This is a genomic window from Pseudomonas sp. SWRI92 (genome assembly GCF_014268685.1).
Lineage (GTDB): Bacteria > Pseudomonadota > Gammaproteobacteria > Pseudomonadales > Pseudomonadaceae > Aquipseudomonas > Aquipseudomonas marvdashtae.
The window spans coordinates 1-57671 of sequence record NZ_JABWQY010000010.1 but is presented as its reverse complement, the minus strand read 5'-3'; the positions used below and the strand labels follow the sequence as shown (position 1 = coordinate 57671).

General features: G+C 61.2%; 49 protein-coding genes and 1 pseudogene (1 of these 50 running past the window's edge). 33 read left to right on the top strand and 17 right to left on the bottom strand.

Going from position 1 to position 57671, the window contains the following annotated elements; translation table 11 throughout:
• From hisA to HU762_RS16580, 3 genes are all read left to right on the top strand, one after another.
• On the top strand, nucleotides 1-209 hold the 3' end of the coding sequence (gene hisA / locus HU762_RS16590; RefSeq protein WP_014336098.1) for a 1-(5-phosphoribosyl)-5-[(5-phosphoribosylamino)methylideneamino]imidazole-4-carboxamide isomerase. 529 nt of this gene lie to the left of the window's left edge; 209 of the gene's 738 nt are visible here — the last part of the coding sequence; its start codon lies off the left edge, out of view; it ends in the stop codon at nucleotides 207-209.
• A gap of 9 nt (nucleotides 210-218) precedes the next feature.
• A complete protein-coding gene (gene hisF, locus HU762_RS16585) occupies nucleotides 219-989 on the top strand; it encodes an imidazole glycerol phosphate synthase subunit HisF (protein WP_003196830.1) in 771 nt (256 codons plus the stop codon).
• Nucleotides 990-1052: 63 nt separating this feature from the next.
• On the top strand, nucleotides 1053-1799 hold the full coding sequence (locus HU762_RS16580; protein ID WP_186638835.1) for an ABC transporter substrate-binding protein: 747 nt from the start codon (nucleotides 1053-1055) through the stop codon (nucleotides 1797-1799).
• Between the two features lie 21 nt (nucleotides 1800-1820).
• Here HU762_RS16580 and HU762_RS16575 read toward each other — a convergent pair whose 3' ends face one another.
• The 4 genes from HU762_RS16575 to gpmI all read right to left on the bottom strand — a co-directional run bounded on the left by HU762_RS16575 (nucleotide 1821) and on the right by gpmI (nucleotide 6920).
• A complete protein-coding gene (locus HU762_RS16575; protein ID WP_186638833.1) occupies nucleotides 1821-2600 on the bottom strand; it encodes a divergent polysaccharide deacetylase family protein in 780 nt (259 codons plus the stop codon).
• A gap of 1 nt (nucleotide 2601) precedes the next feature.
• Entirely contained in the window at nucleotides 2602-3918 is a 1317-nt protein-coding gene (locus HU762_RS16570; RefSeq protein WP_186638831.1) for a S41 family peptidase, read from the bottom strand.
• A gap of 32 nt (nucleotides 3919-3950) precedes the next feature.
• On the bottom strand, nucleotides 3951-5243 hold the full coding sequence (locus tag HU762_RS16565; protein WP_186638829.1) for a murein hydrolase activator EnvC: 1293 nt from the start codon (nucleotides 5241-5243) through the stop codon (nucleotides 3951-3953).
• Between the two features lie 147 nt (nucleotides 5244-5390).
• On the bottom strand, nucleotides 5391-6920 hold the full coding sequence (gene gpmI, locus HU762_RS16560) for a 2,3-bisphosphoglycerate-independent phosphoglycerate mutase (protein WP_186638827.1): 1530 nt from the start codon (nucleotides 6918-6920) through the stop codon (nucleotides 5391-5393).
• 152 nt (nucleotides 6921-7072) lie between these two features.
• Here gpmI and HU762_RS16555 point away from each other — a divergent pair, with 152 nt between their 5' ends.
• From HU762_RS16555 to secB, 3 genes are read left to right on the top strand one after another with little or no spacing between them, the layout of a single operon-like run.
• Entirely contained in the window at nucleotides 7073-7486 is a 414-nt protein-coding gene (locus tag HU762_RS16555) for a rhodanese-like domain-containing protein (protein WP_186638826.1), read from the top strand.
• Between the two features lies 1 nt (nucleotide 7487).
• Nucleotides 7488-7742, top strand: a complete 255-nt coding sequence (grxC, locus tag HU762_RS16550; RefSeq protein WP_186638824.1) for a glutaredoxin 3 — start codon at nucleotides 7488-7490, stop codon at nucleotides 7740-7742.
• Nucleotides 7743-7781: 39 nt separating this feature from the next.
• Nucleotides 7782-8264, top strand: a complete 483-nt coding sequence (gene secB / locus HU762_RS16545; protein WP_186613244.1) for a protein-export chaperone SecB — start codon at nucleotides 7782-7784, stop codon at nucleotides 8262-8264.
• A 65-nt stretch (nucleotides 8265-8329) separates the two neighbouring features.
• On the opposite strand, the gene trmL is transcribed toward secB, so the two are convergent.
• Nucleotides 8330-8785, bottom strand: a complete 456-nt coding sequence (gene trmL / locus HU762_RS16540; protein ID WP_186613246.1) for a tRNA (uridine(34)/cytosine(34)/5-carboxymethylaminomethyluridine(34)-2'-O)-methyltransferase TrmL — start codon at nucleotides 8783-8785, stop codon at nucleotides 8330-8332.
• Here trmL and HU762_RS16535 point away from each other — a divergent pair.
• Entirely contained in the window at nucleotides 8784-9224 is a 441-nt protein-coding gene (locus HU762_RS16535; protein WP_186638822.1) for a hypothetical protein, read from the top strand. The two genes, trmL and HU762_RS16535, sit on opposite strands and share 2 nt — an antisense overlap.
• Before the next feature lie 421 nt (nucleotides 9225-9645).
• Here HU762_RS16535 and ntrC read toward each other — a convergent pair whose 3' ends face one another.
• The 6 genes from ntrC to glnA form a co-directional block, all read right to left on the bottom strand.
• On the bottom strand, nucleotides 9646-11082 hold the full coding sequence (gene ntrC, locus HU762_RS16530; protein ID WP_186613250.1) for a nitrogen regulation protein NR(I): 1437 nt from the start codon (nucleotides 11080-11082) through the stop codon (nucleotides 9646-9648).
• Nucleotides 11079-12164: a nitrogen regulation protein NR(II) gene (gene glnL / locus HU762_RS16525; RefSeq protein ID WP_186613252.1), complete on the bottom strand. Its 1086-nt coding sequence runs from the start codon at nucleotides 12162-12164 to the stop codon at nucleotides 11079-11081. The genes ntrC and glnL overlap by 4 nt, the downstream gene beginning before the upstream one ends.
• Before the next feature lie 254 nt (nucleotides 12165-12418).
• Nucleotides 12419-13045 carry a DUF4124 domain-containing protein gene (locus HU762_RS16520; protein WP_186638820.1) on the bottom strand — a complete coding sequence of 209 codons (627 nt, stop codon included), beginning with the start codon at nucleotides 13043-13045 and terminating at the stop codon, nucleotides 12419-12421.
• Nucleotides 13042-13560, bottom strand: a complete 519-nt coding sequence (locus HU762_RS16515; RefSeq protein WP_186638818.1) for a DUF4124 domain-containing protein — start codon at nucleotides 13558-13560, stop codon at nucleotides 13042-13044. The genes HU762_RS16520 and HU762_RS16515 overlap by 4 nt, the downstream gene beginning before the upstream one ends.
• 127 nt (nucleotides 13561-13687) lie before the next feature.
• Nucleotides 13688-14251 carry a chorismate mutase gene (locus HU762_RS16510; protein ID WP_186638816.1) on the bottom strand — a complete coding sequence of 188 codons (564 nt, stop codon included), beginning with the start codon at nucleotides 14249-14251 and terminating at the stop codon, nucleotides 13688-13690.
• Between the two features lie 123 nt (nucleotides 14252-14374).
• Complete coding sequence (glnA, locus tag HU762_RS16505; protein ID WP_186638815.1) at nucleotides 14375-15781, bottom strand: type I glutamate--ammonia ligase; 1407 nt, start codon at nucleotides 15779-15781, stop codon at nucleotides 14375-14377.
• A 327-nt stretch (nucleotides 15782-16108) separates the two neighbouring features.
• On the opposite strand from glnA, the gene thiI reads away from it, so the two are divergent.
• Both thiI and typA read left to right on the top strand, forming a co-directional pair.
• Nucleotides 16109-17563: a tRNA uracil 4-sulfurtransferase ThiI gene (gene thiI, locus HU762_RS16500; RefSeq protein ID WP_186638813.1), complete on the top strand. Its 1455-nt coding sequence runs from the start codon at nucleotides 16109-16111 to the stop codon at nucleotides 17561-17563.
• A 134-nt stretch (nucleotides 17564-17697) separates the two neighbouring features.
• Nucleotides 17698-19518 (top strand): translational GTPase TypA, encoded by a 1821-nt coding sequence (gene typA / locus HU762_RS16495; protein WP_186638811.1) that lies wholly within the window; start codon nucleotides 17698-17700, stop codon nucleotides 19516-19518.
• Between the two features lie 128 nt (nucleotides 19519-19646).
• Here typA and HU762_RS16490 read toward each other — a convergent pair whose 3' ends face one another.
• Nucleotides 19647-20084 carry a YkgJ family cysteine cluster protein gene (locus HU762_RS16490; RefSeq protein ID WP_186638809.1) on the bottom strand — a complete coding sequence of 146 codons (438 nt, stop codon included), beginning with the start codon at nucleotides 20082-20084 and terminating at the stop codon, nucleotides 19647-19649.
• A 252-nt stretch (nucleotides 20085-20336) separates the two neighbouring features.
• On the opposite strand from HU762_RS16490, the gene HU762_RS16485 reads away from it, so the two are divergent.
• From HU762_RS16485 to HU762_RS16465, 5 genes are all read left to right on the top strand, one after another.
• Nucleotides 20337-22787: a glycogen/starch/alpha-glucan phosphorylase gene (locus tag HU762_RS16485; RefSeq protein ID WP_186638807.1), complete on the top strand. Its 2451-nt coding sequence runs from the start codon at nucleotides 20337-20339 to the stop codon at nucleotides 22785-22787.
• Nucleotides 22788-22993: 206 nt separating this feature from the next.
• Complete coding sequence (locus tag HU762_RS16480) at nucleotides 22994-26617, top strand: DUF2339 domain-containing protein (protein WP_186638805.1); 3624 nt, start codon at nucleotides 22994-22996, stop codon at nucleotides 26615-26617.
• A complete protein-coding gene (locus HU762_RS16475; RefSeq protein ID WP_186638803.1) occupies nucleotides 26614-27984 on the top strand; it encodes a DUF3999 domain-containing protein in 1371 nt (456 codons plus the stop codon). Before HU762_RS16480 ends, HU762_RS16475 begins: the two co-directional genes overlap by 4 nt.
• Before the next feature lie 196 nt (nucleotides 27985-28180).
• Nucleotides 28181-29191, top strand: coding sequence for a class 1 fructose-bisphosphatase (locus tag HU762_RS16470; RefSeq protein WP_025211364.1), 1011 nt, complete (start codon nucleotides 28181-28183; stop codon nucleotides 29189-29191).
• Between the two features lie 3 nt (nucleotides 29192-29194).
• On the top strand, nucleotides 29195-29791 hold the full coding sequence (locus HU762_RS16465) for a DUF924 family protein (RefSeq protein WP_186638801.1): 597 nt from the start codon (nucleotides 29195-29197) through the stop codon (nucleotides 29789-29791).
• 166 nt (nucleotides 29792-29957) lie between these two features.
• On the opposite strand, the gene HU762_RS16460 is transcribed toward HU762_RS16465, so the two are convergent.
• Together HU762_RS16460 and HU762_RS16455 are read right to left on the bottom strand one after the other, a co-directional pair.
• Complete coding sequence (locus HU762_RS16460) at nucleotides 29958-30101, bottom strand: hypothetical protein (RefSeq protein WP_186638799.1); 144 nt, start codon at nucleotides 30099-30101, stop codon at nucleotides 29958-29960.
• 117 nt (nucleotides 30102-30218) lie between these two features.
• On the bottom strand, nucleotides 30219-32111 hold the full coding sequence (locus tag HU762_RS16455) for a methyl-accepting chemotaxis protein (protein WP_202883643.1): 1893 nt from the start codon (nucleotides 32109-32111) through the stop codon (nucleotides 30219-30221).
• Nucleotides 32112-32396: 285 nt separating this feature from the next.
• Here HU762_RS16455 and HU762_RS16450 point away from each other — a divergent pair, with 285 nt between their 5' ends.
• Both HU762_RS16450 and HU762_RS16445 read left to right on the top strand, forming a co-directional pair.
• Nucleotides 32397-32651 (top strand): hypothetical protein, encoded by a 255-nt coding sequence (locus HU762_RS16450; RefSeq protein ID WP_003186715.1) that lies wholly within the window; start codon nucleotides 32397-32399, stop codon nucleotides 32649-32651.
• Between the two features lie 43 nt (nucleotides 32652-32694).
• Nucleotides 32695-33264, top strand: a complete 570-nt coding sequence (locus HU762_RS16445) for a lipocalin family protein (RefSeq protein ID WP_186638795.1) — start codon at nucleotides 32695-32697, stop codon at nucleotides 33262-33264.
• A gap of 55 nt (nucleotides 33265-33319) precedes the next feature.
• Here the strand turns inward: HU762_RS16445 and HU762_RS16440 are convergent, their stop codons facing one another.
• Entirely contained in the window at nucleotides 33320-34684 is a 1365-nt protein-coding gene (locus HU762_RS16440) for a formimidoylglutamate deiminase (protein ID WP_186638793.1), read from the bottom strand.
• Between the two features lie 144 nt (nucleotides 34685-34828).
• Between HU762_RS16440 and hutC the strand changes: the two genes are divergently transcribed.
• The 17 genes from hutC (at nucleotide 34829) to mdoH (ending at nucleotide 56367) form a co-directional block, all read left to right on the top strand.
• Complete coding sequence (gene hutC / locus HU762_RS16435; RefSeq protein ID WP_186639049.1) at nucleotides 34829-35539, top strand: histidine utilization repressor; 711 nt, start codon at nucleotides 34829-34831, stop codon at nucleotides 35537-35539.
• Nucleotides 35536-36105 (top strand): HutD family protein, encoded by a 570-nt coding sequence (locus tag HU762_RS16430; protein WP_186638791.1) that lies wholly within the window; start codon nucleotides 35536-35538, stop codon nucleotides 36103-36105. The genes hutC and HU762_RS16430 overlap by 4 nt, the downstream gene beginning before the upstream one ends.
• Nucleotides 36106-36553: 448 nt before the next feature.
• Nucleotides 36554-38242: a urocanate hydratase gene (gene hutU, locus HU762_RS16425; RefSeq protein WP_186638789.1), complete on the top strand. Its 1689-nt coding sequence runs from the start codon at nucleotides 36554-36556 to the stop codon at nucleotides 38240-38242.
• A 51-nt stretch (nucleotides 38243-38293) separates the two neighbouring features.
• On the top strand, nucleotides 38294-39757 hold the full coding sequence (locus HU762_RS16420) for a cytosine permease (RefSeq protein ID WP_186638787.1): 1464 nt from the start codon (nucleotides 38294-38296) through the stop codon (nucleotides 39755-39757).
• Between the two features lie 70 nt (nucleotides 39758-39827).
• Nucleotides 39828-40796 carry an ABC transporter substrate-binding protein gene (locus tag HU762_RS16415; protein ID WP_186638785.1) on the top strand — a complete coding sequence of 323 codons (969 nt, stop codon included), beginning with the start codon at nucleotides 39828-39830 and terminating at the stop codon, nucleotides 40794-40796.
• A gap of 71 nt (nucleotides 40797-40867) precedes the next feature.
• Nucleotides 40868-41719 carry a proline/glycine betaine ABC transporter permease gene (locus tag HU762_RS16410; protein ID WP_186638783.1) on the top strand — a complete coding sequence of 284 codons (852 nt, stop codon included), beginning with the start codon at nucleotides 40868-40870 and terminating at the stop codon, nucleotides 41717-41719.
• Entirely contained in the window at nucleotides 41716-42546 is an 831-nt protein-coding gene (locus HU762_RS16405) for a glycine betaine/L-proline ABC transporter ATP-binding protein (RefSeq protein WP_072345081.1), read from the top strand. Before HU762_RS16410 ends, HU762_RS16405 begins: the two co-directional genes overlap by 4 nt.
• A gap of 76 nt (nucleotides 42547-42622) precedes the next feature.
• Nucleotides 42623-44146, top strand: coding sequence for a histidine ammonia-lyase (gene hutH, locus HU762_RS16400; protein WP_186638781.1), 1524 nt, complete (start codon nucleotides 42623-42625; stop codon nucleotides 44144-44146).
• A 133-nt stretch (nucleotides 44147-44279) separates the two neighbouring features.
• Nucleotides 44280-45818, top strand: a complete 1539-nt coding sequence (hutH, locus tag HU762_RS16395; protein WP_186638779.1) for a histidine ammonia-lyase — start codon at nucleotides 44280-44282, stop codon at nucleotides 45816-45818.
• Nucleotides 45819-45891: 73 nt separating this feature from the next.
• Nucleotides 45892-47094, top strand: a complete 1203-nt coding sequence (gene hutI, locus HU762_RS16390; protein ID WP_186638777.1) for an imidazolonepropionase — start codon at nucleotides 45892-45894, stop codon at nucleotides 47092-47094.
• An 11-nt stretch (nucleotides 47095-47105) separates the two neighbouring features.
• Entirely contained in the window at nucleotides 47106-47909 is an 804-nt protein-coding gene (gene hutG / locus HU762_RS16385) for an N-formylglutamate deformylase (RefSeq protein WP_186638775.1), read from the top strand.
• A gap of 264 nt (nucleotides 47910-48173) precedes the next feature.
• Nucleotides 48174-49121: a choline ABC transporter substrate-binding protein gene (locus HU762_RS16380; RefSeq protein ID WP_186638773.1), complete on the top strand. Its 948-nt coding sequence runs from the start codon at nucleotides 48174-48176 to the stop codon at nucleotides 49119-49121.
• Between the two features lie 167 nt (nucleotides 49122-49288).
• Nucleotides 49289-50200 carry an alpha/beta hydrolase gene (locus tag HU762_RS16375; protein ID WP_186638771.1) on the top strand — a complete coding sequence of 304 codons (912 nt, stop codon included), beginning with the start codon at nucleotides 49289-49291 and terminating at the stop codon, nucleotides 50198-50200.
• Between the two features lie 105 nt (nucleotides 50201-50305).
• Nucleotides 50306-51277, top strand: a complete 972-nt coding sequence (gene pip / locus HU762_RS16370) for a prolyl aminopeptidase (protein WP_003196909.1) — start codon at nucleotides 50306-50308, stop codon at nucleotides 51275-51277.
• Nucleotides 51274-51711: a D-aminoacyl-tRNA deacylase gene (gene dtd, locus HU762_RS16365; protein ID WP_186638768.1), complete on the top strand. Its 438-nt coding sequence runs from the start codon at nucleotides 51274-51276 to the stop codon at nucleotides 51709-51711. The genes pip and dtd overlap by 4 nt, the downstream gene beginning before the upstream one ends.
• A gap of 350 nt (nucleotides 51712-52061) precedes the next feature.
• Nucleotides 52062-53804, top strand: coding sequence for a glucan biosynthesis protein G (locus tag HU762_RS16360; protein ID WP_189664450.1), 1743 nt, complete (start codon nucleotides 52062-52064; stop codon nucleotides 53802-53804).
• Nucleotides 53797-56367, top strand: coding sequence for a glucans biosynthesis glucosyltransferase MdoH (mdoH, locus tag HU762_RS16355; protein ID WP_186638764.1), 2571 nt, complete (start codon nucleotides 53797-53799; stop codon nucleotides 56365-56367). Before HU762_RS16360 ends, mdoH begins: the two co-directional genes overlap by 8 nt.
• Nucleotides 56368-56458: 91 nt before the next feature.
• On the opposite strand, the gene HU762_RS16350 is transcribed toward mdoH, so the two are convergent.
• Nucleotides 56459-56800, bottom strand: coding sequence for a DUF6124 family protein (locus tag HU762_RS16350; protein WP_186638762.1), 342 nt, complete (start codon nucleotides 56798-56800; stop codon nucleotides 56459-56461).
• 644 nt (nucleotides 56801-57444) lie between these two features.
• Nucleotides 57445-57671: pseudogene (locus tag HU762_RS16345) on the bottom strand (IS110 family transposase); the annotation flags it as partial.

The window sequence follows — 57671 nt, the reverse complement described above, 5'->3', positions numbered from 1 at the left end:
GCTGCAACGTGCCGTTCACCGCTGCGTTGGCCGCTGCCACGAAGATCCCGGTGATCGCTTCCGGTGGCATTCATAACCTGGGTGACATCAAGTCGCTGCTCGACGCCAAGGCGCCGGGCATCATCGGCGCAATCACCGGTCGCGCGATTTATGAAGGCACCCTCGACGTCGCTGAAGCGCAAGCTTTCTGCGATTCGTACAAAGGCTGAGGACTGACCATGGCGCTGGCCAAACGCATCATCCCTTGCCTGGACGTGGACAACGGCCGGGTGGTCAAGGGCGTCAAGTTCGAGAACATCCGTGATGCCGGCGACCCGGTGGAAATCGCCCGTCGCTACGACGAGCAGGGTGCCGACGAGATTACCTTCCTGGACATCACGGCCAGCGTCGATGGCCGCGACACCACGCTGCATACCGTCGAGCGCATGGCCAGCCAGGTATTCATCCCGCTGACCGTGGGCGGTGGCGTGCGCACCGTGCAGGACATCCGCAACCTGCTCAATGCCGGCGCGGACAAGGTGTCGATCAACACGGCGGCGGTGTTCAACCCGGAATTCGTTGGCGAAGCGGCCCAGCACTTCGGCTCGCAGTGCATCGTCGTGGCCATTGATGCAAAGAAGGTCTCCGGCCCGGGCGAAACCCCGCGCTGGGAAATCTTCACCCACGGCGGGCGCAAACCCACAGGCCTGGATGCTGTCGAGTGGGCGAAGAAAATGGAAGGCCTGGGTGCCGGTGAAATCCTGCTGACCAGCATGGACCAGGACGGCATGAAAAACGGCTTCGACCTTGGCGTCACCCGCGCCATCAGCGATGCCTTGGGCATCCCGGTGATCGCTTCCGGCGGCGTCGGCAACCTGCAACACCTGGCCGACGGCATCCTGGAAGGCCATGCCAGTGCGGTGCTGGCGGCGAGCATTTTCCACTTTGGCGAATACACCGTGCCGGAAGCCAAGGCCTATATGGCCCATCGCGGTATCTGCATTCGCTGACCGCTGGACACCATGGCGAGCCCAAGGCACTCTTGGGCACACCATGGATTGCGGTAGCCCGACATGCTCAAACGCCTTGTTCTTGCCTTTGCCGGTGCCACGTTGCTGCTCGCCGGCACCGCACGCGCCACAGACACCTCGCTGGTGCTGCTGACGGAAAACTTTCCGCCATACAACATGGCAAAGAACGGCAAGAACTTCGCCCAGGACGAGAATATCCATGGCATTGCCGTGGACATCGTTCGAGAAATCTTCAAGCGCGCCGACATCACCTATAGCCTCACGCTGCGCTTTCCTTGGGAGCGGATCTACAAGCTTGCCTTGGAGAACCCCGGCTACGGTGTGTTCGTCATGGCGCGGTTGCCGGAGCGCGAGAAACTCTTCAAATGGGTCGGTCCCATCGGCCCGGACGACTGGGTCATGCTTGCCAAGACTGACAGCAAGATCACCCTCGACTCGCTGGATCAAGCGCGCCAATACAAGATCGGTGCCTACAAGGGCGATGCGATTGCCGAGACGTTGGCCAAGCAGGGTTTGAACCCGATCGTTGTGTTGCGCGACCAGGACAACGCCAGAAAGCTGATGAATGGCCAGATCGATCTATGGGCTACCGGCGACCCTGCCGGCCGTTACCTGGCGCGCCAGGAAGGCGTCAGCGACCTGCGGACTGTATTGCGATTCAACAGCGCCGAGTTGTATTTGGCGTTGAACAAGGACGTACCGGACGAGGTGGTTGCCCGGTTGCAGAACGCCTTGGATGAATTGCGCAAGGAAGGTGCAGTGGATGCGATCATGGCGCGGTATCTCTGAGGGTCGCGCCAGCCCCGCTGGCTACCGATAAACCCCATCCTTCCCATGCCCGGCCATCGCCTGATTGCTGCGCAGGCTGATCATCGACCTTATGTCGATCCACTCGATGCCCTGGGCCTTGAGCCGAGGCAGTTCGCGTTCGAGCACGGCGAGGGTCTGCGGATAGGGATGCCCGATCATCACTGCCGAGCCCTGCCGCCGAGCCAATTCGATGGCGACTTGAAGCTGGCCGGCAATGGCCGCTTCGGTACGCTCGTCATCAAGGAATACATCCCGTGACACGCTGGCGAGGCCGATCTTTTGCGCTTCGGCGGCGGCGACTGTCCGGGCGCTGGTGCGGCTGTCGACAAAGAACTTGTGTCGTTGCTGCAAGTTCGCCATCAGCCACGCCATGGCTTGGGGCTGGGCGGTCATGCGGCTACCCATGTGGTTGTTGATGCCGCTGGTGTAGGGCACGGCAGCGAACGCGGCGTCGAGGCGCCTGCCCAGTTCTTCGATGGGCAATTCCGGATGCCAGGCGAACGGCCCGGTGGCCGGGTCCATGGGCATGTGCAACATGACCAGCTTGCCGGCGCGATGGGCTTCGCGGGCGACTTCGGCGGCGTGGGGCGTGTCGGGCATGATCGCGGCGGTGACCGGACCGGGGAGGGCAAGTACCTGGCGATCCCGGGGCAGGTTTTGCCCCAGGTCGTCGATGATCAGGCTCAGGTACGCCTTGTGCGGCGAAGAAGGCGTGGCGGGCGCCGCATTAACGGCCCCCGCCAGCAGGCACAGCAGGACGAAGGTAAATCGCAGGACCATCTCAGCGGCCGGACGTGATGTTCAACCCCTTGAGCAAGCTCAAGGCCTGGGCCAACTGGTAATCGTCATCCTGCGGCATTGGCTTGGCCTTGGCGCCGGAGCCGGTCGGCCTGTCCGCACCGCCGTTGCCATTGCCCAGGTGACCTTGCAGGTCGGCTTCCTTGAAGTATTCGCTGTCCGCCTCGCTGGTGATCTTGGCCTTGCGCACTTCGATGTCCGGGACGATGCCCTGGGCCTGGATGGAGCGGCCGTTAGGCGTGAAGTACAGCGCGGTGGTGATCTTCAAGGCGCGGTCGTTGTTCAGCGGCAACACGGTCTGCACCGAGCCCTTGCCGAAACTGGTGGTACCCATGACGACACCGCGTTTCTGGTCCTGCAGGGCGCCGGCGACGATTTCCGATGCCGAGGCGCTGCCGCCGTTGATCAGCACCACCAGTGGCACGGCTTCGCTCAGGTCGTTGCCGGTGGCCGAGAAGCGCAGCTCGGAATTGGCGATGCGACCCTTGGTGTAGACGATCAGGCCCTTGGTGATGAAATGGTCAACCACTTCCACGGCCGATTGCAGGACGCCGCCGGGGTTGTTGCGCAGGTCCAGGACCAGGCCGTTGAGTTTCTTGCCGTTGTCCTTGCGCAGCTTGGCCAGGGACTTGGCGACTTCTTCGCCGGTCTTGACCTGGAACTGGGTGATACGGATGTAGCCGTAGCCCGATTCCAGCAACTGGCTTTTTACACTTTTGACCTGGATGACGGCGCGGGTCAACGTCACGTCGAATGGCGTACCACCGTCGCGCACCAGGGTCAGGGTGATCTTTTCGCCGATCTTGCCGCGCATCTTGTCCACGGCTTCGGTCATGCTCTGGCCGCGAGTCGGCTGGCCGTTGATCTTGACGATGAAGTCGCCAGCCTGGATGCCGGCCTTGGAGGCAGGCGTGTCGTCGATTGGCGAGACCACCTTGACGAAACCGTCTTCGCTGCCGACTTCGATCCCAAGGCCGCCGAACTCGCCGCTGGTGCTTTCTTGCAGCTCGGCGAAATCTTCCGGCCCCAGGTAGGCGGAGTGCGGGTCGAGGTTGCTGAGCATGCCTTTGATGGCGTTCTCCAGCAGCATCTTGTCGTCCACCGGTTCCACATACGCGGCTTTGATCCGATCCATGACTTCGGCGAAGGTGCGCAGCTCATCCAATGGCAGCGGCGCCTTGGTGGTAACGGTCGTGGCGGTTGTTGGCGACGGCGCGGGTTGCGCGGCGAAAGCCAGGGGCGCACCGATCACGAGGGCGATCGTCAGGGCCAGCGAGGTGAGGCGGGACAAATGCAGCATGTCGAACGAACTCCTGAGTTGGATGGGCGCGCTTATCCTTGCGCACGACACCATTGGGCCGGATCACTTGGGCGACCCTGCTGGCGAATAGCAAAATACAGTGCTGGCGTGTCCTGCCCGCCACTGTTGCCGACCGTGGAGATGGACTCGCCGGCCTTGACCACATCCCCCGCCGACTTGAGCAGCGTCTGATTATGGCCATAAAGGCTCAGGTATCCGTTGCCGTGATCCAGGATCACCAGCAGGCCGGCACCGCGCAGCCAGTCGGCAAACACCACGCGCCCGCCATGTACGGCGTGCACCTGGCTACCGGCGGAGGCGCTGATCATCACGCCGTCCCATTTGGTGCGAGTGTCGTCGCCGCGGGTTTCACCGAAGCGCGCAAGTAATCGACCATTGACTGGCCATGGAAGTTTGCCTCGAGCCGAACCAAAAGCGCCGCCGAAGGTTTCGCCATCACTGGAAACCAGTGCGCCGGGGCTGGATTTTGCCGGTTTGCGCGGTGCTTCGCCGGCATCAGCGTCGGCCTGGGCTTCACGTAAACGCTTTTTTTCGGCTTCCTGCTGGGCGATCAGCGCTTTCTGGCGCGCCTCTTCCGCCTCACGAGCCTGGCGGGCCAGGGTTTCCTCAATGGTCTTCAAGACTTTTGCCAGTTCGGCCTGGTCCTGCTCGCGGGCCTTGAGCTTGCTGTCGCGAGCCTTCACGTCGTCGTTGAGCTTGGCCAGGGCGACCTGGCGCTCCTTGCGGACCTTCTCGAGTTCTTCACGCTGGGTGTCGAGGCTGCTTTTCTGAACCAACAACTGGGCTTGCTGCAACTCGATGTCTTTTTCGACATTGGCCAGTTGGCGCAGGGTTTCGTTGAAGCTCTTGAGTTGTTCCAGGCGTGCCTGGCTCAGATAATCGTAATAAGTCAGGGTGCGGGCGAATTTTTCAGGGTTCTGCTGGTTGAGCAGCAGCTTGAGATATTCCTGGCGGCCGTTCTGGTAGGCGGCCCGGGCCTGGATGGCGATCAGCTTTTGCTGTTCAGTGCGCGCGCTCTGGAGTTTTTTTTTCTCTCCATCGAGCCGTTGCAGCTCGGATTCGCTTTTCTTCAGCTCTTTCTGCAAGGCGTCGACCTGCTTCTCCAGCTTGCCCATCTCGGTCTCGGTGCCGCGCAGGTCTTTCTGTACGCTGGATTTCTCTTCCTGCAGCTTGTTCAGCAGTTTTTTCAGCTCGGCAATGTCCTGACGCGTGGCGTCCAACTGTTGTTGGGTTTGCGCGCGCTCGTCAGCGAAGGCCGGTTGGAGCAGGCAGGTCAGAGCAAGGGCTATCAGGACGCGAAGCATAGAGGCGGGCGACACCAGGGAAAGGGACGGCCTAGTATGCCCGCCCCACGCTGCAAAAAAAACGCCCATTTGGGGCTGTGTGATAACTGGCCGAAAAAACACCTGGACCAATGCGGGAGCAACCTTGCTCCCGCATTGGGGCGCTGGTCAGACCAGGATCGAAGTGCCGGTCATCTCCGCCGGTTTTTCCATGCCCAGCAGCATCAGCATCGTTGGGGCGACGTCAGCCAGCACGCCGCCGTCGCGGACCTTGAAGTCACGCTTGCCGACATAGATGAACGGCACCGGCTCGGTGGTGTGGGCAGTATGGGCCTGACCGGTGGACGCGTCGGACATCTGCTCGACGTTACCGTGGTCGGCGGTGATCAGGGCTTCGCCGCCGACTTTTGCCAGCGCGTCAACGATGCGGCCGACGCAGACGTCGAGGCATTCCACGGCCTTGACTGCCGCGTCGAACACGCCGCTGTGGCCGACCATGTCGCCGTTGGCATAGTTGACCACAATCACGTCGTAACGCTGGTGTTCAATGGCGTCGACGATGCGGTCGGTCACTTCCGGCGCACTCATTTCCGGTTGCAAGTCGTAGGTGGCGACTTTCGGCGATGGGATCAGGATGCGCTCTTCGCCCGGGAAGGGCTCTTCACGACCACCGGAGAAAAAGAAGGTCACGTGGGCGTATTTTTCGGTTTCGGCGATGCGTAGCTGGGTCTTGCCGTTTTTTGCCAGGTAATCGCCCAACACGTTTTCCAGGCTGCCGGCGGCGAAGGCCGATGGCGCGGGGATGCTGGCGGCGTATTGGGTCAGCATCACGAAGCCGGCCAGTTTCGGCTGGCGGGCGCGCTCGAATTCCTTGAAATCGTCCTCGACAAACACGCGGGTCAGCTCGCGGGCGCGGTCGGCGCGGAAGTTCATGAACACCACGGCGTCGCCGTCTTCAACCTTCACCGGCTCGCCAATGGTGGTGGCCTTGACGAATTCATCGCTTTCGCCGCGCTCGTAGGCGGCTTGCAGGCCTTCCTGGGCGGAGGCGGCGTTGAATTCGGCGCTGCCATCGACGATCAGGTTATAAGCCTGGGCGACGCGGTCCCAGCGGTTATCGCGGTCCATGGCAAAGTAGCGGCCGATCAGGCTGGCGATCCGGCCCTTGCCCAGCGCCTTGAACGTTTCGTCCAACAGCTTGATCGACGACTCGGCGCTCTTGGGCGGCGTGTCGCGGCCGTCGAGAAAGGCGTGCAGATAAATATGCGTGGCGCCGCGTTTGGCGGCGAGCTCGGCCATGGCGATCAGGTGATCCTGATGGCTATGCACGCCACCGTCCGAGAGCAGACCCATGAAGTGCACGGCCTTGCCGGCAGCCACCGCTTTGTCCACGGCTGCGCAGATGGTCGGGTTTTCGAAGAACTCGCCGTCGCGGATCGATTTGGTCACGCGGGTGAAATCCTGATACACCACGCGACCCGCGCCGAGGTTCATGTGGCCGACCTCGGAGTTGCCCATCTGCCCGTCTGGCAGGCCGACGTCCATGCCGCTGCCGGAGATCAGGCCGTTCGGCACGCTGGCCCACAAGCGGTCCAGGACAGGCTTCTTCGCCGCGTACACGGCGTTGGATTCGTGGCTGTCACTGTGACCGAAGCCGTCCAGAATCATCAGGACCAAAGGTTTAGGCGTGGTAGTCATGGAATCCACTCGTGGCTGATTAAAAGAAGACGATGGAAAAGGGACGGGCAGTTTAAAGGTAAGTTCCGGTGCCGTCACCGCCGGGCGGGGTTTGGCCGGCCTTGCGTGCTGTGTATACTGGCCGACATTTTAACGCCCTGGAACCTCCTTCGATGGTTGCTCACCTGATTGAATTTGCCACTAACCACTACATTCTCGTCGGTATCTTCGTCGTACTGCTGGCGTTGCTGGTTGCCCATACGATGCAGGGCGGCGGACGCAGCCTGAGCACGGGCGAGCTGACCGCGCTGGTCAACAAGGATGCCGGCGTGGTGGTCGATATCCGCCCGAGCAAGGATTTCGCCGCCGGTCACATTGTCGGCGCGCTGAACATTCCCCAGGACAAACTGATCGCACGCGTGGGCGAACTGGAAAAGCACAAGGCCAAGACGCTGATCCTGGTCGACGCCCAAGGCCAGCAGGCCGGCACCCTTGCCCGCGAACTGATGAAGTCCGGCTTCACCGCCGCCAAGCTGTCCGGTGGCGTTGCGAGCTGGAAAGCCGACAATCTGCCCCTGGTGAAGTGAGATGCCCCACGTTGTTGTCTATTCCAGCGATTACTGCCCCTATTGCTCCAGAGCCAAGATGCTGCTCAAGAACAAAGGCGTAGGGTTCGAAGAGATCAAGGTCGACGGCAAGCCGCAACTGCGCGCCGAAATGACCAAGAAGGCCGGGCGTACCTCCGTGCCGCAAATCTGGATCGGCGACACCCACGTGGGCGGTTGCGATGATCTGTTCGCCCTGGAGCGCGCCGGCAAGCTCGACGCGCTGCTCAAGGCCTGAATTCCTATTAATAGAACCTGAAAGTAAGAAGGATCTGCGATGACTGACCAACAGAACACAGCTGCCAGCGAAGAAGAAGCCGCACCGCAATTCTCCTTGCAGCGCATTTATGTTCGCGACCTGTCCTTCGAAGCCCCGAAAAGCCCGGCGATCTTTCGCCAGCAATGGGAGCCGAGCGTGGCCTTGGACCTGAACACCCGCCAGAAGGCCTTGGAAGAAGACTTCCACGAAGTGGTGTTGACCCTGTCGGTGACCGTGAAGAACGGTGACGAAGTGGCGTTCATCGCCGAGGTTCAGCAGGCCGGCATCTTCCTGATCAAGAATCTGGATGCCGCTTCGATGAGCCACACCCTGGGCGCGTTTTGCCCGAACATCCTGTTCCCCTACGCCCGGGAAACCCTGGACAGCCTGGTGACTCGTGGTTCGTTCCCGGCCCTGATGCTGGCCCCGGTGAACTTCGATGCCCTGTACGCCCAAGAGCTGCAGCGCATGCAGGAAGCGGGTGAAGCGACCGTTCAGTAAGCTGCCGATGAAACCTTGAAAAGCGCCTTGATAGGCGCTTTTTTCTTAGGCTGATTCGAATCGGGTTATCTGAAGCCGTTCTGCCGCCAGGCCTCGTAGACCGCCACCGCCACGGTGTTGGACAGGTTCAGGCTCCGACAGCCTTCGCGCATCGGCAAGCGCAAGCGTTGCTCCGCCGGTAGTGCGTCCAGCACCTCTGCCGGCAAGCCACGGCTTTCCGGTCCGAACAGGAATGCATCACCGGCGACGAAGCTGGCGTCATGAAACGGCCGAGAGCCTTTAGTGGTGAAGGCAAACAAACGCGGTTGCCCCAGGCTTTCAAGACAACTCGCCAAGTCGGCGTGTCGCTGCAAGGTGGCATACTCGTGGTAGTCGAGGCCGGCGCGGCGCAGGCGCTTGTCGTCCATCTCGAAGCCCAGCGGTTCGATCAAATGCAGGTGGCAGCCGCTGTTGGCGCACAGTCTGATGACGTTGCCGGTATTGGGCGGTATTTCCGGTTGAAAAAGGATGACGTGAAACATGCACGGCTCCGCAGATAAAGATGAGCGGCATTCTACGCCGCAAACCGATCGACGTTCGAAGCTAATACCTCGGGTGATGGGGTCCTTGGCGCTTTTCGGGATGATGGTCGGGCTGATGATCGGTCGCATCACCACGCCCGAGCCGAGCGAGCTGCAGCAGGTCGAAGTCCTCGACGGGGCGCTGGTGGCGTGGTTCAACAATGAGCCGAAGCTGCACGGGGAAATCATCGACGGCTCGGTCGCGTTGTTGTTCCAGGCAAAGGGGAAGGCGCAGAAGGGCCAGCTCAAGCTCAACGGCAGGGATGTGAACTGGCGGGTTCGCTTGAGTGACAAGGGCTTGTTGCTGACGCTGGTGGCGGCGCGTCCGTTGCGGGGAGAGTGGGCCGGCAGCGAAGTCGATGACCGCTGGCGGCTGGAGGTCCGTCTCCAGGAGCAATAAAAGAGGGAATCCCCGGCCTGCCTGTACCAAGGTCCCCAAAACGGGAGGGCTCGCCGCGAAGGTCCAGCCCTGGTGTAAAGAAGGGAAACCTTGACCTGCCTGTATCAAGGCCCCCAAAACAGTGGGCTCGATGAGCCCGGTATAAAAGAGGGGAATCCCCGGCCTGCCTGTACCAAGGTCCCCAAAACTGGGTAGTGACTGGGTTATTGCAGAGGGCGTGCCAGTTTCGAATAATTTGTCACAAAAAGATGGCCATGAAGCGAAAAGCCCCGTAAATCGGGGCTTTTGCGTTGTGCGGGTTTGGTTTTCCGAGACGCAGCGCTGGGTTCAGCGCTCGCATTGCATGCGCAATTGCAGTTCATGGTGCATTGATGCGGTGCATCGCCCCCGTGTGTGGGGGCTGGCGCAAAGCCAAGGACTGTCAGCCCTCATCCCCTTCATCATCGTCGCCACCGTCGACCTTCATGCCCAATTCCTTGATTTTGCGGGTCAAGGTGTTGCGGCCCCAGCCCAGCAGCACGGCGGCGTCGCGACGGCGGCCGGCGGTGTGCTTGAGGGCGGTTTCGATCATGATGCGCTCGAAGGCCGGGACGGCACTGTCGAGCAGGCTCGATTGGCCGCGTGCCAGGGCCTGGTCGGCCCATTGGCGCAGGGCCTGCTCCCAGTTGGTCACCGGTGCCGAATCTTGTGGCAGGCTCAACAGTTCCGGCGGCAGGTCGCTGATATGCACTTCGCGACCCGACGCCATTACGGTGATCCAGCGGCAGGTGTTCTCCAGTTGGCGCACGTTGCCCGGCCACGGCAAGTTCTTGAGGTATTCCTCGGTTTCACTCTTGAGCAGCTTCGGCTCCACCGCAAGTTCCTGGGCTGCACGGCCGAGGAAGTGGCGCGCCAGGGTCGGGATGTCTTCACGCCGGTCCGCCAGGCGCGGGATGTGGATGCGGATCACGTTCAGGCGGTGGAACAAGTCTTCGCGGAATTTGCCGGCGTGAACCAGTGTTTCCAAGTTCTGATGGGTGGCGGCGATGATGCGAACATCGACCTTGACCGGCGTATGTCCACCGACTCGGTAGAACTCGCCGTCGGCCAAGACACGGAGCAAGCGAGTCTGGGTATCGGCCGGCATGTCGCCGATTTCATCGAGGAACAGCGTACCGCCATCGGCTTGTTCGAAGCGCCCACGGCGCAGGTTGGCCGCGCCGGTGAAGGCGCCTTTTTCATGGCCGAACAACTCCGATTCCATCAAGTCCTTGGGAATCGCCGCCATGTTCAGCGCAATGAACGGCGACGCCGCCCGTGGGCTGTGGCGGTGCAGGGCATGGGCCACCAACTCTTTACCGGTGCCAGATTCGCCGTTGATCAGCACGGTGATGTTGGAATGGCTCAGGCGCCCGATGGCGCGAAACACTTCCTGCATCGCCGGCGCTTCGCCGATGATTTCCGGCGTGCGGGCCAGGGCGGGCACTTCTTCCAGGCCTTGTTGTTCCTGGGCGTGCTGGTTGGCGCGCTTGACCAGCGACACGGCTTCGTCGACATCGAACGGCTTGGGCAGGTATTCGAACGCACCGCCCTGGTAGGACGCCACGGCGCTGTCCAGGTCGGAATGAGCGGTCATGATGATCACCGGCAATCGCGGGTGCTGCTCGCGAATCCGCGCCAGCAAATCCAGGCCACTGGCGCCGGGCATGCGAATGTCGGAAATGATGACGTCCGGCTGCTGACGGGCCAGGCGGCTCATCACCCCGTCGGCGCTGTCGAAGCTCTGGGTGGTCATGCCTTCCTGCTGCAAGGCTTTTTCCAGGACCCAGCGGATAGAACGGTCGTCATCGACGATCCACACGGTTTCACTACGGCTCATGTCGATGTGGCTCCTTGTTCCAGTGGCAGGAAGATCGAGAAAGTGGTGTGGCCGGGGTGGCTTTCACATTCGATCAAGCCCTGGTGCTGACTGATGATGTTCTGGGTGATGGACAGGCCCAGCCCGGTACCGTCCGGACGGCCGCTGACCATGGGAAAGAAAATGGTTTCCTGCAATTCCGAAGGGATGCCCGGCCCGTTGTCGATGATTTCGATCTTGGTCACCAGGCGATGGCGTACATGGCCGATGGTGAACTGGCGCATGGCGCGGGTGCGCAGGCTGATGCGGCCCAGGCGAAGCTCGTTCTGGCTGCTGATGGCTTGCATGGCGTTGCGCACGATGTTCAGCACCGCCTGGATCATCTGCTCGCGGTCGATCAGGACGTCGGGAATGCTTGGGTCATAGTCACGCACCAAAGTGATGCAGCCTTGGCTCTCGGCTTCCACCAGGCTGCTGACCCGCTCCAGCACTTCATGGACGTTGCACAGCGCCAGGGACGGCAGCTTGTTCGAGCCGAGCATGCGGTCCACCAGGTTTCGCAGACGGTCGGCTTCCTCGATGATGACGTTGGTGTAGTCCTTGAGGCTCTCTTCCGGCAGTTCCCGGGCAAGCAATTGCGCCGCGCCGCGAATACCGCCGAGTGGATTCTTGATCTCATGGGCCAGGCCGCGCACCAGCATCTTGCTGGTTTCCTGCTTGGATAGTTGGGCTTCTTCCTTGGTGATGCGCAGCAGGCGATCGCGAGGATGAACCTCCAGCAACAGGAGCGTGGTGCCGTTGTTCAGAATTGGCGTAACTGCGTAATCAACCGTAAGGGTCTGGCCGGCGAGGGCGGTGAGCATCGCTTCGCGCTTGGTGAACGGGTGGGCCTGTTCAACGGCCTGGCGCAGGGAGTTGAGCGCCTCGGCGGACTCGGTGAACAGTTCGCTGATGAATTGCCCGTGACTGCGCTGGCCACTGACGGCCAAGAGCATTTCGGCCGCCGGGTTCATGTACTCCAGACGCAATTCGGCGTCGAGCAGGATGGTCGCGGTGGTGAGGTTGTCGAGCAGCAAGCGGTGTAGTGCGTCGCTAATGGTCATCAGGACCTCTTTTAAAGCGTAGCAATCGGGGGCAAGCCCTCAAATTGCGCGCGCGATTAATGCGCTGATACCAGGAAAATGCAAAAACCAAACCAAGGCTCCGAAAAGAAGCGTTTAAAGCCTCAAATAGCCTTTTTACGCCCGTTTCCGTGGCGTTCCGCCAGCTTGATCGGGTAGTTTCGAACCAGAATGGGTTGGGGTTTGGGGTGAGGTGCTGATTTTCGCACTGATATGGTGCGTCATCCGGAAGAGCATTAAAAGAAGGGGAGGATGCTGCTTTCTTCTTCCTTGGGCTTGTCGGAAAGCGGGCACTCCGGGCGTTGGCCATAGTCAGCCTTGGCGCACGGTTTGACGCGGCGCTTCTGTGCCAGGGACACGCGTTGCATATGGAATGGCTGGTTGGCGGTGCGTTCGACGATGCGATCCTGCTCATCGAGGATCTCCACCGCCAGATGGTGGGTGCCTCGATCAATGTTCTCCAGGGCAAACACCGGGCTGGGCCCCGGTTCGCCGGTGGATTTGCCGTCCAGCAGCAAGCGATAGCGGTGGCCTTTCCGCAGGCCGGGTTCGCTGGTCGCGGTGACGATCATCTCCCCTGCGGTACTGCGTATCGTCGCGTCCGGTTCGGGAATCAACAGCCGGAGCATCTCATAACGGAACAAGGGCTCGGCGGGCGGTTTTTCGGACGTCGCCGTCGAGGTGGTGGCGGACGGTGGTGTCGCCATCCGGTTGCCGGGCGGTAATTCAACCTTCGTTGCATTGCCCGGGCGCGGCTGGTCGGTAAAGACCCGGTTGCCCTGGGCGTCGATGTACGTATAGACCTGTGCCGCCCCAGGCAAGGCTGCCAGCGTCAGGCCCAGCGCGACCAGCCAGCGGATCATGGAAGGTGGACTCGCTGGACGGTAAAGGTCACGGTTTCACTCTGCTGCACCAGGTTTTCTCCATCAATGACCTGGACCGCCAGGCTGTGCTCACCGCGGTCGATGTTCACCAATTGCAAGCGTGGCACATTGGTCGGCTGACCGTAGGGCTGGCCGTCCAGCAACAGTCTGAACAGATGTGGGCTGCGCAGGCGCGGCTGGGTCCGGACGCCAACGGTGAACGTGCCGTTATTGGCGCGCAGGGCTTCTTCGGTGGGGATGTCGGTTAGCTCCAGTATGTCGTAGGCATTGCGTGGCTCGTCGCTGCTTTCTGAATGGGGGGTCGTCTCGGGGCTGGCCGGAGATTGGCGTTCAATGCTGTTGAGCGGCGGCAATTCCACGGTCTGGGCCGGCACGCCATCGGGCGGCTGGTTGCTGTAGGCGGTGTTGCCGTCGGCATCGGTGTATTTGTAGATCTGCGCGGCGGCGGGCAGCGCCAACAGCAACAGCAGGATGATTGAAAAACAACGACCCATGGAAAAACGACCGAAAACGAAAGTGATGGGTTCCAGCATAGGCCAGGGGAGGCGGTTGGCCCAATTTGTTCCCCCGGTCACCTGCGAGCGAGCTTGCTTGCGACGGCGGTTCGTCGGCCATTTTGATTCAGGTTTTCGGGTAGATACACAGTTCCGCCGTTGCTCGGATCAACGCCAGTCGGTGTACCGGGTGTTGCTTGTTGTGGTGGGTGGCTCGGGCCAGCCATTGTGGGCATTGCGGATCGGTGCGATAGGGGGCGAAGTCGGCCAGTTGTTGTAACAGGCGTTTTTGCAGCCGGTCGAGTTGTGGACGAATCTGTCCCACCAGGTCCGGACGTGGGAGGTCCGGAGCTTTGCCATCCAGGGCCCAGTCGGACAGGTTGATGTATTGCACCAGTTTGTTGGCTTCAATCTGGGCGGCGAAAAACGCTTCCACGGTTTCGCCAGTCAGTTTGTAGGCCGGTGCCTGGGCGACGGCAGCGGCGATGACTTCACGCTCGCGCTGACGGTCTTCCACGGGTTTATGGCTGTCCCATTTGCTCAGCGCCACTTGGTCTGCAAGCGCCAGGCGTTCGCCGATGGCGTTTAGCAGTGGCGTAAGGGCCTCAGGGGCGGGGGTTGAGGTGGCTTGGGCGGTAGAGGCCAGCAACGCGGCAGACAGGGCGAGGCAGAGCTTGAAGCGCAAAGTCATGGGCAGTCTCGTCTTCTATGGGGGAGCGACGAGGCATCATGCGCTTAACCTGCGCCCATGAAAAAGGCCTCCCGAAAGGAGGCCTCTTTTTATTTCACGCCGTGCGGGGCGGCGCTTACCGGATCAGCAGCTGTAGTACAGCTCATATTCCAGTGGGTGTACGAAGGTGCGAACCTTGATTTCTTCTTCGCTCTTCAATGCGATGTAGGCATCGATGAAGTCGTCGGAGAACACGCCGCCCTTGGTCAGGAACGCGCGGCCCTTGTCCAGCTCTTCCAGGGCTTCTTTCAGGCTGCCACAAACCTGTGGGATTTCCTTGGCCTCTTCAGGCGGCAGGTCATACAGGTTCTTGTCGGCGGCATCGCCAGGGTGGATCTTGTTCTGGATACCGTCCAGGCCAGCCATCATCAGAGCAGCGAAGGCCAGGTAAGGGTTGGCGGCCGGATCCGGGAAGCGTGCTTCGATACGACGAGCCTTAGGGCTGTTGACGTAAGGAATACGGATCGAGGCGGAGCGGTTGCGAGCCGAGTAGGCCAGCATGACCGGAGCTTCGAAGCCTGGCACCAGGCGCTTGTAGGAGTTGGTCGACGGGTTGGTGAAGCCGTTCAGGGCCTTACCGTGCTTGATGATACCGCCGATGAAGTACAGGGCAGTGTCCGACAGGCCGGCATAACCTTCGCCTGCGAAAGTGTTCTTGCCGTCCTTGGAGATCGACATGTGCACGTGCATGCCCGAACCGTTGTCGCCGTACAGCGGCTTCGGCATGAAGGTCGCGGTGCGGCCGTAGGCGTCGGCAACGTTGTGCACGCAGTACTTCAGGGTCTGGACTTCGTCAGCCTTCTTGACCAGCGTGTTGAATTTCACGCCGATTTCGTTCTGGCCGGCAGTCGCCACTTCGTGGTGGTGAACTTCGACGGTCTGGCCCATTTCTTCCAGTGCGTTGCACATGGAGGTACGGATTTCGTGGTCGAAGTCGAACGGAGGAACCGGGAAGTAGCCGCCCTTGACGCCAGGACGGTGGCCTTTGTTGCCGCCTTCCACGTCCTGGTCGGACATCCACGAACCCTGTTCGGAGAAGATCTTGAACATGGAACCGGAGATATCGGACTTGAATTTGACCGAGTCGAAGATGAAGAACTCAGGCTCAGGACCGAAGAATGCAGTGTCGCCGATGCCGGTGGACTTCAGGTATTCCTCGGCACGGTGGGCGATGGCGCGTGGGTCGCGGTCATAGCCTTGCATGGTCGAAGGTTCGATGATGTCGCAAACCAGGATTAGGGTCGGCTCTTCGGTGAACGGGTCCAGGACGGCGGTTTCGTCGTCCGGCATCAGGATCATGTCGGAGGCTTCGATGCCTTTCCAGCCGGAGATGGAGGAACCGTCGAACATCTTGCCGATTTCGAAGAATTCGTCGTCCAGCGCATCACGGGCCGGCATGGTCACGTGATGTTGAGTGCCCTTGGTGTCAGTGAAGCGCAGATCAATCCACTTGACGTCATGATCTTTGATGAGTTGAACCGACTTCGACATATGTCCTCCGGGTGGCTTCGGGCGGTAATGGTGTGCCCTTAGATATGGGTGATGCCGGCGCGAATACTCTGCCAAGGCAACCTGCCTCACAAGGGAGCAATTTGCATGCCAGTGCCCCAGCATGGGTTTTTTGCACCAAATACACGCTTTTAAACGGCGGGAATGCGGATTGTCGAACAATTGCGCACTGCAATGTGGCGCTTTTCGTCATTAATGAACCGTTTTGGTGCATGCAAAACCGCTCGCACATTAACTGGTCAAACCTTGAGCAATTTCCGCTATAATCCGCGCCCCCCTTTTTCGGCTGGCCGATCGCGCGCTGTTTTCATGAAACTAATCGTAAAAGTCTTCCCCGAGATCACCATCAAGAGCCGCCCGGTACGGATGCGTTTCATCCGCCAGTTGGCCAAGAACATCCGCGCCGTGCTCCGAGATCTGGACCCGGCCGTGGTGGTGAACGGTGTGTGGGACAATCTCGAATTGGAAACTCGCGTCAGCGATCCCAAGCTCCTGAAGGAAATGACCGAGCGCCTGAGCTGCATGCCGGGCATCGCGCATTTCCTGCAAGTCGACGAATACCCGCTGGGGGATTTCGACGACATCCTGGCCAAATGCATGCTTCATTATGGTGACGCGCTGGCCGGGAAGATCTTTTCGGTGCGCTGCAAGCGTGCCGGCAAGCACCCGTTCAGTTCGATGGACGTGGAACGTTATGTCGGCAGCCAGTTGCGCCGGCAGTGCGGTGCCGCGGGTATCTCGCTGAAAGAGCCGCAGATTGAAGTACGCATTGAAATTCGCGACCAACGGTTGTTCGTGATCCACAGCCAGCACGACAGCATCGGCGGCTATCCGCTGGGGTCGCTGGAACAGACGCTGGTACTGATGTCCGGTGGCTTCGACTCCACTGTCGCCGCCTACCAGATCATGCGTCGCGGGCTGATGAGCCATTTCTGCTTCTTCAACCTCGGCGGTCGCGCCCACGAATTGGGCGTGATGGAAGTGGCGCACTTCATCTGGAAGAAGTACGGCAGCTCCCAACGCGTGTTATTTGTGAGCGTGCCGTTCGAGGAAGTCCTGGGGGAGATTCTCGGCAAAGTCGATAACAGTCATATGGGCGTCATTTTGAAGCGTATGATGTTGCGGGCCGCGTCGAACATCGCCGACCGCCTGCAGATCGACGCGCTGGTGACTGGCGAGGCGATTTCCCAGGTGTCGAGCCAGACGTTGCCGAACCTGTCGGTCATTGACTGCGTCACTGAAAAACTCGTGCTGCGCCCACTGATTGCCAGCCACAAGCAGGACATCATCGACCAGGCCAATGAAATCGGCACCGCCGATTTTGCCCGGCACATGCCTGAGTACTGCGGGGTCATCTCGGTCAATCCGAAGACGGCGGCCAAGCGCGGACGCGTGGAACACGAAGAGAAAGCATTCGACATGGCGGTCCTCGAGCGTGCGATCGAGAACGCCAGGCTGGTGCCAATTGATCGGGTCATCGATGAGTTGGGCCAGGACATACAGATTGAGGAAGTCGGCGAAGCATTGGCCGGTCAGATCATCATCGACATCCGTCACCCGGATGAAGCTGAGGACGACCCGCTGGATGTCGCCGGCATCGAGGTACAAACGATGCCGTTCTATGCAGTGAACGCGCGTTTCAAGGAACTGGACTCTACTCGCCAGTACCTGCTGTATTGCGACAAAGGCGTGATGAGTCGCCTGCATGCCCACCATTTGCTCAGTGAGGGGCATGCCAATGTGCGCGTTTATCGACCGAGCTAAGTGCCCGGGGCTGTTTGCCTGTGGCCTGCGTCACCGGCCCCCCGACGCCGCCGACACGCTGTAATTGTCGGACTCTACTGTAAATCGCTGCCACGACCTGTCAGCACACCGAATCCTCTGATCGAGATACACAAGTGATCGAAAATCTACGCAACATCGCCATCATTGCTCACGTTGACCATGGTAAGACCACCCTGGTAGACAAACTCTTGCGTCAATCCGGCACCCTGGAGCGCAACGAGCTCAACGACGAGCGCGTGATGGACTCCAACGACCAGGAAAAAGAGCGCGGTATTACCATCCTGGCGAAAAACACCGCCATCAACTGGAACGGCTACCACATCAACATCGTGGATACCCCGGGCCACGCCGACTTCGGCGGTGAAGTAGAGCGCGTGATGTCGATGGTCGACTCCGTGCTGCTGCTGGTCGACGCCCAGGACGGCCCTATGCCGCAAACCCGTTTCGTGACCAAGAAGGCTTTCGAAGCCGGCCTGCGTCCGATCGTGGTCATCAACAAGGTTGACCGTCCAGGCGCGCGTCCGGATTGGGTTCTGGACCAGATCTTCGACCTGTTCGACAACCTCGGTGCCACCGAAGAACAGCTGGACTTCAAAGTCGTCTACGCCTCGGCCCTGAACGGTATTGCCGGTCTGGACCACACCGCCATGGCTGAAGACATGACCCCGCTGTACCAGTCGATCGTCGACGACGTACCTGCGCCGAAAGTCGACCGTGACGGTCCGTTCCAGATGCAGATCTCGGCACTGGACTACAACAGCTTCCTGGGTGTTATCGGTGTTGGCCGTATCGCCCGTGGTCGCATCAAGCCGAACACCCCGGTGGTCGCCATCGACGCCGACGGCAAGCGCCGCAACGGTCGTATCCTCAAGCTGATGGGTCACCACGGCCTGCACCGCATCGACGTTGAAGAAGCAGCGGCCGGCGACATCGTCTGCATCAGCGGCTTCGACCAGCTGTTCATCTCCGATACCCTGTGCGACCCACTGAACGTCGAAGCGATGAAGCCGCTGACCGTTGACGAACCTACCGTTTCGATGACCTTCCAGGTTAACGACTCGCCGTTCTGCGGCCGCGAAGGCAAGTTCGTGACCAGCCGTAACATCAAGGAACGCCTGGACAAGGAACTGCTCTACAACGTTGCCCTGCGCGTTGAAGAAGGCGACTCGGCCGACAAGTTCAAAGTGTCTGGCCGTGGTGAGCTGCACCTCTCGGTACTGATCGAAACCATGCGTCGCGAAGGCTTCGAAATGGGTGTAGGTCGTCCTGAAGTGATCATCCGCATGGTCGATGGCGTCAAGCACGAACCGTACGAAAACGTGACCATCGACCTGCCGGAAGAATCCCAGGGCGCGATCATGGAGCAAATGGGCCTGCGTAAAGGCGACCTGACCAACATGGTTCCGGATGGCAAGGGCCGTGTGCGCCTTGAGTACAACATCCCGGCCCGTGGCCTGATCGGTTTCCGTAACGAATTCCTGACCCTGACCTCTGGCGGCGGCATCCTGACTTCGATCTTCGATCGTTACGACGTGATGAAGTCCGGCGACATGTCCGGCCGTCAGAACGGCGTGCTGGTATCGGTTGCGACCGGCAAGGCACTGACCTATTCGTTGGAAACCCTGCAAGCGCGCGGCAAGCTGTTCGTCGAGCACGGCCAGGATATCTACGAAGGTCAAATCGTCGGCCTCAACAGCCGCGACAACGACCTGGGCGTGAACCCGACCAAGGGCAAGAAGCTCGACAACATGCGTGCTTCGGGCAAAGACGAAACCATCGCACTGGTTCCGCCGGTCAAGTTCACCCTGGAGCAAGCTCTGGAGTTCGTACAAGAAGACGAACTCTGTGAAGTGACGCCGAAGTCGATTCGCCTGCGTAAGAAAATCCTTGGCGAAAGCGAGCGTACCCGCGCTGCCAAGAAAAGCGGTAACTGAGTTTCGACTTAGTTGACGGCTGAAAAAAACGCCCCCGGTCGCGAGACAGGGGGCGTTTTTTTATGTCTGGGTTTAACGGTGTAGCAAAGCGGCAATCGCGAGTGGATGCCAGGAAAGCTAGCGTCCGATCAAAATTTGTCCAGCGTCCGTGGATTACGCTCGCGTTCCACTTCCTTGGGCTTGTAGGCGCAGAAACCCGGCCGTGGTCCGACCCGCGGGTGATTGCGGCAGGTGTCCGGGCGTTTCTCGTAAATGGTGCACAGCCGGCTCTTGCGGTCCAGATACAGGCAATCGTTGTTACTCATGCGCTGGAGCGTGAAGATTTCCGACTTCTGGTTGTAGCGCTCGACAATCCCTTCCTTTTGCAGGCGCTTGGCGATGTTTTTTGGCGGGTCGCCCAGCTCGAACTCATCGACGATGCCGATGCGGATCAGGTCCTTGATCTTGACTTCTACCGGCAGCGTGCAGCAGCTCGACACGCAGGAACCGCACATCGGGGCGGAGTACTTGGCCCAGGTATCGAGTCGGTCGATCTCCGCGGCGGCGATCAGGTTGGGCTTCATCATCAAGGTTTACCAGCATGCATCAGGGCGCGCGATCATACCGGGACTGGTGAAATTTTGAACGACCATCCGCCGGTTTTTTTTCTGGTCCGACAAAACTCCCCGAGACCGGCACGGCCCCTGCATTGATGCCCTTAATTGGCATTTCTTTGGCGACGAATCTCCGACGCCTTGGAAAAACACCGAACCAGAGCCAGTACCGTCTGTCAGACCGACTAGGCTCAGACAATTCCATGCTCGTTCGAGGTCTCATCAATGACTCAAGAACCACTTGTTCGCGAAGCGGAGGTTGCCGCGTTTCGCGACGCCGTGTTGACCAAACTCACTTATGCCGTCGGCAAGGATCCCGATCATGCGTTTGATCACGATTGGTTCGAAGCCATAGCCCTTGCCGCCCGCGATCACATGGTCGAACACTGGATGGACCACACGCGGCAGATCTACCGCAAGGGCCAGAAGCGGGTCTATTACCTCTCCCTGGAATTTCTCATCGGTCGCCTGCTCTATGACAGCCTCAGCAACCTCGGCCTTCTGGACACCGCCCGCGAGGCGTTGACCGAGCTGGGCGTGGACCTGGAGCGCATCCGCCTGCTGGAGCCCGACGCGGCCTTGGGCAACGGTGGCCTCGGCCGCTTGGCGGCGTGCTTCATGGAAAGCATGTCGACCTTGGGCATTGCTGGCCATGGCTATGGCATCCGCTATGAGCACGGCCTGTTCCGCCAGGCGATAGTCGATGGCTGGCAGCAGGAGCAGACCGAGCACTGGCTGGATTTCGGCAACCCCTGGGAGTTCGAGCGGCCGGAGGTGGCCTACCCGATCGGCTTTGGCGGCAGCGTCGAGACCGTCACCGACGACGCCGGCAAGACCCGCCAGGTCTGGTCCCCGGCCGAAACCGTACGGGCCATCGCCTACGACACACCGGTAGTGGGCTGGCGCGGTGCCAGCGTCAATACCCTGCGCCTGTGGCGCGCCCGCGCTGTGGAAGACCTGCACCTGGAGCGCTTCAACGCTGGCGACCACCTCGGCGCAGTGGCCGAAGTGGCCCGGGCCGAGAGTATTTCCCGCGTGCTGTACCCGGCTGATAGCACCGAGGCTGGCCAGGAGTTGCGCCTGCGTCAGGAGTATTTTTTCGTCGCCGCTTCGTTGCAGGATTTGCTGCGCCGTCATCGCAACATGCACACCTCGGTGCTGACCCTGGGCGACCATGCCGCCATCCAACTCAACGACACCCACCCGTCGATTGCCGTGGCCGAGTTGATGCGCCAGTTGGTAGACGTCTACGACGTGGCATGGGACGCGGCCTGGCAGGTCACCCAGGACACGCTGTCCTACACCAACCACACACTGCTGCCTGAAGCCCTGGAAACCTGGCCCGTGGGTCTGATGGAGCGCATGTTGCCGCGGCACATGCAGATCATCTATCTGATTAACGCCCAGCACATCGATTCGCTGCGGGCCAAGGGCGTGCACGACTTCGACGTGCTGCGTTCGGTGTCGCTGATCGAGGAAGACAACGGCCGTCGGGTGCGCATGGGTAACCTCGCGTTCCTCGGTTCCCACAGCGTCAACGGCGTATCCGCACTGCACACGCAATTGATGCGCAGCACTGTGTTCTCCGAGATGCACAAGCTTTACCCGGACCGGATCAACAACAAGACCAACGGCATCACCTTCCGCCGCTGGCTGTTCCAGGCCAACGCCGAATTGACCTCGATGATGGTCGACGCCCTCGGCCCGAGCGTGCTCGACAACCCCGAGGAGCGCCTGATCGAGCTGGAACCGTTCGCTGACAAGCCGGCGTTCCGCAAGCAGTTCGCCGAACAGCGCCTGCACAGCAAGAAAGCCTTGGCCTACCTGATCCACGAGCGGCTGGGCATCGCCGTCAACCCGGCGGCGATGTTCGACGTGCAGGTCAAGCGGATCCACGAGTACAAGCGCCAGTTGCTCAACCTGATGCACACCGTGGCGCTGTACCAGGCAATCCGCGCGGAGCCGGAAGTGGACTGGGTGCCACGGGTGAAGATCTTCGCCGGCAAGGCCGCCGCCAGTTATCACCAGGCCAAGCTGATCATCAAACTGACCAACGACATCGCCCGCGTGGTCAACAACGACCCGACCGTGCGCGGCCTGCTCAAGGTGGTGTTCCTGCCTAACTACAACGTCAGCCTGGCCGAGAGCATCATCCCGGCGGCTGACCTGTCGGAGCAGATTTCCACCGCCGGTTTCGAGGCGTCGGGTACCAGCAACATGAAGTTCGGCCTCAACGGCGCGTTGACCATCGGCACCATGGACGGCGCCAACGTGGAAATGCACGAGCGGGTCGGTGGCGAGCACATGTTCATATTCGGCCTGACCGCCGAGCAGGTGGAAGCGCGCAAGCGCAACGGTGAATTCAGCGCCGCGCCGGACGTCGCCGCGTCCCACAGGCTCAACGACGTGCTGCAGGCGATTCGTGGCGGCGTGTTCTCGCCGGACGATCCGATGCGCTACACCGGGCTGGTGGACTCGCTGGTGGATTATGACCGCTTCCTGGTCTGCGCCGATTTCGACGCGTATTGGAACGCCCAGGCCAAGGTCGAGGAGCGTTGGCACGACTCCAAGCAGTGGTGGCGTTCGGCGGTGCTCAACACCGCGCGCATGGGCTGGTTCTCCTCGGACCGGACCATTCGCGAATACGCCACCGACATTTGGAAGGCCCTGGACTGATCTGTTGCAAGAAATGTGAGCGAAGCCCAGCGGTCGTTGGGCTTCGTCGATATACTAGGCGCCAGTTTCGCCGGGCTTGATGGTCGCCGGGCCCAGCACTGGGAATACCGACAATCCGACAGGGTTTGGACGGTTTCGCCAGGCTGGCCCGGGCACCGCATCATCCCGGTCATGCCCGCAACGGGTGGCTTAGGGATATCGACCATATGCAATGGATTTTGACGCTGTTGGGCCTGGCCCTTGGCTGGGTGGTGGATGAGTCGTTCGCCGATGCGCTGGTCGGGGCGTTGGTGGGGCTCGGCGTCGCCCAGGCGTATCGATTGGGACGACTGGGTATCCAAGTCGCCAAGCAACAGCTCTTGTTGCAAGACGCCCAGCAGAGCGTGCTCACATTGGAAGCGCGTCTAGCGGCCCTCGAAAGCGGCGCCGTTGTCGCGCCGAGTGATCCGACTCCGGCGCCCGAATCTGTAGTGCCCCAGGCCGCAAGGCCCGAAGCCCGCACCGGGCCGGAGCTCGTCTGGGATCTGCCACCCGAGCTCGAACCCGTCTCCGTCATGGCCACCCAGGCCAGCCAGCCGTTGCCGGAAGAAATCTGGAGCCCTGCGCCAGCAGTCTCCAGCCGGCGCGCTGACCGCGACTTTGAGCCTCTCCCTATGGAGCCGAGGGTTGCGGAACCGGCAGCCCCTCGTGGCCCGAATCTGTTCGACCGTGCCTGGACCGGCGCGCGCAACTGGCTGTTCGGCGGCAACACCGTGCTGCGAGTGGGTGTGGTGTTGCTGTTCCTTGGCCTGGCCTTTTTGCTGCGCTACGCCACCGAAGGCATGATCGTGCCGATCGAGGTGCGTTACGCCGGCGTCGCGGCCAGCGCCTTGGGCCTGCTGGGCCTGGGCTGGTGGTTGCGCCAACGCAACAGCAACTATGCGCTGATGTTGCAGGGCACGGGGATTGCGGTGCTGTACCTGACCGTATTTGCTGCCATGCGCTTGCATCCGTTGCTCGACTCCAAGGCTGCCTTGGGCCTGCTGGTGGCGGTCACGGTGTTTTCGGCGATCCTGGCCGTTACCCAAAACGCCCTGGGTTTGGCCGCGGCCGCGGCATTGGGCGGGTTTGCCGCGCCGATCCTGACGTCCACTGGCAGCGGTAATCATGTCGCGCTGTTCAGCTATTTCATCCTGCTCAATACCGGGATCTTCGCCATTGCCTGGTTCAGGGCCTGGCGCCTGCTCAACCTGATTGGCTTCGTTGGCACCTTCGGTATCGGTTTTGCCTGGGGCCTGCGTTCCTATGCGCCGGAACTGTTGTGGAGCACGGAACCGTTCCTGATTGTTTTCTTCCTGATGTACCTGGCGATCGGCTTGCTGTTCACCCGGCGCAAACTGCAGGAAATGAGCGATGCCCCCGAAGATGACAGCCGCGATGCCGTGCTGCGCTGGTCGGCGCGCAAGGGCGACTACGTGGACGGCACCATGCTGTTCGGCCCGCCGTTGGTAGGCTTCGGCTTGCAATTGGCATTGGTGCAGCATCTGGAATTCGCCGCAGCGTTCAGTGCCCTGGCCCTGGGCATGATCTACATGGGGCTGGCTCGGGTACTGATGGGCGGTCGCGCCGTGCTGCTGGCTGAAACCTGCCTGGCCCTGGGTGTGATTTTCACCAGCCTGGCCATTCCGCTTGGCCTTGATGCCCGCTGGACTGCCGCGGCATGGGCGGTGGAAGGTGCCGGGATCTTCTGGCTGGGCCTGCGCCAGCAGCGGCCGTTCGCGCGAATCTTTGCGCTGTTGCTGCAATTGGGCTCGGCACTGGCCTTCATCAGCGAACTGAGTACCGGCGAAAGCAGCCTGCTCGAAGGCGCGCCGCTGGGCGCGTTGATGCTTGGCATGGCCTTGCTGTTTAGCTTCTATCAGCTGCGCAAGGCTGACCCTGGGCACACTGCAAGCTGGGAGCGCCGCGGGCAGTCCGTGCTGGCGGTGCTGGGGCTGGGCTTCCTTTATCTGTTGGCGCCGCTGTTCTTCTTCATCCACGGCACAGCCATCGCCTGGGCGCTGGCCGGCCTGGCGACGCTGGTTGTTGGCCTGCGCCTGCAATCGCGCGCGTTCCTGTTTACCGCGTTTGCCGTGCAACTGCTGGGCGGCGCGCTGTTTTTGCTGCGCCTGCAAGGCGCCGAAGGGGATTCGGCAGCGGTGCTCAATGCCGGTTGGAGCGGTCTGCTCAGCGCCTCGCTGATCGGCCTGGCATTGATTGGCGGCATGTTGCTGGCGGCTCGCGACGACATGGTGCGCAACGACGTCCGGTTGCTGCGCGGCTTGTCGGTGGTGTTGCTGGCCGGGTTGGTGCTGATCAACCTTGCCGTGCTGTTCGTCCTGCCCTGGCAAACGGCGAGCGGGGTGTGGGCGGCCAGCGGCCTGCTGATTATCTGGCTGAGCCTGTACCTCAAACAACGCGTGAGCTTTGTCTTTGGCCTGTTGCTGCAAGTGCTTGGTGGTGCGTCGTTCCTGCTGGCAGGGCCGGCACTGCTGGGCCCGCTCGATGCCGAGGACTTGCGGCCCCTGGCCCACAGCGGTTTCTGGACGCCGCTGGTGCTGGGGCTGGCAGCGCTGGTGGGCGCTTGGCGCCTGCAACGGGCGCACGCGGCGCAGGAACTCGACGCCTTGAGCTTGCAGCGCTTGTCCGAGTTGTTGCTGATCTGGGGTGGCGGTTGGTGGGCGCTGGCGTGGGTCAGCGAAGTGCTGCGCTTTGCCCCGCAAGACCTGCAAGGTAGCTTGTTGCTGATGGTCGCGGCCGCCAGCGTGGCGGTGTGGAGCGTATTGTCGCTGCGGTTGAAATGGCCGGCGCTGGGGCTGCTGTGCACCTTGCTGATTCCAGCAGCAGGCTGTGTGCTGGTGGCTACGGGGCACAGTCACTATCACCCGGCGGCGAACTTTGGCTGGCTGGCTTGGCTGGCGGTATTTGCCGTGCATTTCCTGTCTCTGAAACGCCTGGCCGCGACGCTGCCGGCCCAGGCGCGCAGTACCGCTCATGTGCTCGGTTGCTGGTTGCTGATGGCGGTGCTGATGTTGGAGTTGCGTTACGGCCTGCTGTTGCTGTCCGAGCAGTACAACGCCTGGCGCTGGCTGGCCTGGGCGATCCTGCCAGGCCTTTACCTGGTGCTGATGGCCACGCCGCGTACCTTGCCGTGGCCGGTATCGGCCCAACCGCGCGAATATCGTGTCTACGCGGCGGCGCCCATGGCGCTGTTGATGCTCGGTTGGTTCTGGATGACCAACACCTTCAGTGACGGCAACTCAGAGCCACTGCCTTACGTGCCGTTGCTCAATCCCTTGGAGCTGGGCCTGCTGTTCGCCTTGTTCGGCATCTATGTGTGGGCCCGCAACGCCGTGGAGCAATCGACGAACCGCTGGAATCGCATCGGACAGATCGCCCAGTTGATCGCCGGTGTGTCGCTGTTCGCGTTCTTCACCGCCTTGGTGATGCGCGTTGCCCACCAGTGGATGGATGTCCCGTACGAGCTGGACGCGCTGCTTGAATCCATGTTCGTGCAGGCCGGCTTGTCCATCGTCTGGACCTTGATTGCCCTCGGCCTGATGATTGGCGGGCATCTGCGGCATCGGCGTGAAGTGTGGTTGATCGGCGCGGCGCTGATCGCCGTGGTGGTCGCCAAGTTGTTCTTTGTCGAATTGAGTAACCGTGGCGGTCTGGCGCGGATCGTGTCGTTTATCGGCGTGGGGGTCTTGTTGTTGGTGGTGGGCTACTTTGCGCCGCTGCCACCGAAACGCCCGGAAACGGTCTCGGAAACCGAGCCGCCGATGCCTGTCAGTGAGGGAGTGTCGTCTTGAGTCGCAAGTTGAATCGGATCGGGCTGGGTGTGGTCGGGTTGTGGGTGGCGCTGTCGGCCACCGCCCAGGAAAAACCGGCGGACTTCGCCCATCAGGTGCCTCTGGCCTTGAGCGGGGAGGGGCCTTGGTATCGCCTGCCGTTGCCGCTTGACGTCCAATTGCAGGCGCGGCAGACCGACCTCAGCGACCTTCGGGTCTTCAACGCGGCCGGACAGCCTCAAGCGTATGCGTTGGTTCGTGAATCGGCGCAGAGCCGGGAGAACCGCACCCTCACCGACGTGAAGTGGTTTCCGCTCTACAACGCTGCCGATGACAGCGAGCGAGCGCCCAGCGTGCGCGTGCAATCGAACGCCAACGGCACGTTGGTCGAAGTCCAGCCGTCCAGTCGGCTCGAAGCGGGCGAAGAGGAGCTGCGTGGCTGGTTGCTGGATGCCAGCGCGATCAAGGCGCCTTTGCAGCAATTGATCCTCGACTGGACCAGCGAACGCGACGGCTTCCAGCGCTTCACCATCGAAGCCAGTGACGATTTGCAACACTGGCAAGCATGGGGCGAAGGCCAGATTGCGCGACTGACCTTCGCCGACGAGCGGGTCGAGCAGCATGAAGTGAACTTGCCGGGGCAATCGGCGCGGTATTTGCGGTTGCTGTGGGATTCGCCTTCCTCGGCGCCGGTGCTGACCTCGGCTCAGTTGCAAAGCGCCAGCCGCGAGAGCCTGCCGTTGCCGTTGGTGTGGTCGCGGCCTTTGGCCGGTAGTACGACGAAGGCCGGTGAATACACTTGGCAGTTGCCCATGGGGTTGAATATCGAGCAGGTGCAGGTGGAACTGAGCCAGGCCAACAGCCTGGCGCCGGTGACCCTGGCCGGCCGCCGTGAAAGCAGCCAGTCTTGGCAGCCGATGGGCAGCGGTTTGCTCTATCGCTTGACCCAGAACGGCCAGGACGTGCTGCAAAACCATCTGCAACTGTCCGGACAAACTGTCCAGCAGTTGAAACTGACCGTGGATGAACGCGGCGGTGGCTTGGGCGTCGAAGCCCCGGCCCTGCGTTTTGCCGTGCGCCCGACGCAGGTGGTGTTCCTGGCGCGTGGCGAAGGCCCGTACAGCCTGGCGCTGGGCAGCGCGACGGTGAAAGCGGCGAGCCTGCCGTTGACAACATTGGTGCCGGATTACAAACCGTCGCGGCTGACGACGTTGGGAGCGGCGACAGTGAACGGTGCGGCCACCTCGACCCCGGCGGCTGAAACCACGCCCGCGACCGTCGAGACCAACTGGAAAAAAATCGGCCTGTGGGTGGTATTGCTGCTGGGCGTGCTGTTCCTCGCGGCGATGGCGTTCAGCCTGCTGCGCAAGCCGCCGGTCAATAACTGAAGCGCCTGCTCATGGACAGGCTCGCTTCCATAACGGGCGAGCCAGTTGGTGATGCCTCCCCTTTATCAACATAAACACCGAAGCGAGCCCCAGCCCGTGAACTCAATCCTCCATATCCCGTCTCATAGGAGGAATTAAGTCCCGACTCGCGCTAAACTGCGCGGGTTTTTCCGCCCCCTATTCTTCGGAGCCGTCCATGTCCCGCGTTACCTTGAGTCGCTATTTGATTGAGCAGACCCGCAGCAACAATACCCCTGCCGATCTGCGCTTTTTGATCGAAGTGGTGGCGCGTGCGTGCAAAGAGATCAGCCACGCCGTCTCCAAAGGCGCGTTGGGTGGTGTCCTGGGCAGCATGGGCACCGAAAACGTGCAGGGCGAAGTGCAGAAGAAACTCGACGTGCTGTCGAACGAAATCCTGCTCGAAGCCAACGAATGGGGCGGCCACCTGGCTGGCATGGCGTCCGAAGAAATGGACAACGCCTACCAGATCCCGGGCAAATACCCCAAGGGTGCCTATCTGCTGGTGTTCGACCCACTGGACGGTTCGTCGAACATCGACATCAACGCGCCGGTCGGCACCATCTTCTCGGTGCTGCGTTGCCCGAACGAGTACCTGAGCCAGAACGAAGCCCTGAATGAAAAGGCCTTCCTGCAGCCGGGCACCGAACAGGTCGCCGCCGGTTATGCCATTTACGGTCCTCAGACAATGCTGGTGTTGACCCTGGGCGACGGCGTGAAGGGTTTCACCCTGGACCGTGAGATGGGCAGCTTCGTGCTGACCCACGAAGACATCACCATTCCTGAAACCACCCAGGAATTCGCCATCAACATGTCCAACCAGCGTCACTGGGAAGCCCCGGTACAACGCTACGTCAACGAGTTGTTGGCCGGTGAAGAAGGTCCGCTGAAAAAGAACTACAACATGCGCTGGGTCGCCGCGATGGTTGCCGATGTGCACCGTATCCTGACCCGTGGCGGTCTGTTCATGTACCCGCGTGACAGCCGTGAGCCGTCCAAGCCGGGCAAGCTGCGCCTGATGTACGAAGCCAACCCGATGTCGTTCCTGGTGGAGCAGGCCGGTGGCGCTTCCACCGACGGGCACCAGCGCATCCTCGATATCCAGCCTGAAGGCCTGCACCAGCGCGTAGCAGTGTTCCTTGGCTCGAAAGAAGAAGTGGCCCGCGCCACGGCCTACCACAAGGAATAAATCATGGCCGAGCCCTGGCAGCCGTTGCTCGATTGGTGGTTTGGTACAGCCCAGACGCCGGACGAAATAGCGGCTGAAAAGGGCAAGCTGTGGTTCGGCAAAGGCCATGATCGCCAGGCGCAAGAGCGCTTCGGCGATCAGGTCGAGCAGGCACTGGCCGGCGGATTGACCGATTGGGCGCAACGCTCGGAAGGTTGGCTGGCCCTGGTGCTGCTACTGGATCAACTCCCGCGGATGATCTATCGCAACACGCCCAAGAGCTTTTCCGGTGACCTGCGTGCCCAAGCGCTGGTCGCCCAAGGCCTGGCGGCAGGGTTTGACCGGCAACTCAAGCCGATCCAGCGGGTATTCATCTACCTCGTGCTCGAACACTGCGAAAACCTCGCGGTACAGAACGAAGCCGTGTCGCGGTTCATCGAGCTGGTCCGAGAACAGCCGCAGGCGCAGCGGGCGGTGTTTGAAGACAACCTGGATTATGCCGAACGGCATCAGAAGATCATTGCTCGGTTTGGACGCTTTCCCCATCGCAATGCGGTGTTGGGGCGCGAGTCGACGGCTGAGGAGATGGAGTTTTTGAAGAGACCTGGGTCCAGGTTTTGAACATGCTGCGGGAGCTGATTCGATGTTCGCGAGCAGACTCGTCCCCATTACGTATGTTCGTTGCGCGCAACACGTGCGTTTGCAGGAGATCAGATGAGCGAGCCAACGGTTAAATAGCTGTGCTACTGCTTAGGAGCGGCTCAGCGCTGCATTTCGCCGTGTACGTTTATTGAAGATCCATCTCTTCCAATTCTGCGAACACTTCTTCAGTTTCCCGAAGCTTCTTTTCTTCGATTTCCTGATTGCCGATGGCCAACAGCATTAACAGTGCCGCTGTATCCTCTGGTTGACTGATATTTTTTGTGTCCATGGTTACTGCCTCGGTTTCGTCGTCTTGATAGAAGATGAAATTGTAGAGGGATTATCATAGTCGATGGTGCTGAATGAGCCCCCATCGCGAGCCAGCTCGCGATGGGTATCCCATGCGCTAGATCCTGAAACTACCCACCAACTGCTTCAACCGCGCCGCCTGCTGTTCCAGGTCGGCACAGGCCCGCAACGTGGCTTGCAGGTTTTCCACGCCTTCCTGGTTCAGGGTGTTGATTTCGGTGATGTCGACGTTGATCGATTCCACCACGGCGGTCTGTTCTTCGGTGGCGGTCGCCACGGACTGGTTCATGCCGTCGATTTCTCCGATGCGCTGGGTCACGCTGCCCAGGCGTTCGCCGGCCTGGTTGGCGATGCCGACGCTGCTCTCGCTCTGGCGCTGGCTGTCGGTCATGGTCAGCACCGCTTCCCGCGCGCCGACTTGAAGCTCTTCGATCATCTTCTTCACTTGCTGCGCTGAATCCTGGGTGCGGTGGGCCAGGTTGCGTACTTCGTCGGCGACCACCGCGAAGCCACGCCCGGCTTCACCAGCGCGGGCGGCTTCGATGGCGGCGTTCAGTGCGAGCAGGTTGGTCTGTTGGGAAATGCTGGTGATCACTTCGAGAATCTGGCCGATGTTCACCGTGTTGCTGTTCAGGGTTTCGATGTTGCCGCACGAATCGCTGATCTTGGCCGACAGTTGCTGCATCGCCGTGATGGTTTTATCCACCACTTGCTGGCCATCTTCAGCGAGGTTGCGGGCTTCGCTGGAATGCTGCGAGGCGAGGGCGGCGTTCTGGGCGATTTCCTGGGCGGCGGCGCCGAGCTCGTTGATCGCCGCGGCCACGCTGCTGGTGCGCGACGCCTGCTGGTCGGAGTTGTACATCGACGAGTTGGACGCGCTGACTACGCGCAGCGCCACTTCGTTGACCTGACCGGTCGCCGAAGCGACTTCGCGGATCGATGTATGGATACGTTCTACAAATCGGTTGAACGAAGTGCCCAGGGCGCCAAATTCGTCCTGGCCATGAATGACCAGGCGCCGTGTCAGGTCACCTTCGCCCTCGGCGATGTCGTGCATGGCGCGGCCCATGGTCAGCAGCGGTTGCATCAGCACGCGGATCAGCATGCCTAGCAGGGCGATGATGAACACCACGGCGATGGCCATGGCAATCAGCGCCGAGGTACGGAATTCGCTGAGCATCGCCAGCGCCGTGCTCTTGTCGAGCACCAGCGCTACGTACCAATCCGCCCCGGGTACGCCATTCACGTGGGTGAAGGAGATAAATTGGGTCTTGCCGTCGAGCTCGACTTCCTTCAAGCCCGGGCTGACGTGTGGCGCGCCGTTGGGGTAGGCCTCGGCGAGGGTCTTGAGCACGCGCTTGCTGTCGGGATGGACCAGGATCTTGCCGTCGGCACTGACGATGAACGCATGGCCGTGGCCGCCGAAATTCAGCGAGTTGATGATGGCGCTGACGCTCGACAGGTCGATGTCCGCTCCCGCCACGCCGATCATCTGGTTCTGGCGTTGTACCGGCGTGGCAACAGTGATTACCAGCTTGCCCGACGAAGCCGCGATGTAGGGTTCGGTGACGATGGTTTGCTGGGCGCTGTTGGCGGCCTTGTACCAGCCGCGAGCGCGAGGGTCGTAATCGGCGGCACGATTGCCGGCGGGTATCGAGAACATGACGCCGTCGGTACCGCCGAAATAGCTGAGCTGGAAGTTGCCGGTGTAGGCAGGCAGGCCCACGGCGCGCTTCAAGCTCTCGGCGCTGTTTCCATCGATGGCGATTTGCTGGGCCAGCGATTGCAGCAGTTGAATACGGCCCTCGACCCACGTCTGGATATTACGACTGGTCAGGTTGCCGAGTTCCTGCATGGACGTCTCGGTGCTGGCGTTGAGGCTTTGTCGTTGGCGGTAATCGTTGAACAGGATGAAACAGGCGAATGCGACGGCCACAACGAGGGCGGCAGCCAGCAGGATTTTATGGCTGAATTTCATGTTTCTGGTCATTAAGAGCGCTACCGCGGAGGGACGGGTCAGAAAGGGGCGCCAATTTGCCATAACACTGGACTTTGCGCTGTTACTTTTTATCGGCGCAAAGGTCCGGCCCATCAGGCGTCAGCGGCCCATTCCCGACGAAAGGCACGACGGCGTCACAAACTGGACGATAAGCCGATGAAACACCACTGTTCGGCCAATAAATACTGGGTTCGTCGGGGAACCAGATAGGGGTTTTCTCTTCTAAGGTTCAGGTTGGCACCCTGCCCACCTCCCTTCCGTTCCAGGAGTTACACCATGTCGCTGCGATCTATCGCCCTGCTGTTTATGTGCGTCGTGTTGACCGCATGCAGCAAGGTCAACCAGGAAAACTATTCGAAGTTGTCGGCCGGCATGCCCAAGGCCGAGGTCGAAACGTTGCTTGGGAAACCGACTGATTGTTCGGGCGCGCTCGGCATGTCCAGCTGCACTTGGGGCGACCAGAAAAGCTTTATCAGCGTGCAGTACGCGGGTGACAAAGTGTTGATGTTTTCCGGCCAAGGCCTGAAGTAATCCGAAGTAAACCGGGGCCAAGTGCCCACGGGAGAAAAAAATAATGATGCGGTTAGTTTTTGTGCTTTTGGCTGGCCTGGTATTGGCCGGCTGTGCCACTTCTGGCGTAGACCCGTTGGCGCCCAAGACCGTCAACAGTGTCAATCTCAAGCGTTACCAAGGGACTTGGTACGAGTTGGCCCGCCTGCCGATGTATTTCCAGCGCAACTGCGCACAATCCGAAGCTCACTACACCCTCAAGCCTGACGGCAACGTGGATGTATTCAACCGCTGCCTGACGTCGGACTGGCAGTGGGAGGAAGCCAGGGGCACGGCATCCCCGCAAGTGCCAGGCAAGACCGACAAGCTTTGGGTCGAGTTCGACAACTGGTTCTCGCGGATCGTGCCGGGCGTGGCGAAGGGGGAGTACTGGGTGTTGTACGTCAGCGACGATTACAAGACGGCAATTGTCGGCGATCCGAGCCGTCGCTACATGTGGCTGCTGTCCCGCTCTCCAACTGTCAATGTGGACGTGCGTGAAGAATTGCTGAGCAAGGCGCGCCAGCAGGGCTATGACACGACACGGTTGATCTGGCGTGCGTCGGATCGGCAGATGGCCAAGACGTCGGACTGACCGAGGCCCGAGACCGAATGTGGGAGCCAGTCAGGTCCCACATTGTTAAGGGTTGTCAGCCCAGAAGTTCGCGCAGTACTTGGGTAAACGCCCGGGCGCTCTCTGCTTCCCCGGCGTGGTGTCCATCGCGGACTACCCATTTTCCCCCGACCATCACGTCCCGCACCTGGCGATCCCCGCCGGCAAACAGCCAGCGATTGAGGATGCCGTCGCCGTTGGCCGTGGCCAGGTAAGGGTCGTTGCCCTCGAGCACGAGCCAGTCGGCGCGCTTGCCAACCTCCAAGGCGCCGATGGGTTGCCCCAGCGCCTGGGCTCCTCCTTCCAGGGCGGCATCAAACAGCGTGCGTCCGACCATCGGCTGATCCGAGCGATACAGGCGGTTGCGTCGCTGATCCCGCAGCCGCTGGCCGTACTCCAGCCAACGCAACTCTTCCACCACACTCAACGAGACATGGCTGTCGGAGCCGATACCCAGGCGTCCGCCCTGGGCGAGGAAATCCACGGCCGGGAAAACTCCGTCTCCCAGGTTGGCTTCGGTGGTCAGGCACAAGCCAGCAATCGCCCGGCTCCTGGCCATGAGGCTGACTTCCTGGGGGTTGGCATGAGTGGCGTGGACCAGGCACCAGCGCTGGTCGACCTCGGTGTTTTCGTACAGCCATTGCAGCGGGCGGGCGCCGCTCCAACTCAGGCAATCGTCGACTTCCTTTTGCTGCTCGGCAATGTGGATGTGCACTGGACAATGGGGATCGCTGGCGGCCAGCACCTCTTGGATCTGCCCGGGCGTCACGGCGCGCAAGGAATGGAAGCACAAACCCAGGGCCTGATTCGCTTGCCCGGCCAGGACCGGCTGCAAACGCGACTGCAACTTCAAGTAGTTTTCGGTGCTGTTGATGAATCGGCGCTGCCCTTCATTGGGCGCCTGACCGCCGAAGCCGGAGTGGCTGTAGAGCACCGGCAGCAGCGTCAAGCCGATGCCGGCGGCAATCGCGGCCTGGCTGATGCGCAAGGCAAGTTCGGCCGGGTCGGCGTAGGGCGTGCCGTCGGTGTCGTGATGAACGTAATGGAATTCGGCGACCGAGGTGTAGCCGGCCTTGAGCATCTCGATGTACAGCTGCCTGGCGATGATGCCGAGCTGATCGGGACTGATTTTACCGACGAGTCGGTACATGAGGTCGCGCCAGGTCCAGAAACTGTCGTTGGGGTTGCCGGCCACTTCCGCCAGCCCGGCCATCGCCCGCTGGAAAGCATGGGAGTGCAGGTTCGGCATGCCTGGCAACAAAGGACCCGCCAGCCGTTCGGCGCCGTCTGCGTGGGAACCGGCCTGGATATGGATCAAGACGCCGTCGGCGTTGACCTCAAGACGTACATCATTGGCCCATCCATCAGGCAACAGCGCGCGCTCAGCGAAGAAGGCGGACATGGGTTGAACCTCGGTGCGTGTAATTTGTATATACATATACAGACGTTTGCCTGGCCGGTAAACTCCGGCAAGCTAGCAACCTTATTCGCAGAACAGGGAACCGCCGTGCCGACTCCGCCTGCCAAACCGCCGCTGGCCGCACACATGGGTGACAGTCCGGCGCCCTTGTACGCCCGCGTCAAACAGATGATCACCCAGCAGATCGACAGTGGAAACTGGCCGCCGCATTACCGCGTGCCGTCGGAAAGCGAGCTGGTCAGCCAACTGGGTTTCAGCCGCATGACCATCAACCGCGCCCTGCGGGAAATGACCGCCGATGGCCTGTTGGTTCGCATGCAAGGTGTCGGCACATTCGTCGCCGAACCCAAGAGCCAGTCCGCGCTGTTCGAAGTTCACAACATTGCCGACGAGATCGCCTCCCGGGGCCATCGCCACACCTGCAAGGTCATCACCCTGGAAGAAGAGTCGGCCGGTTCCGAACGGGCGCTGGCCCTGGACATGCGCGAAGGCCAGAAGGTGTTCCATTCGCTGATCGTGCATTTCGAAAACGACATCCCCGTGCAGATCGAGGACCGTTTCGTCAACGCACTGGTGGCGCCGGAATACCTCCAGCAGGATTTCACCGTGCAAACCCCCTACGCCTACCTGAACCAGGTTGCACCGCTGACCGAAGGCGAGCATGTGGTCGAGGCGATCCTGGCCGAACCGAGCGAATGCAAGCTGTTGCAGATCGAAAGGGGCGAGCCGTGCCTGTTGATCCGTCGTCGCACCTGGTCCGGGCGCCAACCGGTGACCGCCGCGCGGCTGATCCATCCGGGCTCCCGTCACAGCTTGGAAGGGCGCTTTCATAAATGAGCCAAGTGAAGGTTTTACGTGCCGCGCAGTACCCGCGCATGCCTTGGAAGAATGGCGGTGGCAGCACTGAAGAGATCACCCGCGATGCCGGCGCGGGCCTGGAAGGTTTCGGCTGGCGGCTGTCGATTGCCGACATAGGTGAGTCTGGCGGCTTTTCCACGTTCGCCGGTTATGAGCGAATCATCAGTGTCCTGCAGGGCGACGGCATGACGCTGAACGTCGATGGCCATTCCACGCGGCCTTTGCATCCGCTGGATCCTTTCGCGTTCAGCGGCGAGAGCCATGTGCACTGCACATTGCTGGGCGGACCGATTCGCGACTTCAACCTGATCTACGCGCCACAGCGTTACCGCGCGCGGTTGCAGTGGATGGGTGGGCAGCAGCGGTTTTTCAGCGAGGCGGGGACGGTGTTGGTGTTCAGTGCGGCTCCGACGCTGAGGGTCAAGATGGATGAGGCTGTCGAGGCGTTGGAGCTTTATGACTGCCTGCAACTGAGCGGTAACACCGGGCTGCTGGACATCACCACCTGCGGGCAATGCTGCGTGATTGAGCTGACCGCTCACTAAGACGCCTGCCAAAGCGCTGTTGTGGCGAGGGAGCTTGCTCCCGCTGGGGCGCGCAGCGGCCCTGTTTTTTGGGTCTGCTTCGCAGCCCAGCGGGAGCAAGCTCCCTCGCCACAAAAGCTCACCTCATTGTTCCCTCCATGCGCACCAACTTGTTACCGAACGCCCCAGCGTGGCGCAATACCACGCTTCTGTGCCGCTCCGATTGCCCCCTCGAACACCCTCTTCAAAAATTTCATGCAGCTCAGTAGGCCTTAAATCACAAGGCTTTCAGCCAATTCCCCAACCGTTCCCGAACATTGCCTCCAGCAAGTTGGCCGTTCGATTGCATATGCTTGTACATACAAGTAAAGACGTATGCGTATGAGTCGCCGATATTCAACGCAACGTTCGTAGAAATCGCTGCCCACTGCCCGGGCTGGTCTGGATTGATCGCTGAGGAGTTTTTGCTGTGACCGACGCTACCCGCAAACCTGAAAAATACCGTGACGTTGAAATCCGCGCGCCTCGCGGCAATACGCTGACCGCCAAGAGCTGGCTGACTGAAGCGCCGCTGCGCATGTTGATGAACAACCTCGACCCTGAAGTGGCCGAGAACCCCAAGGAGCTGGTGGTCTACGGTGGCATCGGTCGCGCTGCGCGCAACTGGGAGTGCTACGACAAGATCGTCGAAAGCCTGACCAACCTGAACGATGACGAAACCCTGCTGGTGCAATCCGGCAAGCCGGTGGGCGTGTTCAAGACCCACAGCAACGCCCCACGCGTACTGATCGCCAACTCCAACCTGGTGCCGCACTGGGCCAGTTGGGAGCACTTCAACGAACTCGACGCCAAGGGCCTGGCCATGTACGGCCAGATGACGGCCGGCAGCTGGATCTACATCGGCAGCCAGGGCATCGTGCAAGGCACTTATGAAACCTTCGTCGAGGCCGGTCGCCAGCACTACGACTCCAACCTCAAGGGCCGTTGGGTCCTGACCGCCGGCCTCGGCGGCATGGGTGGCGCGCAACCCCTGGCCGCGACCCTGGCCGGTGCTTGCTCGCTGAACATCGAATGCCAGCAGGTGAGCATCGACTTCCGCTTGAACAGCCGTTATGTCGACGAGCAGGCTACTGACCTCGAGGACGCCCTGGCGCGCATCGACAAATACACCAAAGAAGGCAAGGCGATTTCCATTGCGCTGCTGGGCAACGCGGCTGAAATCCTACCGGAACTGGTCAAGCGTGGTGTGCGTCCGGACATGGTCACCGACCAGACCAGCGCCCACGATCCCCTCAATGGTTACCTGCCGGCCGGCTGGACCTGGGACGAATACCGCGCCCGCGCCAAGACCGAGCCCGCCGCCGTGGTGAAAGCCGCCAAGCAATCGATGGCCGTCCACGTCAAAGCCATGCTGGCCTTCCAGAAAATGGGCGTGCCGACCTTTGACTACGGCAACAACATCCGCCAGATGGCCCAGGAAGAGGGCGTCGAAAATGCCTTCGACTTCCCCGGCTTTGTTCCGGCCTATATCCGTCCACTGTTCTGCCGTGGCATCGGCCCATTCCGTTGGGCGGCGCTGTCCGGTGATCCGCAGGACATCTACAAGACCGACGCCAAGGTCAAGGAACTGATCCCCGACGACGCCCACCTGCACAACTGGCTCGACATGGCCCGCGAGCGCATCAGCTTCCAGGGTTTGCCGGCACGTATCTGCTGGGTCGGCCTGGGCCAGCGCGCCAAGTTGGGCCTGGCGTTCAACGAAATGGTGCGCAGCGGCGAATTGTCAGCGCCGATCGTCATTGGTCGCGACCACCTGGACTCCGGCTCCGTCGCCAGCCCTAACCGTGAAACCGAATCCATGCAGGACGGTTCCGACGCCGTATCCGACTGGCCGTTGCTCAACGCCTTGCTCAATACCGCCAGCGGCGCTACCTGGGTGTCCTTGCACCACGGTGGCGGCGTCGGCATGGGCTTCTCTCAGCATTCGGGCATGGTCATCGTTTGCGACGGCACCGACGAAGCGGCCGAGCGAATTGCCCGGGTGCTGCACAACGATCCGGGCACAGGTGTCATGCGTCACGCCGATGCCGGTTACCAGATCGCCATTGATTGCGCGAAGGAGCAGGGGCTGAACCTGCCAATGATCACGGGCAAGTAACCCCGCGCCGAAAGCACTGCCCTAACCAGAACAATCCACAGAGGTTGAACCATGGCTGTCACCAACACGCGCACAAGCAGCAAGTTGATCGAGAAACGTTCGATCGACTACATCCCGGAAGCGGAGAGGCACGGCCGGCTGTTAAGCCAATTCACCCTCTGGATGGGTGCCAACCTGCAAATTACAGCCATCGTCACCGGTGCATTGGCGGTGGTGCTGGGCGGCGATGTGTTCTGGTCGTTGATCGGTTTGCTGATCGGCCAAGTGCTCGGCGGTGGCGTCATGGCCTTGCATGCGGCCCAAGGGCCCAAGCTGGGCCTGCCGCAGATGATCTCCAGCCGGGTGCAGTTCGGTGTATATGGCGCGGCTATCCCGATCGTGCTGGTGTGCCTGATGTACCTGGGTTTCACCGCCACCGGAACCGTGCTTTCCGGCCAGGCGCTGGGCCAGTTGTTTGGCGTCAGCGACAGTGTCGGCATCCTCATTTTCGCCAGTGTCATCGTGCTGGTGACGGTGCTCGGTTATCGGGTGATCCATTTCATTGGCCGTGTCGCCAGCGTTATTGGTGTGATCGCCTTCGTTTATTTGTTCGCTCGCCTGATCAACCAGACCGACGTGGGCGCACTCCTGCAGATCCGCCACTTCAGCTGGAGCAGCTTCCTGCTGGCGGTGTCGCTCGCGGCTTCCTGGCAGATCGCCTTCGGCCCATACGTGGCGGACTATTCGCGTTACTTGCCGAGCAAGACCTCCTCGGTGAAAACCTTTTTCGCCGCCGGCGCCGGTTCAGTCATCGGCGCACAAGTGGCGATGATCCTCGGCGTGTTTGCCGCCGCCTCGGCCAACGGGCAGTTCGCCGGTCACGAAGTGGCCTATATCGTTGGCCTGGGAGGAACCGGTGCGACGGCTGCGCTGCTGTACTTCAGCATCGCGTTCGGCAAGGTCACCATCTCCACGCTGAACTCCTACGGCAGCTTCATGTGCATCGCGACCATCATCAGCGGGTTCCGCGGGCACGTGAACGTCACGCGCGTGCAGCGCCTGGTCTTCGTGCTGGTCATCGTCGGCGCTGCAACCCTGATCGCGCTGCTCGGCCAGCACTCGTTCCTCGGTGCCTTCAAGTCTTTCATTCTGTTCTTGCTGGCGTTCTTTACGCCTTGGAGCGCGATCAATCTGGTGGACTACTACTGCATCACGCGTGAGCGCTATGACGTGCCGGCACTGAACGACCCGAACGGTCGCTATGGTCGCTGGAACGTCCTCGGCATCAGCGTCTATGTCTTCGGGGTACTGGTTCAACTGCCATTCATTGCCACCAAGTTCTATACCGGTCCGCTGGTGAAGGCCATGGGCGGCGTGGACATCTCCTGGATCATCGGCCTGGTGGTCCCGGCGGCGCTGTACTACGTCCTCGCCAAGAAGTGGCACAGCGCAGTACCCGATCAATTGATCCTGCCGCTCGAGCAGGACGCGGTTGACGCACAACCGAGCAGGGCGGGCCGCATCCAAGCGGTCTGATGGGACGTTGACAGGGCTGGATGCCTCTTGACTGCCGTAAGCCAATCCAACTGATTAGGAGCGTCACATAATGAAGTCGAACAAGACCCTGCTGACCACATTGCTGACCATGGGCCTGCTGGCCAGCGCCGGCGCCACGCAAGCGGCTGGTTGGTGCGAGTCGGGTAAACCGGTGAAGTTTGCCGGCCTGAACTGGGAAAGCGGCATGCTGCTGACCGACGTGATGCAAGTGGTGCTGGAAAAAGGCTACGGCTGCAAGACCGACAGCCTGCCCGGCAACTCCATCACCATGGAAAACGCCCTGAGCAGCAACGACATCCAGGTGTTTGCCGAAGAGTGGGTCGGCCGCAGTGAAGTCTGGAACAAGGCCGAGAAGGCCGGCAAGGTGGTCGGCGTCGGTGCCCCGGTGGTGGGCGCCATCGAAGGCTGGTACGTGCCGCGCTACGTGATCGAAGGCGATGCCAAGCGCAAGCTTGAAGCCAAGGCGCCGGGCCTGAAGAACATCGCTGACCTGGGCCAATACGCCGCCGTGTTCAAGGATCAGGAAGAGCCATCCAAGGGCCGTTTCTACAACTGCCCGGCCGGCTGGACCTGTGAGCTGGACAACAGCGAAATGCTGAAAACCTACGGCCTGGAAAAAACCTACACCAACTTCCGTCCAGGCACCGGCCCGGCGCTGGATGCCGCGGTGCTGTCGAGCTACAAGCGTGGCGAGCCGATCCTGTTCTACTACTGGTCGCCGACGCCGCTGATGGGCCAGGTGGACTTGGTCAAGCTGGAAGAAAAGCCGGGTGTGGATAAAAGCGTGAGCATCAAGGTCGGCCTGTCCAAGACCTTTCACGACCAGGCCCCGGAACTGGTGGCGGTGCTGGAAAAGGTCAACCTGCCAATCGATATCCTGAACCAGAACCTCGGGCGCATGGCCAAAGAGCGGATCGAGTCGCCGAAACTGGCGAAGATCTTCCTGAAGGAACATCCTGAAGTCTGGCACGCCTGGGTGAGCGAAGACGCTGCCAAGAAAATCGACGCGGCTCTGTAGGTCGAATATTTCCCGGCCAACCGTAGGGCTGGCCGGGACGTTCACCGCATCCACCTGATCGAGAGTCTCTTATGTTTCCCGAAAGCTTTACCTTCTCTATCGCCGACTGGGTCAACGGTTGGGTCGATTCCCTGGTGACCAACTATGGCGATGTGTTCCGGCACATCTCCGAGACCCTGCTATGGGCCATCGTCAACCTCGAAGGGTTGCTGCGCATGGCGCCGTGGTGGTTGATGCTGGCGATTGTCGGTGGCATTGCCTGGCACGCCACCCGCAAGATCGTCGCCACGACAGTGATCGTCGGCCTACTGTTCCTGGTGGGTGCGGTGGGCCTGTGGGACAAGCTGATGCAGACCCTCGCGCTGATGCTGGTGGCGACCCTGATCTCGGTGTTGATCGGCATTCCCCTGGGCATCCTCTCGGCGCGCAGCAATCGCCTGCGTTCGGTGCTGATGCCGTTGCTGGACATCATGCAGACCATGCCGAGCTTCGTGTACCTGATTCCGGTGTTGATGCTGTTCGGCCTGGGCAAGGTCCCGGCGATTTTCGCCACGGTGATCTATGCCGCGCCGCCGTTGATTCGCCTGACCGACCTGGGCATCCGCCAAGTGGACGGCGAGGTGATGGAAGCCATCAACGCCTTCGGCGCCAACCGCTGGCAGCAGCTATTCGGCGTGCAATTGCCCCTGGCCCTGCCGAGCATCATGGCCGGGATCAACCAGACCACCATGATGGCCCTGTCGATGGTGGTCATCGCCTCGATGATCGGCGCCCGTGGCCTGGGTGAAGACGTGCTGGTGGGTATCCAGACCCTCAACGTCGGGCGTGGCCTGGAAGCGGGGCTGGCCATTGTGATTCTCGCCGTGGTCATCGACCGCATTACCCAGGCCTATGGTCGTCCTCGGCATGAGGTGAGCAAATGAGCAACGCAGCCGTCAGCAAGATCGAAGTCAAGAACGTCTTCAAGATTTTCGGCAATCGTTCCAAGGAAGCCCTGGAGCTGATTCGCCAGAACAAGACCAAGGACCAGGTGCTGGCCGAAACCGGTTGCGTAGTCGGCGTGAACGACCTGTCGCTGAGCATCGGCACCGGTGAGATCTTCGTGATCATGGGCCTGTCCGGGTCCGGCAAGTCCACGTTGGTGCGCCACTTCAACCGGCTGATCGACCCTACCAGTGGCGCGATCCTGGTGGACGGCGAAGACATCCTGCAACTGGACATGGACGCCCTGCGCGAATTTCGCCGGCACAAGATCAGCATGGTGTTCCAGAGCTTCGGCCTGCTGCCCCACAAGAGCGTGCTGGACAACGTCGCCTACGGCTTGAAAGTACGCGGCGAGAGCAAACAGGTGTGCGCCGAACGGGCGCTGCACTGGATCAACACGGTGGGCCTGAAAGGCTACGAGAACAAATACCCGCACCAGCTCTCCGGCGGCATGCGCCAGCGCGTCGGCCTCGCCCGTGCGTTGGCGGCGGACACCGACATCATCCTGATGGACGAAGCCTTCAGCGCCCTTGACCCACTGATTCGCGCAGAAATGCAGGATCAGTTGCTGGAGCTGCAAAAGACCCTGCACAAAACCATCGTCTTCATCACCCACGACCTCGACGAGGCCGTGCGCATCGGCAACCGCATCGCGATTCTCAAGGACGGCAAGCTGATCCAGGTCGGCACGCCGCGGGAGATCCTGCACTCGCCGGCGGATGAGTATGTCGATCGGTTTGTACAGCGCAGGGCGGCGGTGGTGTGAGACTGATGTGGCAGCTGAACAGCTATTTTTGGCTGACAGGCTGTTGTGGCGCGGGAGAATTTGAATGAGGTTTGAGATGTCCCAGGCTGAAAAAATCATCATCACCGGCGCCCTGTTGCGCTGGCAGGACGTCGTCGCCGTCGCGCGCTTCGGCGCTGTGCTTGAGCTGTCGACCCAGACCTGGGCGCGGATCGACAATGCCCAGGCCATCGTCCAGCGCATCGTCGAAAGCGGCGAGCGCGCCTATGGCGTCAACACCGGCCTGGGCGCCTTGTGCAATGTCTCGCTCAAGGACGAACAACTTAGCCAGTTATCACGCAACACCTTGCTCAGCCATGCCTGTGGCGTCGGCCCGGCGCTCTCCGACGAGCAGACTCGGGCGATTCTCTGCGCGGCCATCCTCAATTACAGCCAAGGCAAGTCCGGCATCCATCGGCGGGTGGTCGAAGCGCTGCTGGCGCTGCTCAATCGCGGTATCACGCCGCTAGTGCCGTCCCAGGGTTCGGTGGGTTACCTGACCCACATGGCCCACATCGGCATCGCGCTGCTGGGCGTCGGCCAGGTCAGCTATCGCGGGCAAGTAGTCCCGGCGCAACAGGCCCTGGCCGCAGAGGGTTTGCAACCGGTGCAACTGGGGGCCAAGGACGGTTTGTGCCTGGTCAACGGCACGCCGTGCATGACCGGCCTCAGTTGCCTGGCCCTGGCCGATGCGACGCGGCTGTTGCAATGGGCCGACGTGATCGGTGCCATGAGTTTCGAGGCCCAGCGCGGCCAGATCGCCGCGTTCGACGCCGAAGTCATCGCCCTCAAGCCGCACCCGGGCATGCAGCAGGTTGGGGTCAATTTGCGGGCGCTGCTCGACGGCAGCGAAGTCATCGCGTCGAGCTTGGGCATCCGCACCCAGGACGCCTTGAGCATCCGCTCGATCCCCCAGGTGCACGGCGCGGCTCGCGACCAGTTGGCCCATGCCCGGCAACAGATCGAAACCGAACTCAACGCCGCTACCGATAACCCGCTGCTGCTGGGCACGCCGGAAAATTTCCGGGTCATGTCCCAGGCCAATCCTCATGGCCAGTCGGTGGCGTTGGCGGCGGATCTGCTGGCGATTGCCATGGCGGAAATCGGCTCGATCGCCGAGCGCCGCCTCGATCGCCTGATCAATCCCCATGTCAGCGGCTTGCCAGCCTTCCTGGTCGCCAACCCCGGCGTGAATTCGGGGATGATGATCGTGCAATACGTCGCTGCGTCGCTGTGCGCGGAAAATCGCCAGTTGGCGCAGCCGGCGGTGCTGGACAATTTCGTCACCTCCGGCTTGCAGGAAGACCATTTGAGCATGGGCACCAACGCGGCCCTGAAGCTGCACCGGGCGCTGGAAAACTGCACACAGATCCTCGCCATCGAATACTTGTTGGCGGCCCAGTCCTTTGAATTTCTCAAGGAGCAGCGCTTTGGCGCCGGCACCGACATCGCCTGGAAACTGCTGCGCGAGCGCGTCCCGGCCTACGACCAGGACCGCTGGCTGGCGCCGGACATCGCTGCCGCCGCCGGGCTGCTCAAAGACCCGAACGTGCTGCACAGTGTTTTACCGAATTTGAATTGATCGAAAAATAGCGCCAGCGTGCCAAGACACCTATAGCCCACAAGGCATCGCCCAAAAAGCGAAGGTGACGGATAACGGAACATTCCGGAGCGACTGGCGGGTGAAAAAACAAAACTCTCAAAAGGAGCACTACATGACTGCCTTGAACCTTATTCCCGGCCAATTGAGCCTGGCTCAATTGCGTGACATCTATCAGCACCCGGTCACCCTGAGCCTGGATGCCAGCGCGTCGGCGCAAATTGAAGCCAGTGTTGCGTGCGTGGAACAAATCCTCGCCGAGAATCGCACCGCCTACGGCATCAACACCGGTTTCGGCCTGCTGGCCTCGACCCGCATCGCCAGCGAGGACCTGGAAAACCTGCAGCGCTCCCTGGTGCTGTCCCATGCCGCCGGTGTCGGCAAACCAATCAGCGATGCGCTGGTGCGGTTGGTCATGGTGCTTAAGGTCAACAGCCTGAGCCGGGGTTTTTCCGGCATCCGCCGGCAGGTAATCGATGCGCTGATTGCGCTGATCAACGCTGAGGTCTACCCGCACATTCCGCTCAAGGGGTCGGTCGGTGCATCCGGTGACCTGGCGCCGCTGGCCCACATGTCCCTGGTGCTGCTGGGCGAGGGCAAGGCCCGCTACAAGGGCGAATGGCTGCCCGCTGTCGACGCGCTGAAAGTCGCCGGTCTCGCGCCGTTGACCCTGGCAGCCAAGGAAGGCCTGGCGCTGCTCAACGGCACCCAGGTTTCTACCGCGTTTGCGCTGCGTGGCCTGTTCGAAGGTGAAGATCTGTTCGCCGGTGCCCTGGTCCTGGGCAGCCTCACCGTTGAAGCGGTGCTCGGCTCGCGCTCGCCATTCGACGCACGCATCCATGCCGCCCGTGGCCAGAAAGGCCAGATCGATGCCGCCGCTGCCTATCGCGATCTGCTGGGCGAGCGCAGCGAAGTTTCCGATTCGCACCAGAACTGCGACAAGGTCCAGGACCCGTACTCCCTGCGTTGCCAGCCGCAAGTGATGGGCGCCTGCCTGACCCAGTTCCGCCAGGCCGCCGAGGTGCTGGTGATCGAGGCCAATGCCGTGTCGGACAACCCGCTGGTGTTCGCCGCCGAGGGCGACGTGATTTCCGGCGGCAACTTTCACGCCGAACCGGTGGCGATGGCCGCCGATAACATGGCCCTGGCGATTGCCGAGATCGGCTCCCTGAGCGAGCGGCGCATTTCGCTGATGATGGACAAGCACATGTCGCAACTCCCGCCGTTTTTGGTGGCCAATGGCGGGGTGAACTCCGGCTTCATGATTGCCCAGGTGACCGCGGCGGCCCTGGCCAGTGAAAACAAGGCGCTGTCCCATCCTCATTCGGTGGACAGCCTGCCGACCTCGGCCAACCAGGAAGACCATGTTTCCATGGCCCCTGCCGCCGGCAAGCGCCTGTGGGAAATGGCCGAGAACACCCGGGGGATTCTCGCGGTGGAATGGCTGGCGGCCTGCCAGGGGCTGGATTTGCGCGGCGGCTTGAAGACCTCTGCCAAGCTGGAGCAGGCCCGGGCCCTGTTGCGTGCCGAGGTGCCGTTTTACGAGAAGGACCGCTTCTTTGCGCCAGACATCAATGCGGCCACTGAGTTGCTGGCGAGTCGGTGCCTGAATGCATTGGTCACGGCGCCGTTGTTGCCGAGTTTCCAAGGCTGATCCGATCATTCCCACGCTCTGCGTGGGAATGCCTCATGGGACGCTCTGCGTCCCGCTCTGACGGAGGACGTCAATGAAAACCCTCTGGCAAAACTGCCACGCCGCCACCATGGCCCAGGGCGTCTACTCGAGCATCGAAGACGCCGCCATCGTCACCCAGGGCGAGCACATTCACTGGATCGGCTCGCGCGCCGAATTGCCGACGGGTGACTACCCGACGGTCAACGACCTCAACGGCGCCTGGGTCACGCCGGGGCTGATCGATTGCCACACCCACACGGTGTTCGGCGGCAACCGCAGCGGCGAATTCGAACAGCGCTTGCAAGGCGTCAGCTACGCCGAGATCGCCGCTGCTGGTGGCGGTATCGCCAGCACGGTGCGCGCCACTCGGGCGGCCAGTGAAGACGAACTGTTCGCCAGCGCCGCCAAACGCCTGAAAAGCCTGATGCTCGACGGCGTGACTACGGTGGAAATCAAGTCCGGCTACGGCCTGGACCTCGCCAGTGAACGCAAAATGCTGCGGGTCATCCGTCGCCTCGGCACCGAGTTGCCCGTCAGCGTGCGCAGCACCTGCCTGGCGGCCCACGCCTTGCCGCCGGAATACAAGGATCGCGCCGACGACTATATCGAGCACATTTGCAGCGAGATGCTCCCGGCCCTGGCGGCCGAGGGGCTGGTGGATGCGGTGGATGCCTTTTGCGAATACCTGGCGTTCTCCCCGGAACAAGTCGAACGAGTATTTTTGACCGCGCAACGGCTGGGCCTGCCGGTGAAGCTGCACGCCGAACAATTGTCGTCGCTGAATGGCTCCAGCCTGGCGGCGCGTTACCAGGCGCTGTCGGCCGATCATCTGGAATTCATGACCGAGGACGATGCCAAGGCCATGGCCGCGTCCGGCACGGTGGCGGTGTTGTTGCCGGGGGCGTTTTATTTCCTGCGCGAAACCCAGCTGCCGCCCATGGACGCCTTGCGCAAACATGGCGTGAAAATCGCTGTGGCCAGCGACCTCAACCCCGGCACCTCGCCGGCGCTGTCGTTGCGCCTGATGCTGAACATGGCTTGCACGTGTCTGCGCCTCACGCCAGAAGAAGCCTTGGCGGGGGCGACGATTCACGCGGCCCAGGCCCTGGGCATGGCTGACACCCACGGTTCGCTGGAAGCCGGCAAGGTGGCGGATTTCGTCGCCTGGCACATCGACCGCCCGGCCGACCTGGCGTACTGGCTCGGTGGCGATCTGGAAAAACGCGTCGTGCGTCACGGCGTCGAAATCGATTGAGGAGAGTGGTTGTGGAAAAGGTCCTGAATTTCAAGCAAGGGCGCGTGCCGCTGTTGGTCAGCATGCCCCACGCGGGCCTGCGCCTGACGCCGGCGGTGGAGGCTGGGTTGATCCCCGAGGCCCAGAGCCTGCCGGACACCGACTGGCACATTCCCAAGCTCTACGAATTCGCCGCCGATCTGGGCGCCAGCACCCTGGCCGCGGAGTACTCGCGGTTCGTCGTCGACCTGAATCGCCCCGCCGATGACAAGCCGATGTACGTCGGCGCCACCACCGGTTTGTACCCGGCGACATTGTTCGATGGCGTGCCGTTGTTCCGCGAAGGCCTGGAGCCCTCGGCCGAGGAGCGAGCGACGTATCTGCAACAGGTCTGGATGCCATACCACCAGGCGTTGCAGCAGGAACTGGCGCGGCTCAAGGCTGAGTTCGGCTATGCCTTGCTGTTCGATGCCCATTCGATTCGCTCGGTGATCCCGCACCTGTTCGACGGCAAGCTGCCGGACTTCAACCTAGGCACGTTCAACGGCGCCAGCTGCGACCCGACCCTGGCCAGCCAGCTCGAAGCCATCTGCGCCCGCCACGACCGGTTCACCCACGTACTCAACGGGCGTTTCAAGGGCGGCCACATCACCCGGCACTACGGCAACCCGGCCCAGGACATCCACGCGGTGCAACTGGAACTGTGCCAGAGCACCTACATGGAAGAGTTCGAACCGTTCAACTACCGCCCGGATCTGGCGGCACCGACCCAGGTGGTGCTCAAGGAACTGTTGGAAGGCTTCCTGGCGTGGGGACAACGGGCCTACAAACGCTAATTCGAGGTGAGGCGGCTGTTGTGGCGAGGGAGCTTGCTCCCGCTGGGTGGCGAAGCCGCCCTCGCTTTTATGCGGTCGCTACGCAACCGAGCGGGAGCAAGCTCCCTCGCCACAAAAGCATTTCAAGCCCCTCAACCTGTCGCCACCGTGCAAAACCGAGTCGCCTCAGTTCATCTCCAGCCCCTCGACGCTGCGTAATGTTCCAGCCACGGTGCGCCTAGACGCCGACCTACAACAATCATGCTGCCGCACGAGACCCTCCCGATGAAAAGACCGTTCAAACGCTGTCTGTCGATCCTCTGCGGTACCGTACTGTTGAGCTGCGGTGCGATGGCCGCCGAGCCGGCGTCCTGCCAATCCGTGCGGATGGGCGTGGTCAACTGGACCGATGTGATTGCCACCAGCGGCATGGCCGATGTGTTGCTCACCGGGCTGGGCTACGACAGCAAGCAGACCAGCGCCGTGCAGCAGATCATCTTCGCCGGCATCCGCGACAAGCGGCTCGACATTTTCCTGGGGTATTGGAAGCCAGCGATGGACAAGAACATCGCCCCGTTCCTGGCGGCCAACCAAGTGAAGGTATTGGACAAGCCGAGCCTGGCCGATGCCCAGGCCACACTGGCGGTACCGGACTATGTAGCGGCGGCGGGGCTCAAGACTTTCGCCGATATCGCGCGGTTCAAGGATCAGCTCGGCGGGAAAATCTACGGCATCGAGCCGGGCAGCGGCGCAAACACCACCATCAAGACCATGATCGAGACCAACCACTTCGGCCTCAAGGATTTCAAACTGATCGAATCCGGAGAGGCGGGGATGCTGGCGGCGGTGCAGCGGGCAGTGAATCGCAAGGAATTCGTGGTCTTCGTCGGCTGGACCCCGCACCCGATGAACATCAACATGAACATCACCTACCTGACCGGCAGCGAGGACGTCTATGGCCCCAATGAAGGTGCCGCGACTGTCTCCATCGTGACCGCGCCAGACTACGCCCAGCGCTGTCCAAACGTGCAACGCCTGTTGGAAAATCTCACCTTCACCGCAGCCCAGGAAAGCCAGTTGATGGTTCCGATCATGGAGCGCAAGACGCCTCAGGATGTCGCCCGGCAATGGCTGCGCGAGCATCCCGAGGATTTGCAGCGCTGGCTCGCTGGCGTGACCAGTTTCGATGGCAAGGATGGCATGGCGGCGGTGCAGGCCAGTCTCAAGAACTGACACGGTATCAAGGACAGCGATAATCCCGTGGCGAGGGAGCTTGCTCCCGCTGGGTGGCGAAGCCGACCTCGCTTTTTTTTGCGGCCGCTACGCAACCGAGCGGGAGCAAGCTCCCTCGCCACAAAAGCGGCTGAGCCACATACTCTTTCGACGCATGGCAATCCAAGATGGCCTACCCACTCTCCCAGGCAATGTCCGCCTTCATCGACAAAACCCTGAGCTTCACCAGCCCGGACGATAGCCTCGCCGGTTCGCGCCAGGCCTACAGCCAGATGTGCCGGGCGTTTACCCCGCCGCGTCCGCCAACGCTTGCGGTCGAGGATTTGCAGTTGGCCGGCGTGGCCATCCGGGCCTATCACCCGCGCATTGCGCCGCCGCTCGCGGGCTGGCCGTGCATGCTCTATCTGCATGGTGGTGGCTGGGTAGTGGGGGACCTGGATTCCCACGACTTCATCTGCATGGAATTAGCAGCTGAGCTTGGCGCGTTGGTATTGGCGGTCGATTACCGGCTGGCCCCGGAGCATCCGTTCCCGGCCGGTTTCGAAGACTGTTTCGCGGTGTGGTGTCATCTGGCGGATGCACCATTTGCCATCGATCCACGTCGCAGGGTGGTGGTCGGTGACAGCGCCGGCGGCAATCTCGCCGCTGCGTTGTGCCTGGCCTTGCGCGATGCAGGCCGGCCTCTGCCCAAGTCTCAGGTACTGGTTTACCCGGCGCTCGGCGGTCCTGCTCATTTGCCGTCGCGCAATGAATGTTTCGATGCGCCGCTCTTGAGCAGCGACGATCTGCAACGCTATGACGCGTTATACCTGCAGAGTGCGCAACCCTCGGCCTATGCCGCGCCGTTGCTCGCCGATGACCTGGGCGGCCTGCCACCGGCGCTGATCGCCGTCGCGCAATGGGATCCGCTGCGCGACGACGGCGTCCTCTATAGCGAGCGGCTGAACGCCGCAGGAGTCACCTCTGAACTCTATGTCGGGGAAGGCCTCGTCCATGGTTGTCTGCGCGGCCGGAACCAGGTGCCAGAGGTCGATCAGCTGTATCGCACGCTGCTGGCGTATCTGGCTGACACGCTTTGACTGCGCAGGGAGCATGCTCATTCTGGTAATTCGGGTTTATGATGCCGGACGGCAGACTAAATAGAAGTCCCCACAGGGATGACTCGACCCCTTACGGAGCGCGCAATGCAGACTTTGTACCCGCAGATCAAACCCCATGCCCGGCACGATCTGGCTGTCGATGACACCCACACGCTCTATGTCGATGAAAGCGGTTCGCCGGAAGGCCTGCCGGTGGTGTTCATCCACGGCGGCCCTGGGGCGGGTTGCGATGCACAGAGCCGCCGCTACTTCGATCCGAACCTGTACCGCATTGTCACTTTCGACCAGCGCGGCTGTGGTCGTTCGACCCCTCACGCCAGCCTGGAAAACAACACCACCTGGGATCTGGTAGAAGACCTCGAGCGCATCCGCAAGCACCTTGGCATCGAAAAGTGGGTGCTGTTCGGCGGCTCCTGGGGCTCGACGTTGGCGCTGGCCTACGCCCAGACCCATCCGGAGCGGGTGCACGGCTTGATTCTGCGGGGGATCTTCCTCTGCCGGCCGCAGGAAATCGAGTGGTTCTACCAGGCCGGCGCCAGTCGCCTGTTCCCTGACTATTGGCAGGACTACATCGCACCGATTCCGCTGGACGAACGCGACGACCTGCTCAGCGCCTTCCACAAGCGCCTGACCGGTAACGACCAGATCGCCCAAATGCACGCGGCCAAGGCCTGGTCTACTTGGGAGGGCCGCACCGCGACCCTGCGCCCGAACCCGCTGGTGGTCGATCGCTTCTCCGAGCCGCAGCGGGCGCTGTCGATTGCCCGGATTGAATGCCACTATTTCACCAACAACGCTTTCCTTGAACCCAACCAGTTGATTCGCGACATGGGCAAGATCGCCCATTTGCCGGGCGTCATCGTCCATGGCCGCTACGACGTTATCTGCCCGTTGGACAATGCCTGGGAGTTACATCAGAACTGGCCCAACAGCGAACTGCAGGTGATCCGCGACGCCGGTCACGCCGCTTCGGAGCCAGGGATTACCGATGCGCTGGTGCGCGCCGCCGCGCAAATGGCCCGGCGCCTGCTCGACTTGCCACCCGAAGAAGCATGAAGGGGCTGCTGCAGCGGGTTCGCGGTGCCCGGGTCGAAGTCGCTGGCGAGATCGTCGGGGCCGTGGACCACGGCTTGCTGGTACTGGTCGCCGTCGAGCCGGGAGATACCCGCGCCAGCGCCGACAAACTCCTGCACAAGCTGCTTAACTACCGGGTGTTCAGCGACGCCGAGGGCAAGATGAACCTGTCCCTGGCGGATGTCGGGGGTGGATTGCTGCTGGTGTCGCAATTCACCTTGGCGGCGGACACCAAAAGCGGCCTTCGTCCGAGTTTTTCGACCGCCGCGCCGCCTGCGCTCGGTGAAGAACTCTTCGACTATCTACTGAGCCAGGCGAAACAGGTGCATGGCACCGTGGCATCAGGTAGATTCGGCGCCGACATGCAAGTGCATCTGGTCAATGATGGCCCGGTAACCTTCCTGTTACAGGTCTGAAAGCGTTTGAAACATCTTTTCGGTCCGGTTTCGAGTCAAAACACGGAGTTTTCTCGATAAATACTTTGCTAGCCCTGATGCGTTGTCACGCGGCCTACTAGATAATCGCGCGCTACGGGGGACCAGCGTTCGCTGGTCCATTTGACTTAGGTAGAGACTTGTCCTGAACCGTTTGGGGAATCATTTTGTCCCATCGGAGTCGGAACAATGCTCGCCAACTTGGCAAGAGTGGTCCGCAGGAACGGTTTTTCAGCGCCGTTACCGTGCAGATACTTTATCTGGCCGTTGGTTTTTTGATCTGTTTTCGGCGAGGGTTGCTCGTGATTGTTAGTCCCTGTAATGCACCAAAAATGACTGCCAAACGGTTTAGAAACGCTCTGGTAGCGGGCTCCGCCCTGTTGTGCCTGTTTGGCGCGGGCCAACTGTGGGCATTCAGCCTGGATGATGTATCGGCGAAGGCACAAGAACTGGCCGGGCAGAAATTCGAAGCCCCGCGCAGCAATCTGCCGAACGAATTCCGCGAAATGAAATTCGCCGATTATCAGAAAATCCGTTTCCGCACCGAAAAAGCTGAATGGGCCGACCAGAAGACTCCGTTCCGGTTGTCCTTCTATCACCAGGGCATGCATTTCGATACGCCGGTGAAGATCAACGAAATCACTGCGACCACTGTCGACGAGATCAAGTACGACCCGACACGTTTCGATTTCGGCGACGTCAAATTCGATCCCAAGGCTACCGAACAGCTGGGCTACGCCGGTTTCCGCGTGTTGTACCCGATCAACAAGGCCGACAAGCAAGACGAAATCATGACCATGCTGGGCGCGAGCTATTTCCGCGTCATCGGCAAGGGTCAGGTCTATGGCTTGTCCGCTCGTGGCATGGCCATCGACACCGCATTGCCATCCGGTGAAGAGTTCCCGCGCTTTCGCGAGTTCTGGATCCAGCGTCCAAAACCGACCGACAAGCACCTGGTGATCTTCGCCCTGCTGGATTCGCCACGGGCCACCGGCGCCTATCGCCTGACCGTTCGTCCGGGCACCGATACCGTTGTCGATGTGAAATCCCGCGTGTTCCTGCGTGATCGTGTCAACAAGCTGGGCATCGCCCCGTTGACCAGCATGTTTCTGTTCGGCGCCAACCAGCCGTCCAAGGTGCTGAACTACCGTCGTGAACTCCACGATTCCAGCGGCCTGTCCATCCATGCCGGCAACGGCGAGTGGATCTGGCGTCCGCTGAACAACCCGAAACACCTGGCCGTGAGCAACTTCTCGGTAGAAAACCCGCGTGGTTTCGGCTTGCTGCAGCGCGGCCGCGATTTCAGCCACTACGAAGATCTCGACGACCGCTACGAAAAACGCCCAAGTGCCTGGATCGAGCCGAAAGGCGATTGGGGCAAGGGCACCGTCAATCTGGTTGAGATCCCGACCGCCGACGAGACCAACGACAACATCGTTGCTTTCTGGAGCCCGGAAAAACTGCCTGAGCCAGGCCAGCCGCTGGACTTTGCCTATCGCCTGCACTGGACACTCGACGAAGCCAGCCTGCACTCGCCAGACAGTGCCTGGGTCAAGCAGACCCTGCGTTCCACCGGTGACGTGAAACAGTCCAACCTGATCCGTCAGCCGGACGGCAGCGTGGCCTACCTGGTGGATTTCGAAGGTCCGTCCCTGCAAGCCCTGCCTGAAGACGCCGATGTGCGTAGCCAGGTGAGCATTGGCGACAACGGCGAGATCGTCGAGAACAGCGTGCGCTACAACCCTGAAACCAAGGGCTGGCGCTTGACGCTGCGCTTGAAGATCAAGGATCCGAGCAAGGCGACCGAGATGCGTGCCGCGTTGGTCCGCCCTCTGGTTCCTGTCGAGCTGCCTGCCACCTCGCATTCGGTGACGACCCTGGCCAAGGCCGACAAGGTCGCCAAGCAGCAGAGCGAAAAAGAGAAAGCCAACGAGCAAGCCGGCGAGCAGAAAGAAACCAAGGCCGTCAAGGCGTCCACCGCCGCCGCCGAGCCGACCACAACCCCGCAGGAACCGGAACAGACTGAGCAAGTGCTGACCGAGACCTGGAGCTACCAGTTGCCTGCCGATGAGTAATACTTCCGTACAACCAGAATCTCTTCGCGAGTATCTGGCCCATTTGCCGATGACCGATGAGCAGCGCGCCGAGCTGGCGGGCTGCAAGTCTTTCAGCGAATTGCACGAACGCCTGGCTTCTTCGACATTCGATGCACCCAACGAGGCGGCGCAAGCCTCGGTGGGCCGTCGCCTGACGTTGAGCACTGCCGAGGAACTCGAGGAAGCCGAAATGCTGGCCCTCGATTCCAGCGGCCGGGTGTGCTTGAAGGCGACTCCGCCAATTCGTCGGACCAAGGTCGTGCCGGAGCCGTGGCGCACCAATATCCTGGTGCGCGCCTGGCGCCGCCTGACTGGCCGCACCAACCCGCCGAAACCGCCCAAGGACGAGCGCGTATTGCCGCACGCGCGTTGGCGGACCGTAGGCTCGATCCGCCGTTACATCCTGCTGATCCTGATGCTCGGCCAGACCATCGTTGCCGGCTGGTACATGAAAGGCATCATGCCGTACCAGGGCTGGTCGCTGGTGGACCTGGACGAAGTGCTGCACCAACCGCTGTTGCAGACGGCCACGCAAGTGCTGCCGTATGCGCTGCAAACCAGCATCCTGATTCTGTTCGGGATCTTGTTCTGCTGGGTATCGGCGGGTTTCTGGACCGCGTTGATGGGCTTCCTCGAACTGCTCACCGGGCACGACAAGTACCGTATCTCCGGCGCCAGCGCCGGTAACGAGCCGATTCCCAAGGACGCCCGCACTGCGCTGGTAATGCCGATCTGTAACGAGGACGTGCCACGGGTATTCGCCGGCCTGCGCGCCACCTTCGAGTCCGTCGCGGCCACGGGTGACCTGGATCGCTTCGACTTCTTTGTACTCAGCGACAGCAACGAAACCGATATCTGTGTCGCCGAACAGCAGGCCTGGATGGACGTCTGCCGTGAAACCAGTGGCTTCGGCAAGATCTTCTACCGTCGTCGCCGTCGCCGCGTGAAGCGCAAGAGCGGCAACCTCGACGACTTCTGCCGTCGGTGGGGCAGCGACTACAAGTACATGGTCGTGCTCGACGCCGACAGCGTCATGAGCGGCGAATGCCTGACCAGCCTGGTACGGCTGATGGAAGCCACGCCGGACGCGGGCATCATCCAGACCGCGCCACGCGCCTCGGGCATGGATACGCTGTATGCGCGCATGCAGCAGTTCGCCACTCGGGTGTACGGTCCCTTGTTTACGGCCGGTTTGCACTTCTGGCAGTTGGGCGAATCGCACTATTGGGGCCATAACGCGATCATCCGCATGAAGCCGTTTATCGATCACTGCGCCCTCGCGCCGTTGCCCGGTAAAGGTGCGTTCTCCGGAGCGATCCTGTCCCACGACTTCGTCGAAGCCGCGCTGATGCGCCGTGCCGGCTGGGGCGTGTGGATTGCCTATGACCTGCCGGGCAGTTACGAAGAATTGCCCCCGAACCTGCTGGACGAACTCAAGCGTGACCGTCGCTGGTGCCACGGTAACCTGATGAACTTCCGGCTGTTCCTGGTCAAGGGCATGCACCCGGTGCACCGTGCGGTGTTCCTGACCGGCGTGATGTCCTACCTGTCGGCACCGCTGTGGTTCTTCTTCCTGGTGCTGTCCACCGCGCTGCTGGCGGTGAATACACTGATGGAGCCGCAATACTTCCTGGAGCCGCGCCAGCTGTATCCGCTATGGCCGCAGTGGCATCCGGAAAAAGCCATCGCGCTGTTCTCCACCACGATCGTGTTGCTGTTCCTGCCCAAGCTCTTGAGCATCATCCTGATCTGGGCAAAAGGCGCGAAGGAATTCGGCGGCAAGTTCAAGGTGACCCTGTCGATGCTGCTGGAGATGTTCTTCTCCATGCTGCTGGCGCCGGTGCGAATGATTTTCCACACTCGCTTCGTCCTTGCTGCTTTCCTGGGCTGGGCCGCGACCTGGAATTCGCCCAAGCGTGATGATGACTCCACGCCATGGAGCGAAGCGGTCAAGCGCCACGGTCCACAAACCCTGTTGGGCTTCTTCTGGGCCTTGCTGGTGATCTGGCTGAACCCAAGCTTCCTGTGGTGGCTGGTGCCGATCGTGGGCTCCTTGATGCTGTCGATCCCAGTCTCGGTGATTTCCAGCCGTGTGGGCCTGGGCTTGAAATCCCGCGATGAAAGCCTGTTCCTGATTCCTGAGGAATACGCACCGCCGCAGGAGTTGCTGTCGACTGACCAGTACACCCATGAAAACCGTTGGCATGCCCTGAACGACGGCTTCATCCGGGCAGTGGTCGACCCGCAACAAAACGCCTTGGCGTATGCGCTGGCCACTTCGCGTCACGGCCAGGCCGAGCCGATAGAATGGCTGCGGGTCGAACGCGTTCGTCACGCCCTGAAGGTCGGCCCAGAGGGCCTCAACAACGCCGAGCGACTGGCGCTGCTGAGTGATCCGGTGGCCTTGTCCCGTCTGCATGAGCAGGTCTGGAGCGAGGCGCATCCCGAGTGGTTGGCGGCGTGGCGTGAATCGGTGAAAGCCGATCCCCATGCACCGTTGCTGCCGCTACAGCCGGTGAGCGTACAGCCTCAACTGGCTTGATGGCCTGATACGCAAAAAGCCCCGCTTCTGGAAGGAAGCGGGGCTTTTTGTTGGGCGTTATATGAGTTCTTGATCACCGCCCGTGGCAAGGTCAGGGTTGTGTATTGACGTTGTCCAGTGCTCGGTTTGCCAGCATGCCACTCAGCTCGATCAGTTGCTGAATACCAAGGGCAATATGGCGCCGCGAGCCTTTCAGGTCGAACGCAAGGTCGCTGATCATGGCGTCGGCTGATGCCAGGTTTTCGCTGAGGTTGGCCAGCAGGCTTTCGGTGTCGATGCCATCGGCGACGGTGAAAAGCTGGCCTGGCGACGGTTTCTTCTCGGATTTGGCCTGTTTGGGGTTCAGGTAGTAATCGAGCGCGCGATCAGAAGCTTCCTGGAGTTTCTTGGGGTCGGTTTCTGTTTCTGGCGGGTTGGGTGTGACCTTGTGCATGGTTGACGCTCCTTGATTGATGGAGCCGCCAGACATCGCTGCTAAACGAGAAGGGTGGCGGCAGTACGCGGGTTAGCAGACCAGGAATCAAGGGACCCGGCGCACCGAAGTGCCCCACGCACAGCCGCCATAAAGCGGACCTGCGTGCCTTGATATTGTGCCGAGCTGCTAAACCCGATCGCTGAACTGACAGCGACCCGCAAACGTTAGAGCCCAGGGCCAAGGCGCACAAGCCGGCGGATTCTGGCGTAGTTGTAGGCAATGGCGCAAGACGTCGTAGCCTTGGGATGACGGATTGTGGGAGGTAGGTGTTTTTGTATGTATATCCGTTATTTAGGTAACGGCTGCTTACGGTTTCGCTCTTACAGCGACTCACTTTTATGAAGCGTAAAAGTAAGCAAATGTATGGTCAGCCTACCTTTTGCTACTCAGTCACGATGAACGGTAAATCAGGCTTGCGCTAATGTATCCGGGCTCCATGTGAGCGCGGGTACGCGCTCGGCCCTTGATGAGTATTCGCTCCTGCCTGTCCTTAAAAGCGCTTCAGCTTCGAAAGCTTCTTTGCTTATCAGGTTCTCAGCCAGGATATTTGCCGTTTATCGCCATCACTTACTGACGTCGCAAAAGCCGGTGGTAAAACTGGATCACGCAGTGAAATGCCCGTTGTAGGTGCCACCTTTGGTCAACAGCGCCCAGACGATCCTGGCCATTTTATTAGCCAGAGCACAGGCAACTTTGTTGATTGGTTTTCGGGCCAAAAGGTTTCTAGCCCAGACGCCGAGCGCATCGTTTCGTTTATCGATTCGGTAAAGCAGGGTTTGGGCGCCCTGCATCAACAAGGTTCGCAAATACCGATCCCCACGCTTGCTAA

Coding starts and splice junctions, on each gene's coding strand:
- hisF (WP_003196830.1), top strand. CDS start 219: ATGGCGCTGGCCAAACGCATCATCCCTTGCCTGGACGTGGACAACGGC.
- HU762_RS16580 (WP_186638835.1), top strand. CDS start 1,053: ATGCTCAAACGCCTTGTTCTTGCCTTTGCCGGTGCCACGTTGCTGCTC.
- HU762_RS16575 (WP_186638833.1), bottom strand. CDS start 2,600: ATGGTCCTGCGATTTACCTTCGTCCTGCTGTGCCTGCTGGCGGGGGCC.
- HU762_RS16570 (WP_186638831.1), bottom strand. CDS start 3,918: ATGCTGCATTTGTCCCGCCTCACCTCGCTGGCCCTGACGATCGCCCTC.
- HU762_RS16565 (WP_186638829.1), bottom strand. CDS start 5,243: ATGCTTCGCGTCCTGATAGCCCTTGCTCTGACCTGCCTGCTCCAACCG.
- gpmI (WP_186638827.1), bottom strand. CDS start 6,920: ATGACTACCACGCCTAAACCTTTGGTCCTGATGATTCTGGACGGCTTC.
- HU762_RS16555 (WP_186638826.1), top strand. CDS start 7,073: ATGGTTGCTCACCTGATTGAATTTGCCACTAACCACTACATTCTCGTC.
- grxC (WP_186638824.1), top strand. CDS start 7,488: ATGCCCCACGTTGTTGTCTATTCCAGCGATTACTGCCCCTATTGCTCC.
- secB (WP_186613244.1), top strand. CDS start 7,782: ATGACTGACCAACAGAACACAGCTGCCAGCGAAGAAGAAGCCGCACCG.
- HU762_RS16535 (WP_186638822.1), top strand. CDS start 8,784: ATGCACGGCTCCGCAGATAAAGATGAGCGGCATTCTACGCCGCAAACC.
- trmL (WP_186613246.1), bottom strand. CDS start 8,785: ATGTTTCACGTCATCCTTTTTCAACCGGAAATACCGCCCAATACCGGC.
- ntrC (WP_186613250.1), bottom strand. CDS start 11,082: ATGAGCCGTAGTGAAACCGTGTGGATCGTCGATGACGACCGTTCTATC.
- glnL (WP_186613252.1), bottom strand. CDS start 12,164: ATGACCATTAGCGACGCACTACACCGCTTGCTGCTCGACAACCTCACC.
- HU762_RS16520 (WP_186638820.1), bottom strand. CDS start 13,045: ATGATCCGCTGGCTGGTCGCGCTGGGCCTGACGCTGGCAGCCTTGCCT.
- HU762_RS16515 (WP_186638818.1), bottom strand. CDS start 13,560: ATGGGTCGTTGTTTTTCAATCATCCTGCTGTTGCTGTTGGCGCTGCCC.
- HU762_RS16510 (WP_186638816.1), bottom strand. CDS start 14,251: ATGACTTTGCGCTTCAAGCTCTGCCTCGCCCTGTCTGCCGCGTTGCTG.
- glnA (WP_186638815.1), bottom strand. CDS start 15,781: ATGTCGAAGTCGGTTCAACTCATCAAAGATCATGACGTCAAGTGGATT.
- thiI (WP_186638813.1), top strand. CDS start 16,109: ATGAAACTAATCGTAAAAGTCTTCCCCGAGATCACCATCAAGAGCCGC.
- HU762_RS16490 (WP_186638809.1), bottom strand. CDS start 20,084: ATGATGAAGCCCAACCTGATCGCCGCCGCGGAGATCGACCGACTCGAT.
- HU762_RS16485 (WP_186638807.1), top strand. CDS start 20,337: ATGACTCAAGAACCACTTGTTCGCGAAGCGGAGGTTGCCGCGTTTCGC.
- HU762_RS16480 (WP_186638805.1), top strand. CDS start 22,994: ATGCAATGGATTTTGACGCTGTTGGGCCTGGCCCTTGGCTGGGTGGTG.
- HU762_RS16470 (WP_025211364.1), top strand. CDS start 28,181: ATGTCCCGCGTTACCTTGAGTCGCTATTTGATTGAGCAGACCCGCAGC.
- HU762_RS16465 (WP_186638801.1), top strand. CDS start 29,195: ATGGCCGAGCCCTGGCAGCCGTTGCTCGATTGGTGGTTTGGTACAGCC.
- HU762_RS16460 (WP_186638799.1), bottom strand. CDS start 30,101: ATGGACACAAAAAATATCAGTCAACCAGAGGATACAGCGGCACTGTTA.
- HU762_RS16455 (WP_202883643.1), bottom strand. CDS start 32,111: ATGACCAGAAACATGAAATTCAGCCATAAAATCCTGCTGGCTGCCGCC.
- HU762_RS16450 (WP_003186715.1), top strand. CDS start 32,397: ATGTCGCTGCGATCTATCGCCCTGCTGTTTATGTGCGTCGTGTTGACC.
- HU762_RS16445 (WP_186638795.1), top strand. CDS start 32,695: ATGATGCGGTTAGTTTTTGTGCTTTTGGCTGGCCTGGTATTGGCCGGC.
- HU762_RS16440 (WP_186638793.1), bottom strand. CDS start 34,684: ATGTCCGCCTTCTTCGCTGAGCGCGCGCTGTTGCCTGATGGATGGGCC.
- hutC (WP_186639049.1), top strand. CDS start 34,829: ATGGGTGACAGTCCGGCGCCCTTGTACGCCCGCGTCAAACAGATGATC.
- HU762_RS16430 (WP_186638791.1), top strand. CDS start 35,536: ATGAGCCAAGTGAAGGTTTTACGTGCCGCGCAGTACCCGCGCATGCCT.
- HU762_RS16420 (WP_186638787.1), top strand. CDS start 38,294: ATGGCTGTCACCAACACGCGCACAAGCAGCAAGTTGATCGAGAAACGT.
- HU762_RS16415 (WP_186638785.1), top strand. CDS start 39,828: ATGAAGTCGAACAAGACCCTGCTGACCACATTGCTGACCATGGGCCTG.
- HU762_RS16410 (WP_186638783.1), top strand. CDS start 40,868: ATGTTTCCCGAAAGCTTTACCTTCTCTATCGCCGACTGGGTCAACGGT.
- HU762_RS16405 (WP_072345081.1), top strand. CDS start 41,716: ATGAGCAACGCAGCCGTCAGCAAGATCGAAGTCAAGAACGTCTTCAAG.
- hutH (WP_186638781.1), top strand. CDS start 42,623: ATGTCCCAGGCTGAAAAAATCATCATCACCGGCGCCCTGTTGCGCTGG.
- hutH (WP_186638779.1), top strand. CDS start 44,280: ATGACTGCCTTGAACCTTATTCCCGGCCAATTGAGCCTGGCTCAATTG.
- hutI (WP_186638777.1), top strand. CDS start 45,892: ATGAAAACCCTCTGGCAAAACTGCCACGCCGCCACCATGGCCCAGGGC.
- HU762_RS16380 (WP_186638773.1), top strand. CDS start 48,174: ATGAAAAGACCGTTCAAACGCTGTCTGTCGATCCTCTGCGGTACCGTA.
- HU762_RS16375 (WP_186638771.1), top strand. CDS start 49,289: ATGGCCTACCCACTCTCCCAGGCAATGTCCGCCTTCATCGACAAAACC.
- pip (WP_003196909.1), top strand. CDS start 50,306: ATGCAGACTTTGTACCCGCAGATCAAACCCCATGCCCGGCACGATCTG.
- dtd (WP_186638768.1), top strand. CDS start 51,274: ATGAAGGGGCTGCTGCAGCGGGTTCGCGGTGCCCGGGTCGAAGTCGCT.
- HU762_RS16360 (WP_189664450.1), top strand. CDS start 52,062: ATGACTGCCAAACGGTTTAGAAACGCTCTGGTAGCGGGCTCCGCCCTG.
- mdoH (WP_186638764.1), top strand. CDS start 53,797: ATGAGTAATACTTCCGTACAACCAGAATCTCTTCGCGAGTATCTGGCC.
- HU762_RS16350 (WP_186638762.1), bottom strand. CDS start 56,800: ATGCACAAGGTCACACCCAACCCGCCAGAAACAGAAACCGACCCCAAG.